The sequence below is a fragment of the Thermococcus argininiproducens genome, from assembly GCF_023746595.1.
Lineage (GTDB): Archaea > Methanobacteriota_B > Thermococci > Thermococcales > Thermococcaceae > Thermococcus_A > Thermococcus_A argininiproducens.
Genome location: NZ_CP080572.1, coordinates 1,814,131 through 1,869,855, shown reverse-complemented (window position 1 = coordinate 1,869,855; position 55,725 = coordinate 1,814,131). Strand labels below are relative to the sequence as shown.

At 39.6% G+C, this 55,725-nt stretch carries 61 protein-coding genes, 1 tRNA gene and 1 rRNA gene (2 of these 63 cut by a window edge); 41 read left to right on the top strand and 22 right to left on the bottom strand.

From position 1 onward, the window contains the following. The 6 genes from K1720_RS10185 to minD all read right to left on the bottom strand — a co-directional run. Nucleotides 1–415, bottom strand: the 5' end (the start) of a protein-coding gene (locus tag K1720_RS10185) for an L-threonylcarbamoyladenylate synthase (RefSeq protein WP_251949103.1). 611 nt of this gene lie to the left of the window's left edge; 415 of the gene's 1,026 nt are visible here — the first part of the coding sequence; the start codon lies at nt 413–415; the stop codon falls past the left edge of the window. Continuing rightward, nucleotides 366–1,448 carry a glycosyltransferase family 4 protein gene (locus K1720_RS10180; RefSeq protein WP_251949102.1) on the bottom strand — a complete coding sequence of 361 codons (1,083 nt, stop codon included), beginning with the start codon at nt 1,446–1,448 and terminating at the stop codon, nt 366–368. Before K1720_RS10180 ends, K1720_RS10185 begins: the two co-directional genes overlap by 50 nt. A 35-nt stretch (nt 1,449–1,483) precedes the next feature. After that, a complete protein-coding gene (locus K1720_RS10175; protein ID WP_251949101.1) occupies nt 1,484–2,650 on the bottom strand; it encodes a cell wall-binding repeat-containing protein in 1,167 nt (388 codons plus the stop codon). Nucleotides 2,651–2,794: 144 nt separating this feature from the next. Next, on the bottom strand, nt 2,795–4,240 hold the full coding sequence (gene asnB / locus K1720_RS10170) for an asparagine synthase (glutamine-hydrolyzing) (RefSeq protein WP_251950719.1): 1,446 nt from the start codon (nt 4,238–4,240) through the stop codon (nt 2,795–2,797). A 125-nt stretch (nt 4,241–4,365) separates the two neighbouring features. Then, entirely contained in the window at nt 4,366–5,109 is a 744-nt protein-coding gene (locus K1720_RS10165; RefSeq protein WP_251950717.1) for an ATP/GTP-binding protein, read from the bottom strand. An 11-nt stretch (nt 5,110–5,120) separates the two neighbouring features. Beyond that, nucleotides 5,121–5,843, bottom strand: a complete 723-nt coding sequence (minD, locus tag K1720_RS10160) for a cell division ATPase MinD (protein WP_251949100.1) — start codon at nt 5,841–5,843, stop codon at nt 5,121–5,123. A gap of 100 nt (nt 5,844–5,943) precedes the next feature. Between minD and K1720_RS10155 the strand changes: the two genes are divergently transcribed. Together K1720_RS10155 and K1720_RS10150 are read left to right on the top strand one after the other, a co-directional pair. Next, nucleotides 5,944–7,752, top strand: coding sequence for a PINc/VapC family ATPase (locus tag K1720_RS10155; protein ID WP_251949099.1), 1,809 nt, complete (start codon nt 5,944–5,946; stop codon nt 7,750–7,752). 103 nt (nt 7,753–7,855) lie between these two features. Next, the gene (locus K1720_RS10150; RefSeq protein WP_251949098.1) at nt 7,856–8,413 is read left to right on the top strand and encodes a Maf family nucleotide pyrophosphatase; all 558 of its coding nucleotides are present in this window, start codon (nt 7,856–7,858) and stop codon (nt 8,411–8,413) included. On the opposite strand, the gene K1720_RS10145 is transcribed toward K1720_RS10150, so the two are convergent. Then, nucleotides 8,408–9,058, bottom strand: coding sequence for a PHP domain-containing protein (locus K1720_RS10145; protein ID WP_251949097.1), 651 nt, complete (start codon nt 9,056–9,058; stop codon nt 8,408–8,410). The genes K1720_RS10150 and K1720_RS10145 overlap by 6 nt on opposite strands. Nucleotides 9,059–9,193: 135 nt before the next feature. Between K1720_RS10145 and K1720_RS10140 the strand changes: the two genes are divergently transcribed. From K1720_RS10140 to mce, 3 genes are read left to right on the top strand one after another with little or no spacing between them, the layout of a single operon-like run. Then, complete coding sequence (locus K1720_RS10140) at nt 9,194–9,628, top strand: cobalamin B12-binding domain-containing protein (protein ID WP_251950715.1); 435 nt, start codon at nt 9,194–9,196, stop codon at nt 9,626–9,628. 44 nt (nt 9,629–9,672) lie between these two features. Then, nucleotides 9,673–10,632: a methylmalonyl Co-A mutase-associated GTPase MeaB gene (gene meaB / locus K1720_RS10135; RefSeq protein ID WP_251950712.1), complete on the top strand. Its 960-nt coding sequence runs from the start codon at nt 9,673–9,675 to the stop codon at nt 10,630–10,632. Next, entirely contained in the window at nt 10,629–11,030 is a 402-nt protein-coding gene (mce, locus tag K1720_RS10130; protein WP_251949096.1) for a methylmalonyl-CoA epimerase, read from the top strand. The genes meaB and mce overlap by 4 nt, the downstream gene beginning before the upstream one ends. Before the next feature lie 117 nt (nt 11,031–11,147). On the opposite strand, the gene rrf is transcribed toward mce, so the two are convergent. Next, nucleotides 11,148–11,269, bottom strand: a 5S ribosomal RNA gene (rrf, locus tag K1720_RS10125). A gap of 52 nt (nt 11,270–11,321) precedes the next feature. Between rrf and K1720_RS10120 the strand changes: the two genes are divergently transcribed. Further along, nucleotides 11,322–12,851 (top strand): hypothetical protein, encoded by a 1,530-nt coding sequence (locus K1720_RS10120; RefSeq protein WP_251949095.1) that lies wholly within the window; start codon nt 11,322–11,324, stop codon nt 12,849–12,851. A gap of 4 nt (nt 12,852–12,855) precedes the next feature. Next, nucleotides 12,856–13,218 carry a ribonuclease P protein component 4 gene (locus K1720_RS10115; RefSeq protein ID WP_251949094.1) on the top strand — a complete coding sequence of 121 codons (363 nt, stop codon included), beginning with the start codon at nt 12,856–12,858 and terminating at the stop codon, nt 13,216–13,218. Between the two features lie 2 nt (nt 13,219–13,220). On the opposite strand, the gene serS is transcribed toward K1720_RS10115, so the two are convergent. The 3 genes from serS to K1720_RS10100 all read right to left on the bottom strand — a co-directional run bounded on the left by serS (nt 13,221) and on the right by K1720_RS10100 (nt 16,156). Next, a complete protein-coding gene (serS, locus tag K1720_RS10110; protein WP_251950709.1) occupies nt 13,221–14,588 on the bottom strand; it encodes a serine--tRNA ligase in 1,368 nt (455 codons plus the stop codon). 83 nt (nt 14,589–14,671) lie between these two features. After that, entirely contained in the window at nt 14,672–15,874 is a 1,203-nt protein-coding gene (locus K1720_RS10105) for a molybdenum cofactor synthesis domain-containing protein (protein WP_251949093.1), read from the bottom strand. 84 nt (nt 15,875–15,958) lie between these two features. Next, nucleotides 15,959–16,156: a hypothetical protein gene (locus K1720_RS10100; protein ID WP_251949092.1), complete on the bottom strand. Its 198-nt coding sequence runs from the start codon at nt 16,154–16,156 to the stop codon at nt 15,959–15,961. A gap of 365 nt (nt 16,157–16,521) precedes the next feature. On the opposite strand from K1720_RS10100, the gene K1720_RS10095 reads away from it, so the two are divergent. The 8 genes from K1720_RS10095 to K1720_RS10060 all read left to right on the top strand — a co-directional run bounded on the left by K1720_RS10095 (nt 16,522) and on the right by K1720_RS10060 (nt 23,733). Continuing rightward, nucleotides 16,522–17,295 (top strand): RuvC family protein, encoded by a 774-nt coding sequence (locus K1720_RS10095; RefSeq protein WP_251949091.1) that lies wholly within the window; start codon nt 16,522–16,524, stop codon nt 17,293–17,295. Next, the gene (locus tag K1720_RS10090) at nt 17,292–19,802 is read left to right on the top strand and encodes a CDC48 family AAA ATPase (RefSeq protein ID WP_251949090.1); all 2,511 of its coding nucleotides are present in this window, start codon (nt 17,292–17,294) and stop codon (nt 19,800–19,802) included. The genes K1720_RS10095 and K1720_RS10090 overlap by 4 nt, the downstream gene beginning before the upstream one ends. A gap of 72 nt (nt 19,803–19,874) precedes the next feature. Next, nucleotides 19,875–20,180 (top strand): PRC-barrel domain-containing protein, encoded by a 306-nt coding sequence (locus K1720_RS10085; protein ID WP_055284010.1) that lies wholly within the window; start codon nt 19,875–19,877, stop codon nt 20,178–20,180. Nucleotides 20,181–20,728: 548 nt separating this feature from the next. After that, complete coding sequence (locus tag K1720_RS10080) at nt 20,729–21,097, top strand: DUF2178 domain-containing protein (RefSeq protein ID WP_251949089.1); 369 nt, start codon at nt 20,729–20,731, stop codon at nt 21,095–21,097. 31 nt (nt 21,098–21,128) lie between these two features. Continuing rightward, on the top strand, nt 21,129–21,500 hold the full coding sequence (locus tag K1720_RS10075; RefSeq protein WP_251949088.1) for a hypothetical protein: 372 nt from the start codon (nt 21,129–21,131) through the stop codon (nt 21,498–21,500). After that, nucleotides 21,497–21,706 carry a helix-turn-helix transcriptional regulator gene (locus tag K1720_RS10070; protein WP_251949087.1) on the top strand — a complete coding sequence of 70 codons (210 nt, stop codon included), beginning with the start codon at nt 21,497–21,499 and terminating at the stop codon, nt 21,704–21,706. Before K1720_RS10075 ends, K1720_RS10070 begins: the two co-directional genes overlap by 4 nt. After that, nucleotides 21,707–22,459, top strand: coding sequence for an ABC transporter ATP-binding protein (locus K1720_RS10065; RefSeq protein WP_251949086.1), 753 nt, complete (start codon nt 21,707–21,709; stop codon nt 22,457–22,459). Further along, nucleotides 22,456–23,733: an ABC transporter permease gene (locus K1720_RS10060; protein ID WP_251949085.1), complete on the top strand. Its 1,278-nt coding sequence runs from the start codon at nt 22,456–22,458 to the stop codon at nt 23,731–23,733. Before K1720_RS10065 ends, K1720_RS10060 begins: the two co-directional genes overlap by 4 nt. Nucleotides 23,734–23,744: 11 nt before the next feature. On the opposite strand, the gene K1720_RS10055 is transcribed toward K1720_RS10060, so the two are convergent. Continuing rightward, nucleotides 23,745–24,707 carry an inorganic phosphate transporter gene (locus K1720_RS10055; protein WP_251949084.1) on the bottom strand — a complete coding sequence of 321 codons (963 nt, stop codon included), beginning with the start codon at nt 24,705–24,707 and terminating at the stop codon, nt 23,745–23,747. Between the two features lie 284 nt (nt 24,708–24,991). Between K1720_RS10055 and K1720_RS10050 the strand changes: the two genes are divergently transcribed. The 9 genes from K1720_RS10050 (at nt 24,992) to K1720_RS10010 (ending at nt 33,057) form a co-directional block, all read left to right on the top strand. After that, on the top strand, nt 24,992–25,549 hold the full coding sequence (locus tag K1720_RS10050; RefSeq protein WP_251949083.1) for a pyruvate/ketoisovalerate ferredoxin oxidoreductase subunit gamma: 558 nt from the start codon (nt 24,992–24,994) through the stop codon (nt 25,547–25,549). A gap of 41 nt (nt 25,550–25,590) precedes the next feature. Beyond that, entirely contained in the window at nt 25,591–25,908 is a 318-nt protein-coding gene (locus tag K1720_RS10045) for a 3-methyl-2-oxobutanoate dehydrogenase subunit delta (protein ID WP_251949082.1), read from the top strand. A gap of 9 nt (nt 25,909–25,917) precedes the next feature. Then, nucleotides 25,918–27,099, top strand: coding sequence for a pyruvate ferredoxin oxidoreductase (gene porA / locus K1720_RS10040; protein ID WP_251949081.1), 1,182 nt, complete (start codon nt 25,918–25,920; stop codon nt 27,097–27,099). A 5-nt stretch (nt 27,100–27,104) separates the two neighbouring features. Next, entirely contained in the window at nt 27,105–28,040 is a 936-nt protein-coding gene (locus K1720_RS10035; protein WP_251949080.1) for a 3-methyl-2-oxobutanoate dehydrogenase subunit beta, read from the top strand. 61 nt (nt 28,041–28,101) lie between these two features. Next, nucleotides 28,102–28,419 (top strand): pyruvate synthase subunit PorD, encoded by a 318-nt coding sequence (gene porD / locus K1720_RS10030; protein WP_251949079.1) that lies wholly within the window; start codon nt 28,102–28,104, stop codon nt 28,417–28,419. A 10-nt stretch (nt 28,420–28,429) separates the two neighbouring features. After that, entirely contained in the window at nt 28,430–29,614 is a 1,185-nt protein-coding gene (porA, locus tag K1720_RS10025) for a pyruvate synthase subunit PorA (protein WP_251949078.1), read from the top strand. A 10-nt stretch (nt 29,615–29,624) separates the two neighbouring features. Next, nucleotides 29,625–30,572 carry a pyruvate synthase subunit PorB gene (gene porB, locus K1720_RS10020; RefSeq protein ID WP_251949077.1) on the top strand — a complete coding sequence of 316 codons (948 nt, stop codon included), beginning with the start codon at nt 29,625–29,627 and terminating at the stop codon, nt 30,570–30,572. 111 nt (nt 30,573–30,683) lie between these two features. Then, nucleotides 30,684–31,565 (top strand): Mrp/NBP35 family ATP-binding protein, encoded by an 882-nt coding sequence (locus K1720_RS10015; protein WP_251949076.1) that lies wholly within the window; start codon nt 30,684–30,686, stop codon nt 31,563–31,565. A 142-nt stretch (nt 31,566–31,707) separates the two neighbouring features. After that, nucleotides 31,708–33,057: a hypothetical protein gene (locus K1720_RS10010; protein WP_251949075.1), complete on the top strand. Its 1,350-nt coding sequence runs from the start codon at nt 31,708–31,710 to the stop codon at nt 33,055–33,057. A 13-nt stretch (nt 33,058–33,070) separates the two neighbouring features. Here the strand turns inward: K1720_RS10010 and K1720_RS10005 are convergent, their stop codons facing one another. From K1720_RS10005 to K1720_RS09995, 3 genes are all read right to left on the bottom strand, one after another. Further along, nucleotides 33,071–33,811, bottom strand: a complete 741-nt coding sequence (locus K1720_RS10005; protein WP_251949074.1) for a DUF2110 family protein — start codon at nt 33,809–33,811, stop codon at nt 33,071–33,073. 38 nt (nt 33,812–33,849) lie between these two features. Then, complete coding sequence (tfe, locus tag K1720_RS10000) at nt 33,850–34,395, bottom strand: transcription factor E (RefSeq protein ID WP_256468517.1); 546 nt, start codon at nt 34,393–34,395, stop codon at nt 33,850–33,852. Between the two features lie 116 nt (nt 34,396–34,511). Further along, nucleotides 34,512–34,793: a hypothetical protein gene (locus K1720_RS09995; RefSeq protein ID WP_055284039.1), complete on the bottom strand. Its 282-nt coding sequence runs from the start codon at nt 34,791–34,793 to the stop codon at nt 34,512–34,514. A 146-nt stretch (nt 34,794–34,939) separates the two neighbouring features. Between K1720_RS09995 and K1720_RS09990 the strand changes: the two genes are divergently transcribed. The 3 genes from K1720_RS09990 to K1720_RS09980 are packed head-to-tail and all read left to right on the top strand — an operon-like array spanning nt 34,940 to nt 37,513. Beyond that, nucleotides 34,940–35,905, top strand: coding sequence for an ABC transporter ATP-binding protein (locus K1720_RS09990; RefSeq protein ID WP_251949072.1), 966 nt, complete (start codon nt 34,940–34,942; stop codon nt 35,903–35,905). After that, the gene (locus tag K1720_RS09985) at nt 35,902–36,705 is read left to right on the top strand and encodes an ABC transporter permease (RefSeq protein WP_251949071.1); all 804 of its coding nucleotides are present in this window, start codon (nt 35,902–35,904) and stop codon (nt 36,703–36,705) included. Before K1720_RS09990 ends, K1720_RS09985 begins: the two co-directional genes overlap by 4 nt. After that, nucleotides 36,692–37,513: an ABC transporter permease gene (locus tag K1720_RS09980; RefSeq protein ID WP_251949070.1), complete on the top strand. Its 822-nt coding sequence runs from the start codon at nt 36,692–36,694 to the stop codon at nt 37,511–37,513. The genes K1720_RS09985 and K1720_RS09980 overlap by 14 nt, the downstream gene beginning before the upstream one ends. Here K1720_RS09980 and K1720_RS09975 read toward each other — a convergent pair. Continuing rightward, nucleotides 37,510–38,388, bottom strand: coding sequence for an ADP-dependent ribose-1-phosphate kinase (locus K1720_RS09975; RefSeq protein ID WP_251949069.1), 879 nt, complete (start codon nt 38,386–38,388; stop codon nt 37,510–37,512). The genes K1720_RS09980 and K1720_RS09975 overlap by 4 nt on opposite strands. A 157-nt stretch (nt 38,389–38,545) precedes the next feature. On the opposite strand from K1720_RS09975, the gene K1720_RS09970 reads away from it, so the two are divergent. From K1720_RS09970 to K1720_RS09955, 4 genes are all read left to right on the top strand, one after another. After that, complete coding sequence (locus K1720_RS09970) at nt 38,546–39,916, top strand: TldD/PmbA family protein (protein ID WP_251949068.1); 1,371 nt, start codon at nt 38,546–38,548, stop codon at nt 39,914–39,916. Between the two features lie 5 nt (nt 39,917–39,921). Beyond that, nucleotides 39,922–41,244 carry a TldD/PmbA family protein gene (locus K1720_RS09965; protein WP_251949067.1) on the top strand — a complete coding sequence of 441 codons (1,323 nt, stop codon included), beginning with the start codon at nt 39,922–39,924 and terminating at the stop codon, nt 41,242–41,244. Between the two features lie 50 nt (nt 41,245–41,294). Further along, nucleotides 41,295–42,359: a DUF512 domain-containing protein gene (locus K1720_RS09960; RefSeq protein ID WP_251949066.1), complete on the top strand. Its 1,065-nt coding sequence runs from the start codon at nt 41,295–41,297 to the stop codon at nt 42,357–42,359. A 105-nt stretch (nt 42,360–42,464) separates the two neighbouring features. Beyond that, complete coding sequence (locus K1720_RS09955) at nt 42,465–43,520, top strand: NOG1 family protein (protein ID WP_251949065.1); 1,056 nt, start codon at nt 42,465–42,467, stop codon at nt 43,518–43,520. On the opposite strand, the gene K1720_RS09950 is transcribed toward K1720_RS09955, so the two are convergent. Both K1720_RS09950 and K1720_RS09945 read right to left on the bottom strand, forming a co-directional pair. Further along, nucleotides 43,483–44,376, bottom strand: coding sequence for a zinc ribbon domain-containing protein (locus tag K1720_RS09950; RefSeq protein WP_251949064.1), 894 nt, complete (start codon nt 44,374–44,376; stop codon nt 43,483–43,485). The two genes, K1720_RS09955 and K1720_RS09950, sit on opposite strands and share 38 nt — an antisense overlap. 65 nt (nt 44,377–44,441) lie before the next feature. Beyond that, complete coding sequence (locus K1720_RS09945; RefSeq protein ID WP_251949063.1) at nt 44,442–44,834, bottom strand: 30S ribosomal protein S8e; 393 nt, start codon at nt 44,832–44,834, stop codon at nt 44,442–44,444. A 111-nt stretch (nt 44,835–44,945) separates the two neighbouring features. On the opposite strand from K1720_RS09945, the gene K1720_RS09940 reads away from it, so the two are divergent. After that, complete coding sequence (locus K1720_RS09940; RefSeq protein ID WP_251949062.1) at nt 44,946–45,839, top strand: hypothetical protein; 894 nt, start codon at nt 44,946–44,948, stop codon at nt 45,837–45,839. Here K1720_RS09940 and pyrG read toward each other — a convergent pair. From pyrG to K1720_RS09925, 3 genes are all read right to left on the bottom strand, one after another. Further along, complete coding sequence (gene pyrG / locus K1720_RS09935) at nt 45,836–47,434, bottom strand: glutamine hydrolyzing CTP synthase (protein WP_251949061.1); 1,599 nt, start codon at nt 47,432–47,434, stop codon at nt 45,836–45,838. The genes K1720_RS09940 and pyrG overlap by 4 nt on opposite strands. Before the next feature lie 129 nt (nt 47,435–47,563). Next, nucleotides 47,564–47,956 (bottom strand): DUF555 domain-containing protein, encoded by a 393-nt coding sequence (locus K1720_RS09930; RefSeq protein ID WP_251949060.1) that lies wholly within the window; start codon nt 47,954–47,956, stop codon nt 47,564–47,566. A gap of 5 nt (nt 47,957–47,961) precedes the next feature. Further along, nucleotides 47,962–48,249 (bottom strand): DUF357 domain-containing protein, encoded by a 288-nt coding sequence (locus K1720_RS09925; protein ID WP_251949059.1) that lies wholly within the window; start codon nt 48,247–48,249, stop codon nt 47,962–47,964. Between the two features lie 151 nt (nt 48,250–48,400). Here K1720_RS09925 and K1720_RS09920 point away from each other — a divergent pair. After that, nucleotides 48,401–48,477, top strand: a tRNA-Val gene (locus K1720_RS09920). A 354-nt stretch (nt 48,478–48,831) separates the two neighbouring features. Further along, entirely contained in the window at nt 48,832–49,572 is a 741-nt protein-coding gene (locus tag K1720_RS09915) for an ATPase domain-containing protein (protein WP_251949058.1), read from the top strand. A gap of 180 nt (nt 49,573–49,752) precedes the next feature. On the opposite strand, the gene K1720_RS09910 is transcribed toward K1720_RS09915, so the two are convergent. After that, nucleotides 49,753–50,910: a DUF763 domain-containing protein gene (locus K1720_RS09910; RefSeq protein ID WP_251950706.1), complete on the bottom strand. Its 1,158-nt coding sequence runs from the start codon at nt 50,908–50,910 to the stop codon at nt 49,753–49,755. Between the two features lie 72 nt (nt 50,911–50,982). On the opposite strand from K1720_RS09910, the gene K1720_RS09905 reads away from it, so the two are divergent. The 7 genes from K1720_RS09905 to K1720_RS09875 all read left to right on the top strand — a co-directional run. After that, on the top strand, nt 50,983–51,345 hold the full coding sequence (locus K1720_RS09905) for a ribonuclease P protein component 2 (protein WP_251949057.1): 363 nt from the start codon (nt 50,983–50,985) through the stop codon (nt 51,343–51,345). A 117-nt stretch (nt 51,346–51,462) separates the two neighbouring features. Beyond that, on the top strand, nt 51,463–52,245 hold the full coding sequence (gene psmA / locus K1720_RS09900) for an archaeal proteasome endopeptidase complex subunit alpha (RefSeq protein WP_055283920.1): 783 nt from the start codon (nt 51,463–51,465) through the stop codon (nt 52,243–52,245). 11 nt (nt 52,246–52,256) lie between these two features. Further along, nucleotides 52,257–52,967, top strand: a complete 711-nt coding sequence (locus K1720_RS09895; RefSeq protein WP_251949056.1) for a ribosome assembly factor SBDS — start codon at nt 52,257–52,259, stop codon at nt 52,965–52,967. After that, complete coding sequence (gene rrp4, locus K1720_RS09890) at nt 52,964–53,719, top strand: exosome complex RNA-binding protein Rrp4 (RefSeq protein ID WP_251949055.1); 756 nt, start codon at nt 52,964–52,966, stop codon at nt 53,717–53,719. Before K1720_RS09895 ends, rrp4 begins: the two co-directional genes overlap by 4 nt. Further along, nucleotides 53,716–54,459 carry an exosome complex exonuclease Rrp41 gene (gene rrp41 / locus K1720_RS09885; RefSeq protein ID WP_055283926.1) on the top strand — a complete coding sequence of 248 codons (744 nt, stop codon included), beginning with the start codon at nt 53,716–53,718 and terminating at the stop codon, nt 54,457–54,459. Before rrp4 ends, rrp41 begins: the two co-directional genes overlap by 4 nt. Nucleotide 54,460: 1 nt before the next feature. Beyond that, complete coding sequence (gene rrp42 / locus K1720_RS09880; protein ID WP_251949054.1) at nt 54,461–55,270, top strand: exosome complex protein Rrp42; 810 nt, start codon at nt 54,461–54,463, stop codon at nt 55,268–55,270. Nucleotides 55,271–55,471: 201 nt separating this feature from the next. Further along, nucleotides 55,472–55,725, top strand: the 5' portion of a protein-coding gene (locus tag K1720_RS09875) for a 50S ribosomal protein L37Ae (RefSeq protein ID WP_055283929.1). Its footprint extends 4 nt past the window's final position; the window shows 254 of its 258 coding nt (coding positions 1–254); the start codon lies at nt 55,472–55,474; the stop codon falls past the right edge of the window.

Sequence of the window (55,725 nt, the reverse complement as noted above, 5' to 3'; positions counted from 1 at the left end):
TTGGTCGGCCACTTGATTTTATCAATGCAAGGGCAATTTCATGAGCAGGCATTCGTATTGCAACGGTGTCTAGGCCTCCTGTGGTAACGTATGGAACTTCCTCTTTTTTGGGCAATACTATTGTTAATGGGCCGGGCCAGAAGTTTTCGGCTAAAATTTTGGCTCTCTCGGGGACGTCTCTTGCCAGTTCATAGATCTGATTAAAATCTGCTATGTGTATTATAAGAGGGTTATCGGGGGGCCTGCCCTTGGCTTTGAATATCTTTTTCACAGCGTTATCATTAAGAGCGTCTGCTCCAAGCCCATACACGGTTTCAGTAGGAAATGCAACTAACTTAGCTTCTTTAATAAATCTCGCAGCTATCCTAATTTTCTCCCAGTCCACCCCTTCTCGCATGTTTATTATTATCGTCATATCTCTCACCGACAAGCTCTCTATATCTCTCTTCAACGGCCTCCCCAATTTTCTTCCAATTGTATCTTCCACTGATAGTGTTCCCTATTTTTCCCATTTTTAAAGCTTTTTTATTTGGCAATAAAGAATCAACTTTTTTCACAAGCTCCTCAAAAGTCTCAAAGGTATAACCATTTTTGCCCTCTCGAATAAGTTCTCTTATGCCACCTACAGCCCTACCAATAACGGGTACTTCAAGGGAATTGGCTTCGAGAACAACTAACCCAAACCCTTCTCTCGCAGAAGGAAGAATTAAAAGTTTGGTTTTTGAGAGAATTTCCCCAATGTCTTCTCTATATCCTAGGAATTTTACATTTTTAGGCGCCTGTTTTTCAAGCTCCTTCCTTAGTGGCCCGTCTCCAACAACTAGAAACTTCTCATTTGGAAAATGTCGAGCAAGTTTTATGAATGTGGCAGGGTCTTTATACAGGGTCAAGCTGCCAATAAAAGTGATATATTCTCTTTTCAGATTTTTTCTTTTTAGGTTTTTTATCGCATTGGGGATTACTTTTACTTTGTTTGCTCCCAGTGCTAAAGCCCGCTTTTTAAGATAGTGACTTACCGTTATTGTTAGGTCGCTCTTTGTCAAACTTTCCTTAACAAAATATCTTCCAAGAGGGAGCTTAGACATAAAATCAAGATCACTCCCGTGAGCTGTGATAATAAGCGGAATTTTTAATCTGTTTTTTGCAAGTACCCCTGCATAACTTGTGGTTCCAACATAATGGGCATGAATAATATCAAAATTGAATTTTTTATGAAGTTTGATGGCCTTAACAGCAGCAAGAAAAGTGAACAGAATGCCTCTCAAACCAAAAACTTTTGGAACAGTTACTTGGTGGACGAATTCTTTCTCAAACTCTCTAGGAGTTATTGGTCCATAGGTTATTATGTGAACTTCATGTTTCTTTCTTAATTCCTTCACTAGACTCTCAGTATGAGTGGCAATGCCGCCCTTGTGGGGAGGATAATGGCCGATTATCAAAATCTTCATGAATAAAAAATATGGAAGAAAAGTAAAAAGCCTTTCTATGGCCTACCCCTACCTCTTCCAACTGGTAGGTTTATTTCTTTCATCTTCCCTCTTCCTTGCATGAAAGCATCTCTGAGCATGTTTTTGGCTTGTTCAATGAGTTCTCTTGCACCCTCATAATCTCCTGCTTGTATTGCATTTTTGGCTGCTTCTATTTTTTCGCTTATTTCAGTTACGTCGATTCCAGCTTTTGTAAGAACCTTGAGTTTAATCTCAAGCTTGTAGACTTCCCTTTCGAGTTGTATGTCTACTTTAGCATGCATGACGTTTCTCCATTCTTTTCCTGCCAGTCTGATAACTGCTTCAGCGTGGGCTTTGGCTGCTATTGCCTGGCCATATGCTTTTCCATAGTTACCTTCGTTGTAACTCTCTTTTGCTATTTGTATCTCTTTTTCGGCGAGCTCCAAAAGCTTTGTAGCACTTGGGATTGTTAAGTTATCTAGTATCTCTTTTGCAGTCTCTGTTCTGTTAATTGCTATTTCTATGGCCTCCCATGCCATCTCAGGAGTTATTCCAATATCCTCCTCAGTTATATTTCCATTCTGAACCCTTTCTCTCACGCGCTCTCTTATCATTTCAGCAGTTTCATTGTCCATTAATGGGCTCTTGATTATTATAACAGTCTTTGTTTTGAGTAATGTTCCGATTATTTCAGTTTGGTTGGTTAGATTCTTATCTACATAAATAACAAATTTCTTTCCTTGGATACCTTTTACCTGTTTAATAGCTCCAAGATCCCTTCCATGAGCGATGACAATCTTAATATTGACGAATAGTTCTGGGTACTCTTCTAGTGCATATTTAATGACCTCAAGATTGGTCTCATATCGGTCTTTACCATACCATCTTACATAGGGTATTCCCAACTCACTTAAGTCTGTCTCATACTCTTTTGGAACTGCGTCGGGTCCTCCAATAATTATCACTTTGTCTGGTGCATAGCTCATTATCTCTGCAGTTACGTTTGTATCGTAAACTCCCCATGTAGTCACGACTATTGTTGCATTTAAAATGCTGGCGAGATCTTCCGCAAGTGCTGAATCTGCTTCGTTGTCACTTACAAGTATAACTATTGAGAGTGTTGCCTGTGCTTGTGAGAGGGGTATCATACTTGCTAAAAGCAATATCCCAAACAGCCAAGCAAATCCTTTTTTCACCATCATGGTCTTTCACCTCAATTATAATTAGTGAAAACCTACTATTTAAGCTTTTTTCATGAAATCGTCTTGTTTGGTTTTCGTTTGTTCACTTTACTTTTATGAGAAGGGTTTTTACTGGTGAGAAGGTTAAAAAAGGTTTAAAATTGTTTATCTTTGTTCAAATACCTCATTAAAGACCGTTTCTGCAAACTTGGAAAGTTTGAGCCCTTCTTTTTTGGCAATCTTCTCTAAGAGTTTTTGAGCATTGGTTCCGTATTGGCAGGCCTTTTTCTCTCTATATGCCACTTCTTTGGGCAGTCCTAGTTCAAGGGCCACTTCTCTTAGGATGGCTTTTCTTGTTCCATTGTGGATCTTATATTTCAGAGGTACTCTAAGTGCACTTTTGACCATATTAATGTCTAAAAATGGGAATCTTCCTTCTACGCTGTTAAGCATGGCAATCTTATCATCCCTTGCGAGGTTTTTCTCCCCCATTTCAGTTAGGTCCTTTTCCATAATCCTTGGATTGGTGAGATATTTTGCGTATCCACCAAAAAGCTCGTCTGCACCTTGTCCACTTAAGAGTATTTTTGTTCCGTCTTCGCTTGCGAGCTTTGTTGCGAAGTAAAGAGGGATACCTATTGCAAGATTCATGGCATTCGGCTCCTCTATGGCGAACATAACCAAAGGCACGGCATCTCTCACATCATCGAGGTCAAAAACGTATTCTTTTAACTTTAGACCTAATTCCTCACTTACCTTCCTTGACCACTCTAAGTCTGGACTCCCCTCAGCTCCTGCTGTGTAAAGAGTAACTTCCTTTGAATACTTGGATGCGAGAATGGCTATTAATGAACTGTCTAAGCCCCCTGAAAAGAGAACTCCTACCTTCCTACTACCTCTTAAGCGAATTGAGTAGTCCAAACTTCTGGTTATGCTCATTTTACTGGTGCTGTAGTCAAAGAAGCTTCCCTTCATATCCAAAACATTGAAAAGCTTGAACTGCTCAATTTTTCCGTTGGAAATTCTTACTAATTCTCCTGGTTTTACTGGAATGGCATTTTCTCCTATACTCCATAGTACTTTCTTTTCTGAGGCAAAAAACCCATTAGGAGAATAATACAATGGCCTGACCCCTATAGGATCTCTGAAGAGGTAAATATCTTTTTTATCTGAGAAGGCCACTGCGTAATCTCCATTTAAACTCCTCATTAGCTTCTTTACAGCTTGTGGTATTGGAGTATTTTTTTCAATTAGGAACTCTAGAAGGCGGAGGATAACCTCAGTATCCACATCGCTTTCAAATTCAACCTCTCTGTTTTCCAAAAACGCCCTTATTTGGTGGTAATTGTAAATCTCGCCATTGTGGACTAGGATGAATTCATTATAAAAAGGTTGAGTGAAGCTTTTTGATCCAGTCATCGCAAGACGACATTGTAAGAGGCCAATTTTACCATCTGGAATCTCATTAATTTGAGAGAAGTCTTCACTTTTTAATACTCCTTCATTAGTCCATATTCCAAAAGAATCTCTCCCTCTATGTTTTCCAGAATTTATCATGGTTGTTAATTTGATCTTGAGGTTTTTTCCCATCCCACCAGCTATCAAGCACATTATTCTCACCAGCCTTTCTAAGAGAGAAGAAGCTAAAAACTTTCCCTGTTTCTTTCTGAAAAGGGGTTCATTTTTCTAGGGTAATAAATGAACAAAAACTTGTCTGCGATGTAATTTGATGAATCTCAGGTCAAGTCCCCGCAGGTGCAATAATGCTCATAAGCTACAGTTTCGAGGTCTTCAAACCCATCTCTCCTTTTTGCTGAGAGGTATAGGACTCTAACAGGAGGAGATACTTCAGATAAAATCTTACACAATTTGTATGCTAAAAGTGATTGCATGGACGTTTCAAGGTTTAGACGAGTCGAGAGATACTCAACATCTTCTAGATACTTTTTAATTTCTGTTAAATTCTCAAGGAGATCCACTTTGTTAAGCCCTGGGATTGTTGTGGTGCCAAGTCGGAGATCTATCATCAAGGTGAAGAATTTAACAAAACAGTAGTCGTGAGGTTTCTGGAGTATTGTTGGGTCGAAAAGATAAATGACAAGGGGATAAGGCATGTTTTCCATTAACTTAACCCCAAATTCGTGAAATAAGAATGTTTCCATCTGTCCGGGGGTGTCTATCAACACATAATCGTTTTCTTTCTCGAGTTCCAGTATTCTAGAGAGGTAGTAGCTTACATGGGCCATCAGTCTATCGTAGCTTTCTACTATGGCTCCGTTGGGCCCATATCCTTCTTTCATAAGTTCTTCAACGGTAATGTGTTCTCTGACATCAATGTCTGCTTTGTATGGAATCCTCTTTACGCCTGTGTCCAGATTAACATAGGCAACTTTCTTCCCATTCTCCACTAAGTACCTTCCAAATTCTGCCGTTAAAGTGGTTTTTCCACTTCCTGCTGTTCCCACAAAAGTCAATATCACTTCCTCCACCGTTATAATTCTTCTTCCGTTTTTATGAGATTCCTTGCAGTTTCAATTATTGCTCGGCTAGCCTTTGTATCTGGGTCATAAACTAGCACTGGCATTCCACTAAGGGCCGCCTCTCTAACTTTTGGGTCCTCAGGGATAATTCCTAGGAGGGGGAATTCCATTATTTCTTCAGCTATCTCGGGTGAGATCCCATTTTTATGAGGTTCATAACGATTAAAAATGAATCCTAGAACATTTTTTCCAGCCTTTTTCAAAATTATTCCAACTTTCATAGTGTCGCTTATACTGGCTATCTCAGGGTTTGTGATTAATAATACTTCTTCTCCACTTAACATCGCGCTCATAGCATCCATCTGTAATCCTGCAGGGCAGTCTAAGAGCACGTAATCAAATTCATCCTTTATTTTTGGAATAACTTCAGGTAAATCTCTTGGATCTGCCTTAGCAACATGTTCCCAGTCAAATGCCCCTGGAATCAGATATACAAATTCATATCTGGTTGTGTGAATTGCCTGTTTAATGTCTATTTCTCCCATTAGAACATCGTGAATAGTTTTGGTTGTATCCTCCAGTCCAAAGTGTAGAGTTAGATTTGCCATTGTTAAGTCCGCGTCTACGGCACAAACTTTTTTTCCCAGCAAGCCCAATGCCATGGAGAGATTGGCTATCATTGTTGTTTTTCCGGTTCCACCTTTTCCAGAGGCTACTGCGATAATTCTTCCCATAATCTTTCCCCCAATAAAATTCCTACTAAACCTTTATGAACTTTTACCAAAAGGTTATAAACAGAGAGGTCAAGTTGAGGCGCCGTGAGGGGTGAGGAAAATGAAAGTATTTGTTGTTGATACGAGTGTTATAGTGGATGGGAGACTAACCCAATACTTAGAGAGAATTAATGAGAAAGTTAAGGTAGTTATTCCCGAAGCTGTTGTTGCTGAGATAGAACATCAAGCTAATGAAGGTAAGGCTATTGGTCATACTGGATTGGAGGAACTTAAGAAGCTTAGAAGCCTGGCTGAGAGAGATAAAATTCTATTGGAGTTCTATGGCGAGAGACCTGATCTCTGGCAGATAAGGAGAGCTAAGGCGGGAGAAGTTGATCACATGATAAGGGAAGTCGCTAGAGAGCTGAATGCGACCCTTATAACTGGTGACCAAGTACAGAGAGACATTGCCATAGCGAAGGGAATTGAAGTAATCTATTTAGAGGCCAGAAAGGAAGTAAAGCACCGTCTCGAGGATTTCTTTGACGAACATACCATGAGTGTTCACCTAAAAGCAGGTGTAAGACCTTTGGCCAAAAAGGGTAAACCTGGCCAGTGGAGGTTAGTTCCTATAAAAGATGAAGAACTAACTGATGTAGAGCTTGAGGAAATAGCGGATGATATAGTTGAGAGAGCTAAAAGGGATCCAGAGTCATTTATAGAGCTCGATGAGCTTGGTGCAACAGTTGTGCAGCTTAGGAATTATCGTATAGTAATAGCAAAGCCACCATTTGCTGACAGGATAGAAATAACGGCAGTAAGGCCCATAATCAAGTTAAGCATTGAAGATTATGATATTCCAGAAAAGCTTTTAGAGCGTTTAACAGACAAGGCTGAAGGTATTCTGATTGCTGGTGCTCCAGGCGAAGGAAAAACCACTTTTGCGCAGGCTTTAGCGGAGTATTATGCATCCATGGGTAAGATTGTGAAAACAATGGAAAAGCCTAGGGATCTTCAAGTTAGTGAGGAGATAACTCAATACACTGCCCTTGCAGGGAAAATGGAAAAAACAGGAGACGTCCTTCTTTTAGTTAGGCCTGATTACACGATATTTGATGAGATGAGAAAAACAAGTGACTTCCAGATTTATGCGGACTTACGACTTGCTGGTGTTGGAATGGTTGGTGTTGTTCATGCTACAAAGCCTATAGACGCTATCCAGAGATTCATTGGAAGGGTAGAACTTGGAATGATTCCACAAATAGTGGATACTGTAATATTCATCAAAGCTGGAGGCGTTAGCAAAGTTCTAACTCTCGAGTACAAGGTTAAAGTTCCCAGCGGAATGACAGAAGAGGATCTAGCCAGACCTGTAATTGAGGTTAGGGACTTCGTAACTGGTGAGTTAGAGTACGAGATATACACCTACGGCGAGGAGATAAGTGTTGTACCTGTGAAGAAAAAGGAGAAGCCGCCTGCAATGAAATTGGCAGAAAAAAGACTTAAACAAGAAATTAAAAAGTTCTTACCAGATGTTTATACAGAGGTTGAGCTTGCAAGTCCCCATAAGGCCATAATATATGCAGATGAATTTGATATACCCACTATTATAGGCAAAAAGGGCAAAAGAATCACAGAAATCGAGAAAAAGCTTGGAATAAGCATAGATGTCAGAAGTTTTGAGGAGAAGATGGCAGAAATGCCAACCGAGAAAATAACAGTTGAGGTTGAAGAAAAGAAAAAGCAAATAGTTCTCAGAGTTTCACCGGATTTTGCAAAGAAGCCTCTCAAGTTCTTTGCAGGCGATGAATACATCTTCACTGCAACTCCATCGAGAAAAGGTCTGATTAAGGTTAATAAGAACACTCCAATAGGGAGAGAACTGAGGAGAGTTTTAGAAGCAGGAATAGAGCTTTGGGCATCTCCTTAATTTATTTTTGGCTCAGATGCGAGGGTACTCATCATTTTTCAGCTAGCGAAATTGTCTTCATCGCCCGAAATTCTTATATTCCTAATTCTTTAAGTGCCTTTTGATGAGATTGATACTTGCATCTCAAAGTCCTCGAAGAAGAGAAATACTTAGAAAGTTTTTTGATAGTTTTGATATTGTCCCTAGCGCGGTTAGTGAAGAGTCTACTGCTGAAAATCCTGTGGAACATGCTATTGAAGTTGCAAAAAGAAAGGCTTTGGATGTTTATACGAGATATGGTGGGGTAGTTATTGGGGCAGATACAATAGTCGTTCTGGATAATATGATCTTAGGTAAACCTAGAAACAAGAAGGAAGCTAAAGAAATGCTTAGAAGTCTGAGTGGAAAGATTCACAAAGTGATTACTGGATACTGCATAGTCAGGGAAGGAGAAGAAATTACAGGGTATGAAATCACTGAGGTAAAATTTAGAGAACTTAAAGATGAAGAAATAGAGTGGTATGTTTCCACGGGAGAGCCACTTGACAAAGCCGGGGCTTATGGTATCCAAGGGAAGGGTGGTATTCTGATTGAATGGATAAAGGGAGATTATTACAATGTCGTTGGATTTCCGATAAAAATAATTCTTGAGCTTATAGATCTTGGCTTTAAGCTTTCATAAAAGTTCTGAGAAAAGCAAATCCTCTTTTTTACCACCTGCTTTCTGAAAAGCCTTTAGACTCCAGCTAATATTTCCCACGTCCCTGACTTGATGGGCATCACTTCCAAAGGTTAGCTTCACTCCTTTCTCGATACAGAGTTTTATAAAATCCAGTTCTGGTGCTCTATAACGGCTGCTTATTTCAAAGGCCTTTCCATATTCCTCGGCAAGTGCGACAATTTCTCTGTATTCTTCTATAGAGGGATATCCAATGTAGGGAAAGACATTTCCAAAATGACCGATTATATCAATGTTCTCATCTTGGATTGCCAGCTTTACTAAGTTTAGGTACTCTTCGTGCCCTCCTAGGGTAAAGTACATGTGCACTGAGGCAATGGCATAATCAAGTTTTTTTCTGATTTCAGAGGTTATATCCACTCCATTGGGAAGGATGTTTGCTTCTATTCCTGCTAGAACGACTATCTCGCTTTCTTTTTTCAGTTGTTTTATAATGGAAACATAAGAATTTAGCACGTGGTTTGAAAAGAAATGCAGATGGTCGCTTATTCCAATAATGTGTAGTTTCTTCTTTTCTGCCTCGGCAATATTGTCTTGAATGTCTCCTATCCCGTCTGAAAATCTTGTATGGGTGTGAATATCGATCATTTCAATCCTCTCTCTTTTAATTTTAAACATTTAAAAGTATTGCAGTACTTGGATAAAATATCCAATGTAAACCCTGAACTTTAGGTTTGACAATGTTTAAATACTATTCTACTCTAATGAAGGTCGGTGGTGATTATGGTAGAGCGCTCAAAAGTTAGAGTTCTAATAGCTAAACCGGGATTGGATGGTCACGACAGAGGAGCAAAGGTCATAGCGAGAGCTCTTAGAGACGCCGGCTTTGAAGTTATTTATACTGGGATAAGACAAACTCCAGAACAAATTGTGGAGTCTGTTATTCAAGAGGATATAGATGTTTTGGGCCTTAGTATCCTTTCTGGAGCCCACATGGTCCTTATACCAAAAATTCTAAGGCTTTTAGAGGAGAAAGATATAATCCCAAATGAAGATATTCTTCTGCTTGCTGGGGGGATAATACCTCCAGATGATGCTCAAGAACTTGAAAAGATGGGTGTTGGCAGAGTTTTTGGTCCAGGAAGCCCGATTGAGGAGATTATCAGGTTTATCGAGGAGAACGTTCCCAAACTTAAGAAATTTAGGACCGAAAGCTAAAGGTTTATATTTTCTTTTTTGGATAATTAATCCAAGTGATAAACATGATAGATGAATTAATTGAAAGAATGCTTAAAGGCGACAAAAGAGCAACGGCTAGGTTGATCACATTTGTAGAGAATAATGAGGAAAAAGCGAGGGAAATAGTTAAAAAAATTTATCCTTATACTGGAAGGGCTTATATAATTGGGATAACTGGTCCTCCTGGGTCTGGAAAATCAACCTTGGTTGATAAGCTCATTAAAAAGGCTAGAGAGGAAGAGAAAGTAGTAGGAGTTATTGCAATAGATCCGACTTCTCCCTTTACAGGAGGGGCTCTTCTTGGAGATAGGATCAGGATGCAACGACATTCAACAGATCCGGGAGTTTTTATAAGGAGCATGGCCACGAGGGGCTCTCTTGGAGGTTTAGCCAAGGCAACAAATGATGCTATAAAAATACTTGATGCATATGGGTGTGACGTTATTTTTGTAGAAACTGTAGGTGTCGGGCAAATAGAAGTGGATATAGTAAAAACGGCTGATACAGTGGTTTTAGTTACAGTCCCTGGATTGGGGGATGATATTCAAGCAATAAAGGCCGGTTTAATGGAGATAGCAGATATCTTTGTGGTCAATAAAGCAGATAAAGAGGGTGCAGAGGCCACAATGTTTGAGCTCGAACTTATGCTTGATCTAGAAAAGGAGAAATGGAGTAAAAAAGGCTGGAAACCACCAATCGTTTCTACTATTGCTTTTACTAACAAGGGGATTGAGCAACTGTGGGGTGCTATTAATAAGCACAGGGAGTTCCTCCTAAGTAGTGGAGAGATCGAAAAGAAAAGAAAGTTTAGGGTAGAAGAAGAAATTAAAGCTATTGTCTCAAGTACGATTGCAAGAAAGATCGGTGAAAAGATGGGAGAGGATGATATAGCGATACTTATAGAAAAGATAGCTAAAAGAGAAATCGACCCATATTCTGCTGCTGATCTTGTGCTGGAAAAGGCTTTGGGGGTGAAAGCATGATAAAAAAGGTTGACCATATTGGAATTGCTGTTAAGAATCTTGAAGAGGCCATAAAGATTTGGGAAGGTCTTGGGTTAAAGGTTGAAGAGATTGAAGAGGTTGCAGAGCAAAAAGTTAGAACAGCCATATTCCACGCTGGTGAAACGAGAATTGAACTCTTAGAAGCAACTTCAGAAGACTCACCAATAGCAAAGTTCATTGCAAAAAGAGGAGAGGGAATTCACCACATTGCGTTGGGTGTTGATAACATTGAAGAGCATCTCAAAAAACTGAAAGAAGATGGCTTTAGGTTAATCGATGAAACACCTAGAATAGGTGTTGGTGGGGCAAAGATAGCATTTGTACACCCAAAGAGTGTTGGTGGGGTTCTTTTAGAACTATGTGAAAGGAAAGAATGAACCCTTCTTTTTAAATTTCTGAGCTTTTTTCTCATCGAGGACTAGAATACATGGTTTTGGACGAGAGATAATGGAAAATTTCATTGTTGAAGAATTTTAAGAAGAGTATTTTTGAGTGGCCGGCGGCGTCCCCGGTTTCCCGCCCCCTCTCGGAGGGCAGTACCGCCGGGATCGCTGGCGGGCTTAACTTCCGGGGTCGAAACGAGTCCGGGTGTGACCCCGCCGCTATGACCGCCGTACCGATAGTAACTCTCAGCACAGGCTTTATAAAGTTTACGGTAGATGAGGAGAATGATGGAAAAGGAGATAATGGAACTGCTAAGACTAGAGCGAATAAGAGAGCCACTTAGTCCAAGTAAGAGAGTTAAGGACTTTCAAGTTACAATCCAACGAACCAAAAATGGGGAAGAGATCGAGTTGGCTGGTTTTCTACTGGCAAGAAAGCCTCCATATGCCCCTAACGATGCGGCTTATTACTTGTTATCACCATTAACCCCCTCAGAGTTGGCATCACTTAGTAAGGATGATTTCAGGAGTTATTTGGTAATTAGAATGACAGAAATGACAGAAGTACGGGGTAATGTAAGGCCAGGAAGTCATGTTCGTGTAAAAGGGGTCATGGATGCTTACCCTTGGGGCAACCTTCGGACTGTTCACACGTTATTAATAGAAGGTAGGGAATATCCGGAGTACTGGAAAGACTATCAAGAGTTCGCGCTTAGCAGAAGAGAGGTAATTAATCTATTCGAGAGAACGGTTTACATGCCTGATGAGATGAGGATGGCACTCATTTATTCGCTTTATGGTGTTCCTTATGTGCTTGGAATGGAGCAATCTCGAAATTGGGGTGAAGGCTTTGACTTCACGGTTTACAAATACAGGGAAAATTTAGGGCTTCTAGCTCTGTGGAAAGCTCTGAAATACCTCTATGATAGTCTCCCTTGGGAAGTTCGTGTTACCAAAAAAACCATGCTTGAGATAGAAGATCCTTTTTTGGGAATAGATTTTCGAGTTAGAAACCCCAATGGAACAGATATGAAATATTACACCCCTCTGAAGAAGATAAGCATGAATAAGCTTCCAAAGTGGGTAAAAGATCAGATAACGAATAAGAAGGCGATAGGATTACTTCCAGAAAACAAAGAACCTAACCCAACAGATCTACTAGCAAGAATTTCAGAAACTCCTTTTGTTTTAACTCCTTGGGAAGAGAAGCCATACTTTGAGAAGAACAGGGAATTCCAACAACTTATGCCTAATTTGCTCGTTACGGTCTTCCTCCAACGCGAACAACACATGGCGATGAACACCAAGGACTTAGAACCATTCAGAAAGGAATTCCTAAAGTGGATAGAATATGGTAGACAAGAGTATCCGGATATGTTCAATCCTCTTAGCAGTAGTCCAAAAGGCCTTTTTCACATAAATCTTAGATATCTCTTAGATGTTAGGGTCTTTGGAGCAGCAACTAGGTTCTCTGGAAAAGTTACAAAGAAAACAATAGGAGACATAAGACAAATTAAAGAAGCTATCCTTAATGACTGGGCAGTTGTTGTCAAAGATCATCCTGAAATTCTTATGGAACTTAGGAAAGACTATGAACGCTATGTTCCAAGAGACGTCAGGGCACAAAGGGCTCTTCAAGTATTCTACGACTTGTCATCCACCAGTATTACAGGAGACGTGGATAAGGAAGAGTTCTTAAATGAGCTGTTGCAGCAGGGCTTCAATCAGAAAGATGCCTTAGAACTCATTGAAAGGTTTATATCCTCTGGGTATGTGTACGAACCATTTCCAGGAAAGCTCCGGTTAATAAGGTGATATCATGTCCAAGAGGTATATTCGTCAAAGAGAAAAGAGGGAGAAGAAAAAGATAGCACTTGAGAGGATAGAAATACTCTTTACTCTGGCTGAGAGGGTTTTCCCCTATGATAAGGAACTCGCAAATAGGTATGTTGAAATAGCTTTAGCAGTACAACGAAAAGCAAAAGTCAGAATCCCAAGAAAGTGGAAGAGGAGGTATTGTAAAAAGTGCCACTCATTTCTTGTTCCAGGAGCTAATGCACGAGTTAGGCTCAGAGAGAAAAGAATGCCTCACGTTGTTATAAAATGTCTTGAATGTGGCCACATCATGCGTTACCCTTATTTAAGGGAGAAGAAAGAAAGAAGACGAGCCCATAAAGGTTAAACTTAACCCTGACAGCATTTATCTTTTTTATCAAGGGGCAAAATTTCTTGGAATCCTGTATAGGGCCATAATACTTTGGGGATTTTTACAGTTCCATCTTCTTCTTGGAAGTTCTCTATTATTGCCACTATTGCTCTCGAAGTTGCTATTGCTGTTGAATTTAGTGTATGAACAAAGCGGGGCTTTTCGTTTGGTTTATCTCTGAATCTGATGTTTAGTCTTCTTGCTTGCCAATCAGTACAGTTTGAGCAACTTACTACTTCTCTGAATTTACCTTGGGCACTCATCCACGCTTCAATATCGTATTTCTTTGCTGCTACATATCCCAAATCGCCGGTACAGATGTTCACGATTCTGTATGGAATCTCTAATGCCTGGAATATCTCTTCAGCATTTTGTATGAGTTTCTCATGCCATTCCCAGCTTTCTTCTGGCTTGACATAAACAAATTGTTCTACCTTATGGAACTGATGAACTCTGAAGATACCCTTTGTGTCTTTTCCGGCAGTTCCAGCCTCTTTTCTGAAGCATGGGCTCACTCCTGCATAAAGGATAGGTAAATCATTCCCATCTAGTATTTCGTTTGCATGCATTCCTGCTAGAGCATGCTCTGATGTAGGAATTAGGTAGAGGTCTTCACCTTCAATCTTGTATATAACATCTTCAAAGTCTCCAAAACTAGTGACACCTTCCTCAACATATCTTCTTACCATATATGGGGGTATTACTGGAATAAAGCCTTTCTCTATGAGCTTATCTAATGCAAATCTTATTAGTGCTAGATCTAGTATTACTAACTCATTGAGAAGATAGAAGAATCTTGAACCACTAACCTTTGCAGCCCTCTCAAGATCAGCCCCACCAAGTTTTGGTAGCAAATCGGCATGAAGCTGGGGTTTCCATTTGATAACTTCATACTCCATTTTCCCTTGGCTTTGTTCTAAAAAAGTCTCTAAATGCCCTTCCCAGACTTTAGCTTTTCCCCAAAACCTGATTGGGACATTTTCAGTATCATCTTTTCCGATAGGGACACTTTCGTGGGTTATATTTGGGAGACGCCAGAGATAGTAATCGATCTTTTCTTTGATCTTATTATTTTCCTTTTCAATTTCTTCTATTTGCTTTGCTATTTCGTTGCTCCTTGTTAGCAGATCCTCAATTCCTTCACCAGCTTTTTTTCTCTTACCTATCTCAATAGCAAGCTTGTTTCGTTCTCTTCTAAGTACATTGATCTCTTTTAGGTTTTCTCTCCATTTCTTATCGAGCTCAAGGATCTCGTCAATCCATTGGAGTTTCTCAAGCTCCCCACGCTTTATAAGATCGCCTTTTACAATGTCAGGATTTTCTCTGATGAGCTTTATATCAAGCATATCTTTCACCTACCGTAATAACGAAGAGTTTATTTAAAAGTTTATCCAGATGATGTGAGAAGACAATGAGAATGAAATAATGCTTAAAATTTGAATAAAACTACTCTAACTTCTTCCCCTTCTTCCAGTATTTCAACATTCTCTGGAACTTCTACAAAGCCATCAGCTTCTATAAAACTCGTTACTGCTCCACTTCCTTTTAGAATTGGTTGTGCTACCTCGTCATTGATTCTTACTGGTAAGAACTGTCTCCTCCCTTTAACAGAGAATACCTTGTGGGCGAGCTTTTTCTTGGCGTACTCTATTTTGAAGTCCATTCCAAGGAGTTTTCTAATTAGTGGGGCAACTAGAAGAGTGAAGTTTGTCAGACAACTGGTGGGATAACCTGGTAGACCAAAAATAGGCTTTCCCTCTATAAGGCCTATTATCGTTGGCTTCCCTGGTTGGATTGCTATTCCGTGGATTTTTACCTCTCCAAGTTCCTCAATTATTGAAGCTGTAAGATCTCTTGTACCTCCACTGGCACCGCCGCTAAGAATTATAATATCATATTTGAGAGCTTCTATTATTTTCTCTTTTAGACTCTCTCGATCATCGTTTGCTATTCCTATAAAGTGGGGTTCCCCTCCAAGTTCTTTAACTGCATCACTAACCGCTCGTCCATTTATATCGTATATCTTTCCTGGTCTTAGTTCGTCTCCAGGTAAAATAATCTCGTTCCCAGTGCTTATTATTGCGACTTTTGGTTTTGAGAATACCTTTACTTTTTCAAAACCAACTGCGGAAAGCAAGGCCGTTTCTTTAAATCCAAGTTTTGTACCTATTTTTAGAAGAAGCTTACCTTTTGAGATATCAGTCCCTGCTTTCATGACGCCCGCTTGGGGATAAACGGGTTTGTAGATAATAACTTTATCCTCTTCTCTTTCGACTACTTCAAATTCAATAACTGCGTCTGCCCCCTTAGGGAGCACTGCTCCTGTGGAAATGTAAACTGTTTCTCCAGGGCTTACCTCAACTTTAGGCTCCTCTCCTGCATGAACCTCCCCAATAACTTTTAATACTACTGGATTGCTTTCGCTTGCATTCCATGTATCTTGACTTTTTAAAGCATACCCATCAACGCTTGCTCTGTCAAAGGGTGGGACGTCTATTGGGGAAATAACGTCCTCCGCTAGAATCCTTCCATATGCTTCTTCAATTTCTATCTCTTCGATCGTTGGTTTTAATGGGAAGGAGTTTATGATCTCTAGAGCTTTTTCGAGGGATACCACTTTTAAAAATGCCATTTTATCACCCATTTGAAAAAATGAGGAAAAGTTAATAAATCTGTTGGAAACGCGTGGGCTTATGACTGGGAGAATAGGGAGGATTCACCATTCATCTTCGTCTTCCCAATCCTCCTCTTCCCATTCATCTTCTTCCCACTCTTCCTCCCACTCTTCTTCCTCCCAATCCTCATCAAATTCTTCCTCTTCCCATTCTTCCTCAAAGAGTTCTTCTTCGAGCTCTTCAACTTTCTTTTTCTTTGGAGGCTGCATATTTCTCACCCCGGCCCACTTCTGGGGCATTTTTATCTCCGTGGCAAGGGTTTATAAAGTTTATTTGAGAAGACTTCTTCCGAAAGGGAGGGGGCGAAAACACTCTAAAAAGTGAGCGCCGAAAGTTTTTAAATACTCTTGCTAGTAGTAATTAGTAGTTCGACAATTTGAAAGTAGCCGGCGATTCCCTCGTTGGAGGAATAGTCGGTAGTGGCCGTGTGAACCGGCCGGTGGGAGTGAGGCTACCGGTAACGGGACGCCGAATGAACTCTCACAAAGTCCCCTCATAAGGGGGCAGTTCACATGAGGATTGGAGTGTTTTTAATCCACTTTGAGTTTTTGAAATCTTCTCTTTTTTCCTTAATCTTTTTAATAGTTCCTTCGAATCATCACACATGAGAGTGGCGATCATCACAGAAAATGCAAGAATTTATTACATGGCCGCAAAAGTTTTGCAAGAGTATAGGATACCTTTTTATAGCCTTAGACCTGGCGATAAGATCCCTTTTGATGTGGAAGTAGTTTTAACAAGTAAAGAAGAATACGCTAAAATTAATTTTCCAGCTAAAATAATGATTGTAAATGAGAATTTTATAGATGATCTCTTGGCAAAACTTGAGGGGAGGGAGAAATTTAAGACTATATACATTGCTATAGATCCTGGGGAAAGACCTGGAATAGCAGTTGTCGCGGATAACAGGGTTATTGAAGTTCATCACTTAAAAACTCCAAAGGATGTTGATGTTATCTTGAGTTTATTAGAAAAATATCCAAAGGCCAAAATTAAAATAGGGCATGGGGCAAAAAGGTATAGGATTTTAATGCTTAAAAGTTTGGCAAATGTCTTAGGAGATGATTTTCCAATTATTTTAGTAAATGAACGAGGTACCACTCCAAAAGTTGGTGGGATTGAGGCATCACAAGTTCAGGATATTGTAGCTTCAATCAATATAGCTTTAAGGGATGGTAGAGAGGCTACTCTTGGGGAACTGATGCATGTGGGTGAACCCAGTAGGGGTGAGATTGAATATATAAAAACAAGAAGTAGAGAATTAAGTAATGGTATGATTACTATATCATCAAAGCTTGCGAGAGAAGTTGCAAAGGGTAATTTGACTTTAGAAGAAGCTATTGAAATCCACAAAAAGAAAAAAGGTGATAAAAAATGATATTTGGTAAGGAAGAGGTTAAGGAGGAAATAAAGTTACGAGTTGCTGAGGCCCTTAAGCGAGATGTTGGGAGAGGTGTGGTTAGGTTTGATAGGAGATATCAAAAGCAATTGGGAGTAGGGCCTGGTGATATAGTGGAATTAGAAGGAGAAAGGAAAACAGCTGCCATAGTTGAGAATGCTCATCCAGATGATAGAGGTCTTGACATAATACGAATGGATGGCTACATCAGAAGAAATGCTGGAGTTAGTATAGGAGACTACATTACTCTGAGAAAAGCTGAGGTTCAAGAGGCCAGAAAAGTTGTGTTGGCCCCAGCTCAGAGAGGGGTCTACCTCCAAATTCCAGGAGAACTTGTTAAAAGGAACCTCCTTGGGAGACCAGTTGTTAAGGGTGACCTAATAGTGGCTAGTGGAAGAGAGACGGAAATTTATACTGGTTCTCCATTTGATGAACTTTTCAGAGGATTCTTTGAGAGTTTGCCATTAGGATTTGGTGAGTTAAAGTTCATTGTAGTGAACACGGCTCCAAAGGGTATAGTTCAGATAACGTACAATACCGAGATAGAGGTTCTTCCCCAGGCAGTAGAGGTTAAAGAAGAAAAGGTTCCTGAAGTTACTTATGAGGACATTGGTGGTCTTAGAGATGCTGTTCAAAAAATTAGAGAAATGGTAGAGCTCCCCTTAAAGCACCCAGAGCTCTTCGAGAGGCTTGGAATTGAACCGCCGAAGGGTGTTTTGTTGTATGGTCCTCCGGGTACTGGTAAGACTCTTTTGGCTAAGGCTGTTGCTAATGAGGCTAATGCTCACTTCATAGCCATCAACGGCCCAGAAATCATGAGCAAATATTATGGAGAAAGCGAAGAGAGATTGAGGGAAATCTTTAAAGAGGCTGAAGAAAGTGCTCCGAGCATAATTTTCATTGATGAGATTGATGCAATAGCTCCAAAAAGAGAAGAAGTCACAGGAGAGGTTGAGAAGAGAGTTGTTTCACAACTGCTTACTTTGATGGATGGATTGCAAAGTAGGGGAAAAGTTATCGTAATCGCTGCTACTAATAGACCGGACGCGTTAGACCCTGCTTTAAGAAGGCCTGGTAGGTTTGATAGGGAGATTGAGGTTGGTGTTCCTGACAAGCAGGGAAGAAAAGAAATCCTTCAAATTCACACCAGAGGTATGCCGCTTGAGCCAGATTATGATAAGAGGAATGTTCTTAGAGTCCTAAAAGAACTTAGAAAGAGAGAAACATTTGATAAAGACAAACTAGACTTCATCATGGAAAAAGTTGAGAATGTTAGAGATGAGAGTGAAATTAAAGCGATACTAAAGGAGGAAAGTGATATATACAAGGAGGTTAGGGTAAGACTCATTGATCTCATGCTTGAAGAGTTAGCTGAAAGGACTCATGGATTTGTAGGCGCTGATTTGGCAGCATTGGCAAGAGAAGCCGCAATGGTTGTCTTAAGAAGGCTCATTACCGAAGGCAAGATTAATCCTGAGGAGGAAAAGATACCTCGGGAGGTTCTTCAAGAGCTTAAGGTTACGAAAAATGATTTCTATGAAGCATTGAAGATGATAGAGCCATCTGCACTTAGAGAGGTTCTGATTGAAGTTCCTAATGTTAGGTGGAACGATATAGGAGGTCTTGAAAGCGTGAAGCAGGAATTAAAAGAAGCAGTGGAGTGGCCATTAAAATACCCCAAAGCATTCCAAAGATTGGGGATAACTCCTCCCAAGGGTATTCTGCTCTACGGTCCTCCGGGTACTGGTAAGACTCTTTTGGCTAAGGCTGTTGCTAACGAAAGTGAGGCCAACTTTATTGGAATTAGGGGTCCAGAGGTTTTGAGCAAGTGGGTTGGTGAAAGTGAGAAGAGAGTTCGGGAGATCTTTAGAAAAGCGAGACAAGCTGCCCCAACCGTGATCTTCATTGATGAAATTGACTCTATAGCTCCAATGAGGGGAGGTGAAGCTGATAGGGTTACAGATAGGCTTATTAATCAATTGTTAACTGAGATGGATGGTATTGAAGAGAATAGTGGTGTTGTCGTGATAGCCGCTACTAATAGGCCTGACATTCTTGACCCTGCACTACTAAGACCTGGTAGGTTTGATAGATTACTTCTCGTTCCAGCACCAGACGAAAAAGCAAGGCTTGAGATACTCAAAGTTCACACACGGAGAGTACCACTTGCAAGTGATGTAAGTTTGGAAGAGCTTGCAAAAAGAACTGAAGGATATAGTGGGGCCGATCTGGCCGCACTTGTTAGAGAGGCCGCATTTGTGGCACTTAGAAGATCGGTTTCAAAAACACCAAGAGAACTTGTGGAAGAGCAAGCTGAGGAGTTCTTGGAGAAGCTTAAAGTTTCAAAAAGGGATTTTGATGAAGCTATGAAGAAAGTCAAACCCAGCATAACGAAATACATGCTTGACTATTATCGCCAGTTTGAAGAAAGTAGAAAGGGAGCTAGGGGAGAGGAGCGTAGGGAAGTAGATTATTTCACTCTTTGATTTTTCAATTTTAGAAAAGATTTTATAGAAAAAAGTCGATTTTCACTATAGGCAAAAGCTGGGGGGTATAAAATGGTAAAGGTCAGAGCATCAAAACTTAGGGATATGGAGATTATAACTGATACCGGAATAAGACTTGGATGGCTCTACGATTTAAGCTTTGATGAAGAGACAGGAGAAATTTTAGTTATAGTAGCTGAACCAGATGAGGACTTGGACACAAGTGAGTTTGTTACCGATCATGAAGGTCTTCTTTTGATACCCATGAAAGCTGTTAAGAGCATTGGAGAGTTTATAGTCGTAGATCACAACAAACTTGCAGTCAAATCAAAGCTTAGGAGAATTTCACTTATTAAAGAAAAACTCCAAGGGTCTTAGATTCTCTTACTATATCTTCTCTTGTACAGTTTTTAGTTCTGGTTATTTTTACTTTTTGAAAGCCTTGTCTTTTAGGGGGATGTGGTGAACTGTCCAAGGAAAACCTTTAAACTACCGAAACTTTTTTAAACTTATCAACGTAATAAGGTCTTGGAGAGGCCCCTTAAGAACAACTCCATGAGGAGTTTCATCGTGTCCCTCCAAGTCTGGAGGGAAGACGCCGTAAGGCGTCCTTTATAATACCACCGCTGAGGTGGTTGAAACTCTTGGAGTGGTCTTTGGAACGATAGCCCCGAACCGCTTTGCGGTAGGGGTAACGGGCCGAAGACCCGGCCCTCGGGCTGAACTGAAAGGGGCAACCCGAGTAGGTGATGGGCCCGTAAACCTTCCCGCCACTGGCGAGGGGTTAATTCGCTGGAACCCTCGCCCTTCAGACGGGGAGGAGGTCAGAAAGTTAAGGATATTAGACCACAAGCTTTATATAGATGTAAAGTTTATTTTACGTAAAGTAAACTTTACATGATGAGTACTATAGAGGTGATTATGCAATGAAAGTAAGGTATGAACACTTGCTTGCAATTCTCATCACAGGTATGATAATTGCTTTGGCATATTCAACTAAGTCAGGTAAGGCACTTTTAGCAGTGGGGATCTTTGTGGTGGGTTTTTTGCTTACCTACATACTTACTTGGTATTACAATTCTCGGGTTCAAAAGGTTGAGGACGAGAGAACCGAGATAATACATGCCAAAAGTGCCCGTAACGGCTATGCTGTGATGAGCTTTCTGCTCTTTCTTGAATATCTGTGGGAATATACTAGTGGAAACAGTGAAATGGCAACAAAGCTCATAATTCCTTTGGCGATAGGGGCCTTGATGCTCTTAGTTTCCCACTACTACTATGAACAGGTGATGTGATTATAGGATAAAAGCTTGTGAGGGTTTTGACATGAAAAACCGGAAAGTTTGGTATATCTCATTTATGATCATGATATTTTTTGTCTTACTTGCAATATACTTCATAAAGCTAAGGAGTCCCTACGGAGCAGTAATTGCGGTAACACTGTCTATGATTGCCATGTATACTGGAATGGAGCTCGCTGGAATCGAGAAAAGTATAAAAGAGCTCAGGATAACATCAGCAACTCTGGAAGCATATATTTTTCTTGCTTTATTATGGTTCGCATGGAAGGCTGGAACGCTCTATGGGACTCAGCAGTTTAAAGAATTCGTAACAACTTCTAGAAACATAATTACCCTTGCGATATCAATCCATCTTGGAATTAGAGTTTACTACTGGCTTAAAGGTGAAACAAAATGAAGAATCGCCTCCGTGAACTTCGAGAATGGAAGGGGTTAACTCAAGAAGACCTAGCCAAAGCACTTGGAGTAACAAGACAAACAATAATAGCGATTGAAAAAGGTAAGTATAATCCCTCTCTTGAACTGGCTTTTAAAATAGCGAAGTTTTTTAAAGTTAAAATTGAGGACATATTTATTTACGAGGAAAAGATAGGGGGGCCTTAAATGGTTGCTGTCAAAGTAGAAAATCTTGAGAAGGATTATGGAAAAGTTAAAGCCCTCAAGGGGATAAGTTTTGAAATTAGAAAAGGTGAGATATTTGGCCTTATAGGTCCAAATGGTGCTGGAAAAAGTACGACTCTAAAAATCTTGGCGACTTTATTAACTCCTACTGGCGGAAAAGCAGAAATTTTTGGTCATGATGTAGTTGAAGAGGCAGAAGAGGTTAGGAAGCTTATAAGCTACCTCCCAGAGGAGGCGGGAGCATATAAAAATCTTAAGGGAATCGAGTATCTCCAGTTCATGGCGAAGCTATATGCTAAAACAGGTAAAAGCTATGATGAAATGCTTGAAATGGGGATAAAACTTAGTGGTCTTGGAGAAAGATTAAACGATAAGATTTCCACTTACTCAAAGGGTATGACACGGAAATTACTATTGGCTCGGGCTTTAATGGTCAAGCCAAAATTAGGAATTCTTGATGAACCTGCAAGCGGTCTTGATGTGGTTAATGCTTACTCCATAAGGCAAACTATACGAAGATTTGCGAGGGAGAAGGGCATTACATTTCTTGTTTCAAGTCATAACATGCTTGAAGTTGAGTTCCTCTGTGATAGAGTTGCCCTTATCAATAAAGGAGTTATAGTAGACGTTGGGAGTCCAAAAGAGTTGAAAGAGAAATACAATGCAGAGAATCTTGAAGAGGTCTTCATGAGTATAGTAGGAGAAGGCAAAGGAGCTATGGAGGTGTTTGGATGAGTGATTTTTGGGTAATAGTTATGAAAGAGCTTAAGGATCTCTTGAGAGATAAGGCATTGATATTTGGTATAATCATAGTTCCTCTTATTATTTATCCTGCGTTAGGGCAGATGATGCAGGTAGGGTTTGAACAAGCACAAAAAGAAACTAAAGTTGTTTTAGTAAACTTTGATGATGGAGAATATGGTTCTCTGCTTATAAAAGCCTTAGAAGCTGCCCCAAACGTAACAGTAACGAAGATAGAGGCGTTAACCCTTGATGAAGCTCTTAAAAAGGCCCAAGAAGGAGAGCATAATATGATTGTAATAATTCCTAGAAACTTTTCGATAGCTATAGAAAACAACCAAAAAGCCCAAGTAGAAGTTTATGGTATTATAAAGGGTATAAGTGGAGGTATAAGGGAAGCAGTGAGTGAGGGAAGAATTAATGCCATCCTAATAGTTTTAAATGAATATTTGGCAAAGTTAAAAATAGAGCAAAATATAGAAGGGAATCCCGAGGCGATTTTAAAACCAATAGATGCTAGGAGTTATACTGTTATTAAAGGCCAGGTGGTTCCAGTTCCGCCATCTTTGGTTTCCAACATTATAACGTCTCAATCATTTTCGATGCCTATCGTAATATTCATTATGATAATATTAGTAGCTCAAATGTCAGCTGGAACAATGGCAATGGAAAAGGAAAACAAAACTCTTGAGACTCTGTTAACGCTTCCTGTGAAAAGGATAACCATTGTAGCCGGTAAGATGATGGGGACAGCAGTAGTTGGAATAATTGCAGCTATAGCGTACATGATAGGGATGAGAAACTATCTAGGAAGCTTGACTTCTGCATCTGGTGAAATTGGAATTCCCCTTGAGGAACTCGGTTTGAAAGTAACACCATTAGGAGTCATGTTATTTGTTCTTATAATGTTCTTGGCAATGGTATTTGCTTTAAGTTTTGCAATGCTACTAGCGGTTTTTGCAGAAGATACAAAAAGTGCAAATGCTGTTGTAAGTGCTGGAATAATGCCTTTGGCATTTCCAACTTTTATTCTAATGTTTGCAGACATAGAAACACTTCCAGTTGCTCTCAAATATCTCATATTAGCAATACCCTTCAGCCACCCAGTGTTGGCTTCAAAGGCGATGCTCATGGGAGAATACTCTACCATGTATACTAGCGTGATTTATCTTTCTGTAATAGCAGCAATAACATTATCTGTGACAGCGAAGTTTTTCACAACAGAAAAGATTCTTACAGCAAAGTTTAGGTTTGGAAGAAAGAAGTGATCTTTTTTCTTTTAGAGCAACCCAACAAACTGAAATACCTTAAACATAGCAAGGGAGATCACGATCGCAGTGGTTGGTGTAGCTATCCATCCAACGGCTATTTCCCTCACAACTTCTTTTTCTATTCCTCTCCCACTAGCAAGACCTACTCCTATTACTCCTCCTACAATGGCTTGGCTTGAACTTACAGGAAGCCCAAACATATTAGCTAAGCTAACTGCTATGGCAGAACTAAATTGGGCGGAAAAAGCAGATATTGGACCTAAGGAGGTTATTTTTCTGCCTACAGTATACATGACAGCATAACTAAAGGTTAATGCTCCTAAAGCTAGGCTTAGTGCCCCAAACATCCCAGCGGTTTTAGGATCAAAGAATCCAGCTCCTACCAAGGGGCCAGTTGCATTTGCAACTTCATTAGCGCCAAAATTAAAAGCCATATAAGAGCCTCCAAGAACTGCAAGCCACTTATAGAGAAACTCTATCCTTTTTAGACTCTTGATTCTATTGACAATTCTCCCATAAAACTTGAAAAGGATCAAGCCGAAAATCGCAGCCAATATTGGGGAAATGATCCATGCAGCACCAATTTTAATAAGTGTTTCCCATTTTATAGGGGCACTTATAGCGATTCCAACCCCTACAACTCCCCCTACAATTGCTTGAGTAGTGGAAACTGGAAGGCCTTTTATGGTAGCTATGGTCACCCAAACTCCTGCTGCTAATAAAGCTATTATTGCAAGTTCAAGTGATAGATACTCTGGGGGGACGATGCCTTTTCCAATAGTCTTCATGACCTTGGATCCTTTCAAATAAGCTCCAAGCATTACAAATACTGTGATTGTAAGAGTTGCCTGTCTGAAGCTTAACAAACCTGCACCTATGGCAGTCCCCATTGCATTTGCACTGTCATTGGCCCCAATATTCCAGGCAATGTAGAACCCTATTGCGACCGCAGCTAACATAACTGCCTCCATTTCTGTCCCCTCATATCTATATAGACTATATAGTAGTTTTAAGTTTAAAAATCTACTCGTTGCCCTTTTTCTGGTTTGGTAACAGGAAGTCTTTTAGAGAGACATTCTTTTTACAAATGTAAAGGGAAATTTTGTGTCTGTTGGTGTATTATATTATTCATTGAACATAGAATCTGTCCACTTTTACTCAAAGACACATGCCGAAAGAGGTTTCTTGCCATACCGAAAACTAAATAAATGCGCTGACTGAAAATGATACTGACAAAACTTGGGAGGAAGAGACGATGATAGAGATTCGTTTTCACGGTAGGGGTGGACAAGGTGCAGTTACAGCTGCAAACATCTTAGCCGAAGGAGCTTTCTTAGAAGGCAAGTATGTCCAAGCGTTCCCGTTTTTTGGTGTTGAAAGAAGAGGTGCTCCAGTTACAGCATTTACAAGAATAGACGAAAGACCTATTAGAATCAAAACTCAGATTTATGAACCTGATGTGGTAGTTGTTCTTGATCCCTCACTTTTGGACACAGTAGACGTCACAGCAGGTCTTAAAGAGGGTGGGATGGTAATTATAAACACTGAAAAATCAAAGGAAGAAGTTCTTGAGAAGCTCAAGAAGAAACCAGCCAAGCTAGCTCTTGTTGATGCTACGACAATAGCTTTAGAAATTCTTGGGTTGCCAATTACAAATACATCAATTCTCGGTGCAGTGGCAAAAGCCACAGGTGTGGTTAAAATTGAAAGTGTTGAGGAAGCTATTAAGGACACTTTCTCAGGAGAACTTGGAGAGAAGAATGCTAAGGCAGCAAGAGAAGCATTTGGAAAGACCACTGTTTATGAACTTTGATTTTTCCTTCCTTTAAAATTCATTATAAGGGGTGAATTGTCTTGAATACTTTATTCGGGGAGAAGAAGGCAAATGCAGGAAAAAGGGTATTTAAATCTGTTGAAGAATATCCGGAGGTTCCAATAACTCTTGGAACGACACTCTCGAACTTTACTGGGGATTGGAGGACGTTTATACCAGTTGTTGACGAAAGCAAATGTATAAAGTGCTATATTTGTTGGAAGTTCTGTCCAGAGCCTTCAATATACATAAAAGAAGATGGCTATGTCGCGGTGGACTATGACTATTGTAAGGGTTGTGGAATTTGTGCAAATGAATGTCCAACTAAGGCAATAAGCATGGTAAGAGAGGAGAAGTGAGGTGATAAAATGCCAAAGAAAGTTGTAAGTGGAAATTACGCGGCTGCTTATGCGGCGAAACATGCGAGAGTTGAGGTTGTAGCCGCTTACCCTATAACACCTCAGACGTCAATTATTGAAAAAATAGCTGAGTTTATAGCTAATGGAGAGGTCGAAAATCTTCAATATGTCTCAGTTGAGAGTGAGCACTCAGCAATGGCTGCTTGTATAGGTGCCTCAGCGACGGGAGCAAGGACTTTCACGGCAACATCTGCTCAAGGTCTTGCTTTAATGCATGAGATGCTTCACTGGGCTGCTGGAGCAAGACTCCCAGTAGTGATGGTGGATGTTAACAGAGCAATGGCTCCACCGTGGAGTGTTTGGGATGATCAAACAGATTCACTTGCCCAAAGAGACACTGGATGGCTTCAATTTTATGCTGAAAACAACCAAGAGGTCTATGACGGTGTACTAATGGCATTTAAAATTGGCGAGCATGAGAAAGTTAACCTCCCAGTGATGGTTATTGAAAGTGCATTTATTCTAAGTCACACTTATGATGTAGTTGACATGCCAAGCCAAGAAGAGATAGATGATTTCCTTCCACCAAGGAAGCCTCTCTATACATTAACGGACTTTGAAAACCCATTCTCAGTTGGTGCGCTAGGTACTCCAGCTGATTACTATGAATTTAGATATAGGATTGAAAAGGCTATGGAAAACGCTAGAAAGATCATTAAAGAAGTTGGTAAGGAATTTGGAGAAAGATTTGGAAGAGACTACAGTCGGATGATAGAGCTATACAGGACAGAGGATGCAGAGATTGTTTTCATGGGTATGGGTTCTTTAATGGGTACTGTTAAAGAGGCCATTGATGTTCTTAGAAATGAAGGATACAAGGTAGGAGCTGCAAAGGTTCGCTGGTTCAGACCCTTCCCCAAGGAAGAACTTTATGAGTTGGCCAAAAACGTGGAAGGGATAGCAGTCCTTGATAGAAACTTCTCATTTGGACAAGAGGGAATTCTCTTCAATGAAGCTAAGGGTGTTCTTTACAACACTGATGCAAACCCAGTAATGAAGAACTACATTGTTGGACTTGGCGGAAGGGACTTAACAGTGAATGACGTGAGAGTAATTGCCAAAAATATGAAAGAAATAATTGAAAAGAAGGAACTTGATAGGGAAATCGAATGGTACCACTTAAAGAGGTGAGAAGAATGGAACTTCCTGCTGAGGTGAAAAAGAAATTAACACTCCCTGCTGAGGAACACTTTTACGCTGGACACACGGCTTGCCAGGGTTGTGGAGCCTCTTTAGGGTTGAGGTATGTTTTAAAAGCTTATGGGAATAAGACAATATTCACAATACCTGCATGTTGTTCGACAATTATAGCAGGTCCGTGGCCTTATTCAGCTTTGAATGCTCCTCTGTTCCATACAGCTTTTGAGACTACTGGTGCGGTTATAAGTGGTATTGAGGCAGCTTTGAAAGCAAAAGGCTACAAAGTTAAGGGCGAAGATGGAATAATGGTAGTCGGCTGGGCAGGAGATGGTGGTACAGCAGATATTGGTCTCCAAGCATTGAGTGGTTTCCTTGAAAGGGGGCATGATGGATTATACATAATGTATGATAATGAGGCTTACATGAATACGGGTATCCAGAGGTCTTCATCCACTCCTTACGGAGCATGGACAACTAACACCCCGGGTGGAAAGAAACACTTCGTTGAGAGAAGACCAAAGAAGAAGGTCATTGATATCGTGATAGCTCACAAGCCCGCGTATGCTGCTACAGCTAGCGTTGCTTATCCAGAAGACTTCATGAGAAAACTAAAGAAGGCCAAGAATATTAAAGGTCCATCATTCATACAACTCTTTGCCCCGTGTCCAACAGGATGGAGGGCACCAACTGACAAGACCATTGAACTTGCCCGCTTAGCAGTCCAAACAGCATATTTCCCACTTTTTGAATATGAAAACGGCAAGTATAAGATAAACATGCCTTCACCAAACAAGGAACCCAAGCCCCTTGAGGACTTCATAAAACTACAAGGAAGATTTAAGTACATGACCAAAGAAGATATTCAAGTACTCCAAGAATGGGTACTAAAAGAATGGGAAGAACTCAAAAAGAAGGCCGAGGTTTTCGGCTGATATTTTTATTTTTACGAAAAATTTAAAGAAAAAATGATATAATTCGCTTGGGGTGGTATGCATGGCTGAAAGTCCATTCAAAGCTGATATTGAGAGAGTCCAAAAAGAGTATAGTGAAAAGATGACACCTGGAGCAGTAGTCTACATTCCTGGAAGCAGCGTTGTCAACAAGACCGGTGGATGGAGAGTTTTTATGCCACAGTTTGACAAAGATAAGTGTGTTAGATGCTTCCTATGTTACACTCTATGTCCAGAACCAGCCATATATCTAGATGAAGAGAGCTATCCTGTTTTTGACTATGATTATTGTAAGGGTTGTGGAATTTGTGCAAATGAATGCCCAACAAAAGCAATTGAAATGGTTAGAGAAAGCAAATGAGGTGGTATGAATGCCAATGAGAAAGGTTATGAAGGGTAATGAAGCTGCTGCGTGGGCTGCTAAACTTGCAAAGCCAAAAGTTGTTGCTGCATTTCCGATCACACCATCAACACTCGTTCCAGAGAAAATTAGTGAATTCGTAGCTGATGGAGAAATGGATGCTGAGTTCATAAAAGTTGAAAGTGAGCACTCTGCAATTTCTGCATGTGTTGGAGCAAGTGCTGCAGGTGTGAGAGCTTTTACGGCAACTGCTTCCCAAGGTCTTGCCCTGATGCACGAGATTCTTTTCATTGCAGCTGGAATGAGACTTCCAATAGTTATGGCGATTGGTAACAGGTCATTGAGTGCTCCAATTAACATTTGGAATGACTGGCAAGACACAATAAGTGAGAGAGACACTGGTTGGATGCAATTCTATGCTGAAAACAACCAAGAAGCACTGGATCTAATCCTTATAGCATTTAAAGTTGCTGAGGACGAGAGAGTTCTTCTCCCAGCAATGGTTGGCTTTGATGCCTTCATATTGACACATACAGTTGAACCAGTAGAAATACCAGATCAAGAAGTAGTTGACGAGTTCCTTGGAGAATACGTACCAAAACACGCTTATCTCGATCCAGCTAGACCAATCACTCAAGGTGCCCTTGGATTCCCAGCTCACTACATGGAAGCCAGATACACAGTTTGGCAAGCAATGGAAAACGCGAGAAAAGTCATTAAAGAGGTCTTTGATGAATTCGAGAAGAAGTTTGGAAGAAGATATCATATGATCGAGGAATACAAGACTGAGGATGCTGAAGTAATTCTTCTCACAATGGGCTCATTAGCTGGAACTCTCAAGGAGTTCATTGACAAGAAGAGGGAAGAGGGCGTAAAAATTGGGGCGGCTAAGATGACAGTTTACAGACCATTCCCAATTGAGGAGATAAGGGCTCTCGCAAAGAAAACAAAGGTTCTTGCTATTCTTGAAAAAGACATAAGCTTTGGAATTAGTGGTGCTGTTTACACAGATGTCGGTAGAGCACTTATAAACGAGAAAGAGAAGCCAATAATCCTTGACTTCATACTTGGACTTGGTGGAAGGGATGTTACCTTTGAACAACTTGAAGAAGTCGTTGAGATATCAAAGAAGGCCCTTGAAGGAGAGAAGGTTGAAGAAGTTAACTGGATAGGATTGAGGAAGGAGATTTTGTGAGGTGGTTATGATGGCAGTTAGAAAGCCTCCTATCACAACTCGCGAATACTGGGCACCTGGTCATGCCGCATGTGCTGGATGCGGTCCTGCAATAGTCATGAGACTTGCTACAAAAGCATTTAGCGAGGCTATGGAAGCAAAATATGGCGATCCGAATGCATTTGCCATTGCTCATGCCACAGGATGTATGGAAGTTGTTTCTGGTGTTTTCCCATATACTGCATGGAAAGCTCCTTGGATACATGTAGCTTTTGAAAACGCTGGTGCAGTCGCAAGTGGTGTCGACGCTGCTTGGAAGAAGCTTGGAAGAAAAGGAAAAATCCTTGCCATTGGTGGAGATGGTGGTACAGCAGATATTGGTCTCCAAGCCCTTTCTGGAATGCTTGAAAGAAGACACAATGTGGTTTACCTCATGTATGATAATGAGGCTTACATGAATACGGGTATCCAGAGATCTTCATCCACTCCTTACGGAGCATGGACAACCACTTCACCGCCTGGAAAGTACTCAATTGGTGAGGACAAACCAAAGAAATGGGTAGCTCTAATAGCTGCAGCTCATCAAATTCCCTATGTGGCTACAGCAAGCATTGGAGATCCATATGACTTCTACAGGAAGATGAAAAAGGCCGCAAGTGTCGATGGACCAGCATTTGTTCAAGTTTTAGCTCCATGTGTTCCAGGATGGAGAACTCCACCAGAGAAAACTGTGGAAATCGCAAAATTAGCGATTGAGACAGGTCTATGGCCTCTCTTCGAAATTGAAAACGGTGACTTCCATAACATTAAGTTCCAAAGATTCCCCAAAGATGGAAAGTTCAAAAAGCCAATTGAGGACTATCTTAGGCTCCAAGGAAGATTCAAACACCTCTTCAAGAAGCCAGAGGCAATTGAAGAACTCAAGAGACAGATCAAAGAAGTCTGGAGAATCCTTGGTAAGGAAGTTGAGCTTCTCTAGATTTCTTCTTTTTGTTACTCATTTTTGTGTACTGTTGTGTAATTTATGGGCAAAGCTTATAAGATTAAGCTTCTTTTCTTAGATTAGCCTAAAAAATTTGAGGTGATGAAAATGACGATAAAAACTCCCCCCACTTTTAATGTTCCAGGTCTGGGCGCCGACCCTCTCACGCAAAGAATTAAAGAGAAAGAGAAACAGTGGAGATTTAGAATAGCAGTTTTAAGTGGCAAAGGCGGTGTCGGTAAATCAACAGTAGCCGTGAATTTAGCAGCAGCCCTCGCAAAGCAGGGATATTTTGTGGGAGTTCTTGATGCCGATGTACATGGGCCAAATATTGCCAAAATGCTTGGAGTTGAAAAAGCTGAAATTCTAGCTGAAAAGTTTGAAGATGGGCATTTTGAGATGATACCCCCAATGAATGACTTTTTTGGACAAACAACACCAATTAAAGTAATGAGTATGGGTTTTATGGTGCCTGACGATCAACCTATTATCTGGAGAGGAGCTCTGGTTACAAAGGCCATTAAACAACTTCTTGGTGATGTTAAGTGGGGAACTTTAGATTTCATGATAGTGGATTTTCCACCCGGAACTGGAGATCAAATTTTAACAGTTACTCAAACATTAAGTCTAGATGCTGCCATAATAGTTACCACTCCTCAAGAAGTGGCGTTACTTGACACTGGAAAAGCCGTGAATATGATGAAGCAGATGGAAGTTCCTTATGTGGCTGTTGTTGAGAACATGAGTTACTTAATATGCCCCCATTGTGGAAATAAGATTGATCTCTTTGGAGAAGGTGGTGGAGAAAAGCTTGCAGAAAAAGAAGGGGTAGACTTTCTCGGGAAGGTTCCTATTGATCTTAAGGCAAGAGAGGCAAGTGACAATGGCATACCCATAGTGCTTTTTGAAGAGACACCAGCAGCAAAAGCATTTATGGAGATTGCCCAAAAACTGGCTAGGAGGTTGGAGAAAAAAGAGGATGGAGATTAGTCTCTTACCCTTTTTGATAATTGACCGTGTCTCATGTAGGAACGATGAGGCTTTCAGGAGAGAAAAGTAAAATTTAAATTCATTATTTTTTATTACTCATCAAGGTATCATTTATAGGGTATAATTTTATCTGGTGGCGCCGATGAAAAAGATCCTGTCGATATTACTCGTAATATTGATACTTCCTCTAGTTTCTGCAGCAGAATTAAGTTTCTATCCAGATGAAAAGGCGTTTGAGGAGTTTCTTAATGATGAAAGGGGATATTATGTGGTTTCAGGGGAGAGTGAGTATTCTCAAGCCTGGGCAACATATTTAGATGCAAAACTCTCACGATTTAAAGAAAGGGGTCAAGAAGTTATCGTTCTTGTTGGAAACGTTTATGAAAACCCAAAAATGAAGGAGTTGTGGGAGTTAACAGGTCTTCCTTATGAGGCTTCATTGAACCCCTCAGTGATAGTCCTTGATAATGCAGTATTTTTTACTGGGAATGAGGAGAATATCTACTTAATCGAGGAACCATTTTCTCAAAAACATGCCTTTGAAATTAAAGAAATATATGGTGCTCTTTTAATTGTCTCCTTCTTGGTATTTTTATTTACATTTTTGTTTTCGAAGCATGGAAAGTACACCCATTTCTTCTATATTCTGGTGATAGCTCTCCTTGCATTATGGTTTTCTAACTCGGGTTTATTTACAATAAGTGAAACATTCTTGAAGTCAATTTTCCAAAATGCCCTCATTGGTCAGGAAAAAGGTTCTCTTCTAACATTATTCTTTAATCTTTATTTTAGGCTGTATTCTCCAACTGAAGAGGCAGTTTTAATTCTTCATTTATTCTTGATATTCTTGATAGCGACTTTACTCTTTTTCATTGCTCCAAAACCATATAGAGAGCTTGGGTTTGTTGTGTTTGGGTTAACTTTTGCTTCACCTACATTTAGGCATTCTTTGGAAACTTTTAATGGCTCAATATTTGAGATACTCTTTCTTGTTACTGTGCTGGCTATAGTATTGAATACAAAATTCATTGAAGAGGACTCTAAGTTAATAAAACAGATAATGATTTTATCAGTTATTACTGGATTTGGCGCATTAATTTGGCCTTATCTCTTATTAATCCCAGTTTTTATGTTTCTTGCACTTCCAACAAAATCAATGAAAAATTATCTATATTTGGGTCTTACTACGGCAATATTCCTTGCAGGTAGGAGTTATTTTAACGTTCCTCTCCCTGAATGGCCACTTGTTGTACGGTTTGATTATTTAATACTATTTATGAAAGAGGGCATTGTACAGATTATTTTAATTTCTTATGTTCTTTTCAGGTTTAGAAGATCAATACTAAGAATGAAAGGGGGTAAAGCACTACTACTTTGGCTTTTCCTGTCTCACTTGGTGCTTATGTTGGCAGTTCCTGAGGTGATACTTGCACTTATCTTGGTATCTTCTGGGCTTGCTGTAAGATTGATTACCGAGCTTTATCTAACTTGAAAACCCCCTTGCTCTAAAGATAGTCACTTGGGAATTTTATTGCCCCGAAGACTGCCGGTTTTAAATACGGCCCGATCTCTTTTATTATTCCTGGGGCTTGTGTGCCTTTTTTGAGAACTAGTAAAGTCTCCATTAATCCAAGTTCTTCTAAGCGTATTACATCTCGTGAATGGCCTGTTTCAATGAGAGCTTTTTCAACATTCTCACTCACTGTCCCAGCAATAAAAATCTTGTCGTGACCGTCATTCAACCATTTGTTTATCTTTGTGAGCTGTCTTCTTGTAAATTCTACTTCAATTTCTCTTGTTCCAAACTCTACCTTCTTTATCTCGACTTCAACTGGGAGATAATCTATCCACCCAAATTCTCTTATCATTCGCCTAACGGGTTTTTCTCCAAACGTGGACTTGAGGTAGTAAAGTGGAATGAGGGCATCCTTTGGAACAGGCGAGAAAATCCCTATATCAACATAAACACCATACCCTATTTTTCCTAGGTCAACAAAACGGCCTTTATATATTCTTCCTTCTTCGATAGCACTGAGTTTGTACGGAATTTCTCCAAATTCCTCCCTAATGAGGTTCGCAGAAACCTCCTTGTCTTCTCCTTCTAGGGATATTTTTGCCCATTGTCTTTGGGTTATACCTACTTTCCAAGAGATTTCTAAATCTCCAATAAGAGATTTAAGCTTCCTATTAAGCTTTTCAAAACCGCTTCGATCCCCATAAATTTTCTCAAGAATAACTATCTCCATGTTACCATCCCCGCAGTTCATTTATTTATCTAAAAAAATCAAGCTTTAAGCCCTAGTTCTTTTTCAAGTTTTTTTATCCTTTCTTGAAGTTCCTTCACAATTTCAGTGTTGTCATATTGCATAAGCATTTCTCCACATAGAGGGCATCTGAATTCATATTCCATGGCTTCATCAAAAGTTAACCTTGGATGTCCTGGAGTTCCGCAGTGGTAATAGATTTCTCTGGTTTCTTCATCAAGCACCTCTTTGAGTTTTTTAAGTTCTTGCATTTTTTTGGCTTTTATTATTTCAGGCAGTCTTTTTGTTTCAAGACGCCAGTAATAGTAGTACCATCCAGTATCCTTATCTCTGGTTCTTCTGAACTCTGCGAGCTGGTTGTCGTAGAGAGAATAGAGAATTTTGCGCACGGTATTTACTCTTATTCCAGTTACTTCAGCTAGTTCCTCGTCTGTAGCCTCACCTTTCTTTTCTAGAGCCTTGATTACCTCTATTGCCTCTTCTCCCCCGATTTCCTCTGCAAACTTCATGAGTTCCTTGTTTCTTTTTCTTGCCATAAATAAGCCCTCCAAATCATTGGATTTCATGCTAAAAATTAATTTTTCTGCTCTTTTAGGTAGCTCTATTTATATATTATGCCCCCTATAGTATATATAGGTTTTTGTCGAAAAAAGGAGGTTAATGTATAAAAAAGGACGTCAATTTAATCAGTAAAGTACTCATCAACAAGCTCTTTTGCCGAAGGTTTGTAAAGTTCCAAAACTTCAATATTCTCTATCACGTTTCCCTCTCTCAAAGTTAGCTTGACCTTTCCGCCATAAACTTGCAAATCGAGAAGACCATAAATAGCATCTTCAGCTTCCAAAGGGGTTTTGAACTTCATTATATATTCACCACTTTCATCAATGAGCTTAACCCAATACTCGTTTTTCCTTTTGAAGGGTCTAGTAACTTTGGGCTTAAACTTTTCAATTGTGATTTCCAATCAAGCCACCTCCATGATATCCTCGGGGTTTAGAGCACTTATTGTTCTTTTTATTGTTTATCTTTTTACTATTTTTAAGCCTTTGCCTGATGAGAACCATTATCTTTATTTATGCCCTTTTGTTATGAATAATCTAGGGAAGTACCATGCATGCTATTGAAGTCAGCAACTTAAAAAAACGCTATCCTAAAAAGATTCCTCTCCCGTTTAGGAAAGTAGAATGGGTTGAGGCAGTTAGAGGAATCAGTTTCAAGGTTAAGAAAGGTGAGCTCTTTGGTCTTCTTGGTCCTAATGGAGCAGGAAAGACAACCACAATAAAAATTCTCACCACTCTTTTAGAGCCAACAGAGGGTAATGCGAAGATCTTGGGTTATGACTTAAGAAAAGACGCTAGGGAAATTAGAAAGAGGATAAACCTCGTCGCAGAAGGAGAAAGAACCCTTTATTGGCGTTTGAGTGGTTATGAAAATCTCAAATATTTCGCAAGGATCTATTACGTGCCAAAAAGGGAGGAGAAAGAAAGGATTGAAAAACTTCTTAGGTTTGTTGGGCTGTGGGAGAGACGAAATGACTTGGTAATGAACTACTCTCGGGGAATGAAACAGCGCTTAGCAATAGCAAAGGCCCTGATAAATGATCCGGAAGTGCTCTTTCTGGATGAACCTACACTAGGGTTAGATGTTCAGAGTTCAATATTTGTCAGAGAATTCGTGAGAAAACTCGTTGACGAGGAGAGAAAGACCGTTCTTTTAACAACTCATTACATGGCTGAAGCAGAGCAGCTCTGTGATAGGATCGCCATAATAGACCATGGGAAAATAATAGCTCTTGACACACCAGACGGTCTTAAAAAATTAGTCAAAGCTGAAGATGCAGTTGAAATACGTCTTAAGGGCAGGATACCTAATGAAATTCCTTGGAGATTAGCAATTATCGAGAGGGATATAGAGAGTGATACTGCACTCCTTAGAGGAACCGTAGATGAAGAAGATTTGCCGAAACTCGTCGAGTGGCTTGTGAAAAGGGGTGCGAAGATAATAAGCGTCGAGCAAAAGGAGCCCACTCTTGAAGATGTGTTCATAAAGCTTACAGGAAGGGGGTTAAGGGATTGATACTCTCTGCAGTTATTGAAAAGGAGTTCAGAATGTTTTTTAGATATCCCCTTCGAGTTATAAGTTCTGTACTAGTTGGGCTAGTCTTTCTTTTACAGTTTGTATTTTTTGGCCAGGCGGTCCTTGGAGGAAGGTATTCTGCTTTATTAGAGGTTTCTACGGGCATGGGGGATTACCCCACATATGCTTTAATAGGATATGTTCTATGGTGGGTTTCAGTATCTCCGATGGAAGCTTATGTCTGGGGGGTGAGGAGAGAACTTCAAAGGGGAACTTTTGAAATGAATATTCTTTCACCAGCAAAAATGGTGGAATTATTGTCTAGTTTGGCCATGAGTTGGTTACTCATGGATTCAGTCCTTATGGGAGTAGTATTTGCAATTGGGATAGTGATATTTGATATTCCTCTTACATTTTCGGTTATTTTGAAGTCTCTTCCAATCATCTTTGCTTCGTTGGTTGCGTTTTTAGGATTTGGATTTGTATTTGCAGGTTTAGTTATGATGTTGAAAAACATAGGGCCATTTGCTCAGATATTTGAATTTGCCATGCTTTTCTTTTCAGGTGTGTTCTTTCCATTAAATGTGATGCCAAAAATTATGGTCGCTTTCTCAAAGATTTTTCCATTAACTCATGCTGCGTATATAGTAAGGGCTCTTTTTGTTGGAACGAGTTATGTTGAGCTTTTAGGAGAGATCAAGTGGCTTTTCTTTTTAATCCCACTATATTGGGGAATTGGTTATGCTCTTTTCAAGTGGGCCGAAAAAATCACTAGGGTGATTGGTTATGGGGGTTACTAGCGAACTTAAAGCCCTATATGGAGTTGCAGTAAAAAATTGGCGTATCTTCACAAGCTATAAACTCTGGTTAGTAAGTGATGTGATGTTTGGTTTCTTCTTCGTAGGCCAAGCCTTGTTAATAGGGATTGGATTAACCGGAGAGAGAAACTCTCCAGCACTTCAACAGCTTACGGGCTATGCAGATTACGTGACTTTTGCAGTGCTCGGCTTTATGGTTCTTGGGTTTGGGCTCACGTTTTTAAGTGGGTTTGTATGGAGTATTGTGGAAGAGTTGTATGCGGGCACGCTTGAATATTCATTCGCTGCTCCCATGAGAAGAATAACATTCTTTATGGGTAATGTTCTCACTAGAATTTTCTTATCTTTTTTGTACATGGGTATTTATATTCCAATTTTCACCTTGCTTTTTAACATTCGATTTGACTTTTTAAACTTCTTAAAGGCCATTCCATTTCTTTTAGTGGGTGCAGTTGGCATGATTGGATTAGGAATGACCGCCGCTGGGATAGTACTTTACTTAAAAGATCCAGGGCCATTTATCACAATACTTGAAATGTTGGTGTTTGCTTTAAGTGGTGCCATGTATCCTGTTTCTATACTTCCAAAGGGACTTCAAATCTTAGCAAAAATTCTCCCTTATGCTCCAACAAGCGAGGCTGTTAGAAAAATTGTTGCTTATGGTTATCTCAATTCGATAAGTGAGATCTCGTATCTTGTACTCCTTTCAGGGACATATGCAATTGTGGGATACTTAGTTTATAAATGGAGTGAAAGACAGGCCAGAATAGTAGGATTGAAGAGTTATTAAAAGGGAAGCTTTACATTAAGTTTCTTGGCGTTCTTTTTAATTTCCTCTAGAGGTATTATGGCTGTTCTGGCTCCAATCTTTTGAACTGTCAGATATGCTAAAAAAGTGCCTAAAGTTGCTGCATCTTTTAAGTTCCATCCATTAACCACTCCATAAATGAATCCAGCATCAAAGGCATCTCCTGCTCCAGTAGAATCAATGACCTCAGCACTTAGTCCTTTGACTTCAAAAACTTTCTCATTCTCATCCCTAATTAACGCCCCTCCACCGTTTAGGGTAATTATTAAATTTTTGGCTTTCACAATATGGACATTTTTCAAGCTTCCATATTTACGTTTGAACTCATCTTCGTTCATTAGGAGGTATGTTATCTTATTTTCTATGTGCTTGGGAACTTCTGCCTCTCCAATGTCTAGAAAAACAGGAATATCTCTCTCACAAGCAAATTCAACAACTTTTTCTATGAGCTTCTTTGGATTTGAAGACATGTGAATGTATTTCGCTTTTGATAAATATCTAAAGTCTACCTCTCGATAAGCATTTGCTCCTAAGTGCTTTACTATCCTTTTATCTTCGCCTTTTATCATGGATATTGCTATTCCAGAGTGCTCCTCTATAACTTTGATTCCGTTAACGTCAACACCTACTTTCTTAAAGTAGTTTATATGGGCCTCTCCAATCTCATCATTTCCGACTGCGCCAATAAATCCAACTTTAAGCCCCATTTGGGCAAGCCAAGAAGCCGTATTGCCGGCAGCACCTCCTAATCCAAAATGAGCACCTTTAGCTATGATCTTTTCATGAAATTCTGGGAATCTTTCAACTAAAAGCGTGATATCATAGTTAAGATTGCCTATTGCAATCACATCAAACATCCTTCCACCTCCACTGTTCTCTTATAGAGTCAGGAGATTTATACTTTTTCTATTCTTACTGTTCTATTATGTTCACTGTCGAACAAGGAAATACTTTTATACTTGTGGTATTTAATTCAAATGATTATCTAAACCTTTAGATTATGGGTGATATGCAATGGAAGATAGACTTGAAAAAGCTCTTGAATGGGCTCTTGAGAAATTTAAGCCAGAATACCTAGAGGTACGGTATGAGAATGTAAACAAAAATACTCTTGAGCTTAAGGATGGCACTTTTACAACTTTTGCTGGAAAGGACCAAATAGGCATTGCTGTAAGAGTTCTTGCGGATGGGGCTTGGGGTTTTGCTTCTACAAATAGGCTTGACAGGATTGAGATGGCTATAGGGAGTGCATACAAGCTTGCTAGGGCCACAGCAAAAGCAAAGAAGGAGAAAATCCAACTTGCAGAGGTTAAAACCTATGAAGATATTGTAAGGAGTAAGATGAAAATAAAGCCAAAAGAAGTTTCCATAGAAGAAAAAGTTGAAAGATTAGCTGAACTTGAGTCTCTCCTTAAAGCGGATAGTACTATTAAGTCTACATGGCTCAGGTATGAGGATGCAAGTGGGGAAAAGATTCTTCTCACAAATGAGGGGACTAAAATAAAATGGGAATTAAACTATGTATGGCAGTATGTATGGGCTACGGGTAAAGAAGGAGAAAGACTAGCAGCAGCCAGAGACGAAGTAGGGGCTGTGGATTATGGATGGGAGCTCTTCAGGGAGAGGGAACCCAATGAAGAGGTTGCAAAAAGAGTCATTAGAAAGGTTCATGCCCAGTTACAAGGGGTTGCACCTAAGAGGGGAGAATTTCCAATAGTTGCTGGTCCAATAATTGTAGGTCTCATAGCTCATGAAGCTTTGGGGCACTTAGCTGAGGCAGATTTGACAATAAATTCTCCATTCAAAGATCTTCTTGGAAAAGAGGTTGCTCCAGAATATGTAACAATGAGTGAGCGTATAGTTGAAGGTGGTTTTGGAAACGATAAGTATGATGATGAAGGGGTCCCGGTAAAAGACATTCACATCATTGAAAATGGTGTACTCAAGCAGATAATGTTAAACAGAGAATATGCCCACAAATGGGGTATGGAACCAAATGGTCACGCGAGAGCCGAAAACTATACTTATCCCCCAATAATAAGGATGCGTAATACTATTTTTGAACCAAGAGACTGGAATTTTGAAGAAATGATAGAAGATATTAAGTTTGGTTATTACGTTGTAGACTTCAGGGGAGGTCAAGCCCAGCTTAATTCAGCATTCCAAGTAGGAATTCAGGAAGGCTATGTGATAGAAAATGGAGAAATAACAAAACCAATTAGGGATACATCTATTAGTGGAATTGCAATTGAAGCCTTGAAGAAGATAAGTGCCGTAGGAAGAGATTTTGGCCTTGAAATGGGGAGATGTGGGAAAGGACAAGCAGCTTTTGTAAGTTCTGGCGGGCCTCATATGCGCTTTGATGGGGGAATAATAATCGGGTGATGGAAATGGAAGAGTTGATCAAGTACGGGGAAAAGTTTTTTGATGAGCTTGAAATTGCCATTTATAGAACTAGAGATGCAAGTGTAAATATTGAGCTTAATGAAGTTTCTACTTCGGCCCTTAGAGAAAGAGTAGTTACTATAATTAGAGGTCTGAAGGATAAAAGGCTTGGAGTTTCGATAGTTGATACCGATGATAAAAAAGCACTCAGAGACGCAATAGAGCGAGCATACAAGATGTCTAGGCTCAATAAGCCTGATGAAAAATGGGTTTCTCTCCCACTTCCAGGAAAATACAGAGCCCCGAGAAAAATGGATAAAGAAATTAAGGAAGTATCTCCCGATTGCTTCGTTGAACTGGCCAAGGAGAGTATAGATCAGGCTTTGCAGGAAGAGGGAGTCGTGGTTGCAGGTGGCGGAGGTGGTGCTGAATGGAGAGAAAGCTTAATAATGAATTCCAATGGTGTCAATGTGTTTCAAGAAGGTGGTGGAGCGTTCTTTTACATTGAACTCGTGGGAATGAAAGGAGGAAAAGTAACTCCCGGAATTTTTGACTTTGATGCAAGGCTTTCTCTTAACCTCGATGTAGAAAGTGTTGTAAAAAGTGCAGTTCAAAAAGTCAAATGGGCATTTAATGTAGAAAGAAGTAAAACGGAAGAAGCAAAAGTTATTTTGCAACCTTGGGCTCTCTCAAGTCTCTTGAATTATGCTTTCTTCCCAGCCTTTAGTGGCGAGAAGCTCATGAAAGGAACTACTCCGCTGATGAATAAACTTGAAGAAACAATTTCGAGTGATCTTTTAAACGTATATGATGATCCCTTGCATGAACTTAGTATAAATCCCATAATAGCGGATGATGAAGGAACACCAACGAGAAAGAATGTTCTTGTAGAGAAAGGGGTCTTTAAAGGTTTTATTTGGGATAACTATTGGGCAAATATCAAGGAAGTGAAAAGCACGGGAAATGGAAAAAGAAACTTTTCTACTGGAGGAATAGGAATAGCTCTTCACAATGTAGTGATTGAAAATGGGGAACAAGAGATTGAAGATATAATCGGCGAAATAAAGCATGGATACCTTGTAGACAGTTTCCAAGGAGCTCATTCGAGCAACCCAGATAATGGGAACTTTGCAGTGGTAGCAAATCCAGCATTCCTCATTGAAGATGGAGAGATAAAAGGGTCTACAGTCTTTATGATGAGTGGCAATATTTACGAACTATTGCCGAGCATCTATGCGATAAGTAAAGAACAAAAAGTTCTCCCCTTTGGTGGAAGCATGGTTGTGCCATCAGTAGCCTTTGAAAATGTTAGAATAGCAGGGAAGTAGGATATTTTATCCATCTAATTCTTTTTAAACCTTGTTTTCATTCTTTCATTATGTATGAGCTGACTGAAGAGTACAAGCTCAGAAAGATAACTAAATATGAGCTTGACATGGTGAATGAAAGGGAAGATCTTCTAATTATTCCTCCATCATCTAGAGCAGGGCCGTGCGGAAACGATTGTGTTTTCTGCTATTTGTTGCAGAATCCACCTCAAATGATTTATCGAGTAGCTAAACATGACACTCTAAATGACCCAGAGCTTGAAAAAAGGATAGCTTATGCAAGAAAAAACTATGATTTATGGATAAGGGTTACAGATACGTCTGCAAATGTTCGTTTTGATGAGAGGAGGATAGAAACTCTTTATAAAGCTGGTCTGGACGAGATCCAAATTTCTCTTCATACAACCAAAAGGAAAGTTAGAGTAGAACTTATGAGAAACAAAAATGCTGAAAAAATAATTGACCTTCTACCTAAAGTTGTGGAACATTTTAGGACGATCGCTGACATTATACTGGTACCCGGCTATAATGTTAGGGACATAGGGGAAATCCTTAGAAAATTGGACGAGTTTGGTGTTCATGAAGTTAGGTTGTTTCCAATTGGAGTTACAAGGTTTTCAAAAACGAGGCCTTTGAGTAAGGAGGAACTTCAATATGTCAAGAGAATTGTGGAAGAGGGACAAAAGAACCTTGATATTAAAATAGTGATCCCCCCGATATTTCAATCCCTCCTGGGAGAGTTCATGCTTCCATTTGAGCCATTTGAGATTGAAAGTGAGTTTCCAGTCTATATATTTACTGGTGAGCTGGCTTACCCAGAAATCAAAAGACTTTTCCCAAAACTCGAGGTAATCATGGTAAAAAATGAATTCTTTGGAGGCAATATAGGAACTGCTGGCCTATTGACAGCTCAAGACGTGCTTAGAGAAGTTAAGAAGCTTCCAGAGGTTGAACTGGGAGTTATATTCTTGCCTGAGTTGATGTTTTATGGGGATCTTACATTGGATGGGTGGAAAAAGAGCGACCTCTTTAACAAGATATTAGTAGAAAAGGGATATGTTGTGGAGACTGCTCTTGAGCCACAGGAGATTCCAAAAATGCTGGAGAGGTTTTAAATTTCCCCATTTTTGAAGCCTTATAGAGGATAATTTCATCAACATCTTTAAAAACTCCTTGAGAAACTCACTAACGGCGAGAAAAATAGAAAAAGGTGAGAGGATATGAAGAATCCATTTGAAAAAATGCCTACTATCCTTCTGGCGGATGAGATTATTGATAAAGCATTTAGGCGCGCTGAGAAGGCTGCATCTGCTTTCACTCCAAGGGGAAATATAGTAAGTAAAGCAAGGCAGAGAGAAGAGCTTAGAATAAGGACAGTTTCAAATGTTATTCGGGATAATCTTAGGAAGGTCCTAAATAGAACGCCTGGAGTCTCAACCCTTCCATCATTTTACCAAGAACTTTTAGATACTCTTGTAGATAAAAGAATGTTTCATAAGGCATTAGCATCAATAAATTGGGCCGTGAAGACCATTCGGACTCTTGAGGAGAGATACGTAGAGAAAGTGAGGTATTCCAGAGATCCCAAGGAAATTGCTCGATTAAGAAGGGAGTTCTATGGAAGGGTTGCAAGTATTTTAAAAGACATTAACGATAATCTGGAATATCTAAACAAGGCCAGAGACGTTCTAAAAGACATGCCAGTGATTGATCTTGATCTTCCCACTATAGTCATAGCAGGCCATCCAAACGTAGGAAAATCTACATTGTTAAGGAGGCTTACAAATGCGAAACCAGAGATTGCAACTTACCCCTTCACCACTAAGGGAATAAACGTTGGGCAATTCGAGGAACACTGGCTTAGGTATCAGGTTATAGACACACCTGGTCTTTTGGATAGACCCTTAAGTGAGAGAAACGAAATTGAAAGACAAGCTATCTTAGCATTAAAGCACCTTGGCAAATTGATAATCTACATCTTTGATCCAAGTGAATACTGTGGATATCCAATCGAGGAACAAATGCACCTTTTTGAGGAAGTTTACAGAGAATTTGGGGGTTTTCCATTTATAGTTGTGCTGAATAAGACGGATATTGCCAATGAGGATAAGATAAGGGAGGTAGAGGAGTTTTTAAGAGAGAGGGGTGTTGAATCTTTACGGATTGCAGCTGAGAAAGGTTTAGGAATAGAGGAGCTTAAAAAAAGAGTCATAAAAATAATAAAACCAGAGATGGAGGCTATTGTCCACAATATGGGCAGAATTGAAGGTGAATAGGTTTTAGAGCTCCACAATGTTCACATTTTTCTTTTAATGGGGTCCCACAGTTAGGGCAATGAAGGTAATCCTCCTTTATAGGGAAGCCACAGTTATAGCACTTATTCTGAGCTACCCTTCTTTTGTAAACTCTCTCGGGTTTGAAGTATTCTCTTCTTATGTAATAGAGTGCTAGCAAAGTTGCAAAGGCGCCAAAGAGGCTCAGACCTATAATCTGGATGGTATCCCATATAACTGAAAGGAGAAGATAGATGAGTAGTAATGAGGAGTAGCTTATCATGGAAAGTGTGTATATGTTTTTGTATCTTTTTAAGAGAAGGAAGGAGAGTATAAAGATTGGAAGGGCAAATAAAAGTTTTAATGCCAGAACTTTGAGCCTATATGCTTGGTAGGCCCTGGTATACTCGGTACTCGCTCTCATTGATAGTTCTTGGATTTTTGAATTGAGTTCTTCTAATTGATTGTGGATTTTTTCATAGGCACTTTTGGCCCCAAGATATTGAAAGTATGCTTTTTCATACTCTTCCTTGGCTTTTACATATTCATTTTTGAGGTCTTCTGTGACGTTTCCGTTTTCAAGAGCTACTCTATATTCCTCTCTCTTAAAGAGATAAACTCGCTCTGCCTCAGTTAGGACATCTTTTGTTTTTTGATAATCTTGAAAGAGTTCTCTATCTAATCCCATTAAACGAGTCTGGTTTTCAAGGAGAGTGTTTATACCATATTTTTCTTGGTAATAATTATAGTCCGGCCTCTTGGGGATATTTTCAAGCTCTCTAAGAAAGTTTATGCTTGCAATAAGAAGGAAGAGTACAAACAAACTAGCTAATATCTTTTCTATACGGGAGTATTCCACTTGTCTACACCTAAGTAAAAATATGTGTTCAAGGGATATAAAGGATTCGCAGAAAAAGAGAGAAATCAGGCACTTTCATCTTTTATAAGGACTGCATTCACAATGCCTTCTTGGCCAGGTCTTGAGGTCACTAGTGCTTTTCCGATTTCTGTTTGGATTATTGCACCTTTTGTGATAATGTTTCTTCTTACATATTGTCTGTTTGCTGGGTTCTCAACAACGCTGATTATCTTTACTTTCTTACCTTTTCCATTTTCAAAGACATTTGCATAGAGTGCCTTAACCAACCTGACCTTTCTGTTACCACCGTAGGTTCTTATGATCTTTCTTTCTTCCTTATCTTCAACTACCCTTGTAAATGCTGGTTCTCTTCCAAGCTCCCTTTTTCTCTTCTTTCTTGCAAATATGATTCTTCCACCTGAAGGTTTTTTGAGTGATCTTCCCTGCCAGATAGCCATAACTCTCACCTCATGATGATCTTAACCCTATGGGCATTTTAGAGATTTGCTTATAAATCTTTTCCCTTTCTCTCCAAAACTCTTAAAACGTTAACTCCCTTATTTTTTCTGGTGGTCAGAGTGGGGGCAGTAAATGCGTTTGGTAGGGCTATTATTACAATTACAAAAAATTTAAAGCTTTTAATAATACCTTTGATAGTTTCACTCCTCCTTAGTCCGTTTTCTGCTTACTTATTTAGGGAGACATCGGTTTTTGAGAACCTTTGGGGGGTCTCGGGAGGAAGTAATGAAAGTGTAATATTTGAGGAACATGGGAGCACTATTTCTGAAGAGGTTCTTAATGAAATGGCGGAATTTTTCAGACTCTTTTTAGTCTTTATGCTAGTATCATTACTACTTCAGGCCCTTAGTGAATATGCAATTGTAAAAGGGGCTCTTATGGTGGAGGATAACCAGACATATTCTCTTGTAGATTTAGTATACGAGGGGATACACCATGTTTTTCAGGTTTTCTTCGTTAATCTTCTGGTGGGAATAATAACTATCATTATACTTTTGGGTCCAATGCTCTTGTTTAGTGCACTTATAGTTCTCACAGGGAGTTCAGTATTAATGTGGCTCCTTTTGCTTGTGGAATTTCCATTGATTCTATTACTAGTGGCAGCAGGTTCAATGGCAGTACCGATTTATGTCATGAGTAACTCCATAACAGCTTCATTAAGTTGTTTTTCAATCGCTTTCAAAAACAAGCTTTCGTCAATTGGATTTGGTGCATTTTTGGTTGTTTCGGGGTTCCTCCTGTTAGCAGTTCCAGCTTCCTTCATTGGTTTGTTATTTTTGGGCAAAAGTGACTTCACAGCTAATTTGATATCAAATATTCTTCAATCACCATTCCAAGCATTAATACAAACTTTGATGGCGATTGGTGGGTTAATGCTTTATTTTGAGCTTACAAAGAAGGTAAAAAGCTTTGAAGAAGAAATAATGGAAGAATTTGGGCTTTAGCCATATCTTTTTTCTTTTGCTGCTTTGACTAAGCCCTTAAATACTGGAGCAGGTCTCATAGGTCGTGATTTAAATTCTGGGTGGAATTGGGTTGCGATGAAGTAGCTGTTAGTTGGAAGCTCAAGGATCTCCATTCTTCTTTTGTCATCTGCTGAAATCCCACTGAACACCAAACCTGCTCTTTCAAATTCTCTTACAAATTCGGGATTTACTTCCCATCTGTGTCTATGTCTTTCATAAATGAGCTCTTTTCCATAGAGTTTATGGGCTAGGGTTCCTTCTTTTATTTTTACGGGATAAGCTCCAAGACGCATTGTTCCTCCAAGTTTATCTATTTCTCGTTGTTCCGGAAGAAGATCAACCACTGGATATGGTGTCTGTGGGTTTATTTCTGTAGAATTTGCTTCTTCTAAACCAAGAACATGTCTTGCAAACTCCACCACCGTAAGCTGGAATCCAAAGCAAATTCCTAAGAAGGGTATGTCATTTTCTCTTGCATATTTTACAGCCATTATCTTTCCTTCGCTTCCTCTGGCGCCAAATCCACCTGGAACTATTATTCCATCCACTCCCTCTAGAAGTTTGAATCCTTCTTTCTCGAGGTCTTCAGCTTCAATCCATCTTATTTTTACCTTAACTTCATTTGCTATGCTTGAATGTTTTAGTGCCTCTTTAATGCTTAAGTAAGAATCAGCTAGCTTAACATATTTACCAACAATTCCTATCTCTACTTCTTCTTTCAAGTTCTTATACTTCTTTACCATTTCCTCCCAGGCCTTTAGGTCCGGTTCCTTCTCTTCAAGGCCAAGTCTCTTTGTGAGATATCTTCCCAAACCTTCTCTTTCAAGGAGTAATGGTACTTCGTATGTGTCTTCAACATCGTAAGCACTTATCACGGCCTCTTCAGGTACATTTGTAAAGAGACTTATCTTTCTCCTAGCTCCCTCCTCAAGGGGATCTTCACTCCTTGCTATTATTGCATCGGGTTGAATTCCTAGTGAGCGGAGTTCTTTAACGCTGTGTTGTGTGGGTTTGGTTTTTTGTTCTCCCACGACTTTAAGCTTTGGCACGTAAGTTACATGGACAAATGCTACATTGTCTCTTCCCTCTTCGAGTTGCATTTGTCTTGCAGCCTCGAGGAAAGGCATGCTTTCTATATCACCCACAGTTCCTCCGATTTCTACAACAACAATGTCGTACTCCTCTGCTATCTTCCTTATACGCTCTTTTATCTCATTGGTGATATGAGGAATGACTTGGACAGTGGCACCTAGATAGTCTCCTCTTCTTTCCTTCTCTATAACGGCAGAGTAAACCTTACCTGTGGTAATATTATGTTCAAAAGTTAGATTTGTATCCAGAAATCTCTCATAATTTCCTAGATCTAGATCAACTTCACCACCATCATCAAGAACAAAGACCTCTCCGTGCTGGTAGGGACTCATAGTTCCAGCATCATAGTTGAGATAGGGGTCTATCTTTATGTTTGTGGTTTTTAGTCCTCTGGACTCCATAAGCATTCCAAGTGAAGCACTCGTTATCCCTTTTCCAAGACCACTAACTACACCACCTGTTACAAAGATAAACTTTGCCATGTTTAAACCTCCAAAAGTTATGTTGTCTGTTGTCACAAAGAAGCTTAAAAGTTTTGTTTAGAAAAATCTAAAAACAATAAAATCCAAATTATAAACCCCCTCAAAAAAGTGGGGAATACAAATGGGGATCTAGAGAGTATTATTGTTATTAAGCTCGATCCCAACTTCTTTTTTCCCATTGTGGAGCTCTTTTATCTCAAAAACTTTTAATGGCACTTTCTTTAGAGCTTTTCCAACAACCGCTTTGGCTATCCTCTCTGCATGTTCAAGACTTTGAGCATTGAAAACTTTTAAAGTTAAATAAATTCCAACAAGACCTATATTTCCAATAACAAAAGCACTCTCAAACGGGGAACCACACACTGGACATTGAGAGTAGCCTATTTCCACCCTTACAAAGTCTAGTTTCTCCTTATTTAATGCTTTTGCTACTTTTGAAACCGCAACATTTATTGCATCGTCTGGACTTTCAACTTCTCTCACTATTATTGGAGCCTCAAGGATAACTACATAATCTCCCATTTTCCTCACCCGAATGCAAATAATCTGTCGTCTTCTCCTTTAAATACTCCCAGTCTTACTCCTGCATCGATAAAGCCATGCGCATAGTTTAAAGCAGCGAATGCTGTTACATAATCTCCTTTTTTGTAGTAGTATTCAGCATCGCTATAATAGCTTTTTGCCATAGTTAAAAAGTCTTGCGCCACAGCAAAAAGAGTGCTTTTTTCATGTACTGCTATTTCGAGCGTTTCAAGAGCTTTTCTTGTGATTTCAAAATATTTCTTCAGTTTTTCTTCGGTGATCTCTCGTTCCACCGATCTCGCCTCGCTTGGGAATATTTTAGAACCCTTATAAATCTTAGGTTTTATCCTCTGAAAAACATTTTCCTGGGCATGAAAAGTGAGTTGAAGACACAAGTTTTAAGCGAAAGATTTATATTTGGACTTTGACTTTAATGCTTTGGGCGGGCCCGTGGTCTAGATGGTTATGACGCCACCCTTACGAGGTGGAGGTCCGGGGTTCGAATCCCCGCGGGCCCACCAAAAAGATTAGACAGTATCTTCATCATTTTCACCTTCTCAGGGGACTATTTTGAGAGCTTATTCGTAAGAGTCGAGAATGTTAAAGCCCAAATAAGAAATCTGTTAGTAATAAACCTCCCATTCTATGAAATAGAGGACTTGAAGGCTTTTAAATTTGTTAGCAGTGTAAATTAATGTATAGCACTAACCAAAGCAATGGAAAAGTTGGGAAACTTTTTTCATTTTTAATAATCTCAGTCTACTCCACCTTTACTATCCTTTCATTTTGTTTATCCTTCTCTATTTGTTGGAGTGGATGTGTGAAGATAAAACTTTTTTAATTTTAAGAGAAAAGTTCTAGTTGGTGGGTTAATCATGAAGGTCGTGAAGACTGGATTGGATGATATAGATGCTATTTTGGGTGGTGGAATTATTGAGAGAGGAAACTTGTTAATAGTGTATGACAAGAGGTCATTAGGATGGATATTGGGTTTAAAGATACTCAAAAGTTTGATAGAGAAGGGTGCGATTGGAGTTATTCTTAACACAGCACTGCCAGTCTCAAAGCTTGAGTTAAGGTTGGAATGCGCAGGTTTTGATCTTCACAAAGCTGGAGAGGATGGGAAACTTTATGTAATTGATCTTTTTGGTTCTAAGTATGGAATTCCCTCTAAAAAGCCATATATAATCCAAATACCTGATTGGAGTGATGAAACTGGTATTGCAAAATTGATTAATGTGTATAAGAGATTGAGTTCTAGAATTCCCAAAGATGTATTGGTAGTGGGTCTTGTAGCTACTATGGAGGGAACCTATCATGAGTTTGGTTATAACATGATGGACAAGATAGTCAGAGCATCAACTGCGAGTTTGGAGAAGGAACCTTTAAATGCTCTTAAGATTGTTGCGATAACACTCCTAAATGCGAGCGCTGTTCCGGAACATGTCACTGCTTGGCTTTTTAGCCTGAGCGATCAAGTTATAGAATTTGTTTCTCATGTGGGTCCATCGGGTTTAGAGGAGACTATTTTAGTGCCTAAATCTGTGCTTCCAGCGTTTATACCACGCCATTACAGAATAAAAATGTCAAAAGAACAATTCATTAAACTCTTTTAGTGCTCTTTTTCACTTTGTTCACGATTATTGCGGTTATTGATAATTTTGTTGAGCTAAGGTTACTTTAAAGATACTCAATAGATCAGAAAATATTGTTGGAGTTTGCATTAATTCATAAGAGGTTGCACATGCTTTTTTCGTCTAAGAAGTCGTATTAAAATGCTTCATTATTATGTTAATTTAAGTGGGTCGTTTTTCCTTTTCTGGGAATTTCCACTTTCGACTGATTTTTGTTACTTGTTTAACGACTTCCCTATCGTTTTTTCCTTTGTCTAGGAGCTTTTCGAGAAAAGATATTAACTCGTCATAAGTACCCCTTTCAATTGGAAATGGAACTCTATCTTTCCCTCCAACGGCATAAGCGAACTTGAACGGATCCGGAGGATGAGTAACAGGATCCTTCCAAGAGGGGTGAACATCGTAAATTAATTCAAGAACCAAAGACAAAGCTCGTAGTGTACTTGGGCCAAGACCTTTTATGAGGAGTAACTCATCATAATTATCTACGCTTAGTTCTCTTGCTAATTCAAGGGCTCTTTTATTAAGTTCGAGTTTGCCGAAGCTTTGATATCTCTCAAATAGGGGTACAACTTTTCTCTTTTCATACGGTTTATAAAACAAAGGAGCATATCCCTTTGTGAGGGCTTCTACGCTCTTTATTTCACGTTCGATTTTAGTGGGATTTTCGGAGATTATATCTAAAAGGGTCTTTTGGTATTCTTTTGCTTCTTTGGCAATAGTGTTAAGGGCATAGTTACTTTGTATTCCGCTTATTCCGTTGTGTGGCTCTAAAGTAAATGACTTGATTTTTTCAGAGAACCAGTGATATCGCCGAGCAAGTTTGACTTGGGGATTCATACCCTGTTGTACTATAGCCCATCTTCCCTCTTGGTCTACAAAAAAGACATGATGATAAAGTTGATATCCATTCTGGAGAGCAACACTATCAACTTTGGCAACGAGTTTTGATGTTCTTATGTATTCGTTGGGATTTAGATCATAGACTTTGCTTATTTGCTCAAGTTCGTGTGGAGTATTTCTGCTTTTTGCCCCTTTTCCACCAGCAGCTTTTATCCCTAACTCTTCTTTTGAAAGAATTTCTTTTAGAATACCTGCTGTAACTGTAGTGCTTCCTGAAGAATCCCAATCCATTCCAATTAGATTGTTAAGCGCTTGGAACCATATAGGGTCTGCTAACCTTTCAAGAACACCCTGAGTGCCATATTCATCTATAAGAAGCTTTATCATAATGTTGGCCAGTCTTTTCATCCTTAGGGCAAGCCATCTGGGGACATGCCCCCCGTGTAGGGGAAGTTCTGCAATACCTCGTCTCATCAATTGGGAGTTTGTCATCTATATATAAAAAACTTGAGATAATTTAATAAATCTCTATGCGAAGTGATTTCTGCTATGAGAGAGAAACCTAGAACATTACCTCCAACACTAAGGGACAAGTATCGGTATATAGCGTTCCAGGTTATTGGAGAAAGACCCTTCAAAAAAGATGAAATAAAGAGAGCAATATGGGATGCTGCCCTCAGAACTCTAGGGGAACTTGGGACAGCAAGAACAAAACCTTGGTTTATAAAATTTAATGAAAAAACTCAAACAGGTATTGTTAGGTGTGATAGAGAATATGTTGAAGAGCTTCGCTTTGCATTCTCCTTGGTGACTGAAATAAATGATTCTAAAGCTATTATAAGAAGTCTTGGTGTTTCGGGTACTATAAAAAGACTTAAAATCAAATTCTTGCGAGAGTTCGGATGGAAATGAAAGATGGGAAAAAATTTAATTATCTTCACTTAAAATATCTAAAATCGGAGAGTATATAAAGGGAGTGAAGAAATCTCTAACATAACCAGATTACGATAACTTTAGAGGTGATGGAAAATGGCATTTGTACCGCCACAAGCCGGGTATGATAGGGCAATAACAGTTTTCAGTCCTGATGGAAGGCTTTTCCAGGTCCAATATGCAAGAGAGGCTGTTAAGAGGGGCGCTACTGCAGTAGGAGTGAAGTGTAAAGATGGTGTCGTTTTAGCTGTAGAAAAGAGAGTCACGAGTAAACTCATAGAACCAGAGAGTTATGAAAAGATCTTCCAAATTGATGAACACATAGCAGCGGCTTCAAGCGGTATAATAGCTGATGCTAGAGTTCTTGTGGATAGAGCTCGTTTAGAAGCTCAAATTCATCGGTTAACCTATGGTGAGCCCGTCCCGCTAACAGTTCTTGTTAAAAAGATATGTGACTTAAAGCAGATGCACACCCAATATGGTGGTGTTAGACCCTTTGGTGCAGCTCTTTTAATGGCAGGTGTAAATGAAAAGCCAGAGTTATTTGAAACCGATCCAAGTGGGGCTTATTTTGAATGGAAAGCTGTGGCAATAGGAAGTGGCAGAAACACTGCAATGGCGATTTTTGAGGAAAAATACAAGGATGATATGACTCTTGAAGAGGCTATTAAGCTAGCAGTTTTGGCACTTTCAAAGATAATGGAAGAACCCACTCCAGAGAACATTGAAGTTGCAGTGATTACAGTGGAAGAGAAAAGATTCAAGAAAATAAGTCCAGAAAAAGTAGCCAAATGTCTTGAAGAGGCTTTAAAGGAAGCTGAGGCAGAAGAAGTCCCAGAGAAAGAGGAGGACTATAGTGAATTGGATAGCAACTACTGAGGTGGTTGATAATGCCAGTAAGTCTCGACAAAGCAGTGATAGCTCGATTGAAAACACATGGAGAAATTTTTGAGATATTAGTGGATCCTTATTTGGCTAGAGACTTCAAAGAAGGCAGAGAAGTTCCTGTAGAGGAGATTCTTGCTACCCCTTATATTTTTAAAGATGCCCATAAGGGAGATAAAGCAAGTGAACATGAAATGGAGAAACTTTTTGGAACAAGTGATCCATATGAAGTTGCAAAAATAATTCTTCGAAAGGGAGAAGTTCAGCTTACAGCAGAGCAGAGAAGACAAATGCTTGAGGAGAAGAAAAGACAGATAGCCATGATAATTCACCGACATGCAGTTGATCCGAGAACTGGCTATCCTCATCCTCCTGAGAGGATTCTCAAAGCAATGGAAGAAGTAGGAACTAGGGTGGACATATTTAAAGATGCAGAGACACAGGTTCCAGATATAATAAAGGCCTTGAGAAGGGTTTTACCATTGAAGATTGAGACTAAAGTAATAGCAGTTAAGATACCATCAGAATATACAGGGAAAGCTTATGGAGAAGTAAGAAAATTTGGAAGAATAAAGAGAGAGGAATGGGCAAGCGATGGCTCTTGGATGTTTTTAATTGAAATTCCTGGGGGAATTGAAGAAGAATTTTATGAGAAACTGAATGCCCTTACAAAGGGCACAGTTGTAACTAAACTTATAGAGAGGAAGGGACTATGAGGAAGATTTTTGTAAAAAATAAGGATTTAGTGGTTCCAGGGACACTTTTGGCACAAGGACCGTTCAAACATGGAAGAGGTACTTTTAAAGAAGGCAGTAGAATATACTCAACCGTTGTTGGATTGGTTAGGGTGTCAAATGACACTGTGTCAGTAGTACCTCTTGAGGGCCCGTATATACCAGAGGTCGGAGATTCAGTAATTGGCAAAATAATTGATGTAAAGTTCTCAAACTGGATTGTTGACATCGGTGCGCCCTATCAAGCTGGACTTAGGATACAAGACGCTGTAGAAGGAAGAGTTGATATTTTGAAGACTGATTTGAGGAAAATATTTGATATAGGGGACATAATATACGCGAAAGTAAAAGCGTTTAATGAGATTAATCAGATTGATCTGATGACAAAAGGGATGCCCTTTAGTGGTGGGCCGTTGAAAGGAGGCCAACTAGTGAAAATAACCCCCTCAAAGGTTCCTCGTTTGATAGGAAAAGGTGGTTCAATGATAAACCTGATAAAGAATCTTACAGGGACCAGAATTATAGTAGGACAGAATGGATGGGTTTGGGTCAGTGGAAGGAAAGAGGAACTTGAAAAATTGGCCATAGAAGCCATCCTTAAAGTAAACAGAGAAAGTCACACTCAAGGATTGACAGATAGGGTTAAAGAAATGCTGCTTCAGAGATTAAACGAACTTAAAGAGCAAGGGATTATTGAAGAAGTCCCTCAATTAAAAGAAGGTGAAGAGGAATGATGGGAAAACCGGAAGGGCTTAAGCTTATTGATGAGAATGGATACAGAATTGATGGAAGGAAAAAGTATGAACTTAGGAAAATAAAAATGGAAGTTGGAGTCCTTAAAAGTGCGGATGGTTCTGCCTATGTTGAGTGGGGAAAGAATAAAGTAATGGCTGCTGTTTATGGGCCAAGAGAGATTCATCCAAAACATCTTCAAAAACCGGATAGAGCTATTCTGAGGGTAAGATATAACATGGCACCATTTAGTGTTGAAGAGAGAAAAAAGCCGGGACCAGATAGGAGAAGTGTGGAGATAAGTAAAGTCATAAGAGGTGCCCTAGAACCAGCAGTTATTCTCGAGCTTTTCCCAAGAACATCAATAGATATCTTTATAGAAGTTCTTCAGGCCGATGCTGGAACTAGGGTGGCAGGGATTACAGCAGCTTCGCTTGCATTGGCTGATGCAGGAATTCCAATGAGAGATCTTGTTGCAGCATGCGCTGCGGGAAAGATCGATGGTGAGATAGTACTGGATCTCAACAAGGAAGAGGACAATTATGGAGAAGCTGATGTGCCAGTGGCGATAATGCCAATAAAGAATGACATAACTCTACTTCAAATGGATGGTTATCTAACAAAAGATGAATTCCTTGAAGCCGTGAGACTTGCAATAAAAGGCGCGAAAGCAGTTTATCAGAAACAAAGAGAGGCCCTAAAGGAAAAGTATCTCAAAATAGCACAAGAGGTAGGTGAGTGAAATGGAAGTAATGGCATCAATAATGAAGGATCATATCTTGCAGCTTCTAAAAGAGGAGAAGAGAATAGATGGAAGGGGATTGGAGGACGCTAGGCCCTTAACGATTGAGACAGATGTTATAGAAAAAGCAGAAGGTTCTGCTCTTGTAAAACTTGGAGACACTCAGGTACTTGTTGGCATAAAAGTTGATTTGGGTGAACCATTCCCAGATTTGCCAAATATGGGTGTAATAACCACTAACGTTGAATTTGTCCCATTAGCTTCACCCACTTTTGAGCCAGGTCCACCCGATGAGAGAGCAATAGAACTCGCAAGAGTTGTGGACAGAGGAATAAGAGAAAGCCAAGCAATTGACCTGGAGAAACTTGTCATAGTTCCTGGAAAACTTGTTAGAGTAGTCTTCATAGATGTTCATGTGTTGGATCACGATGGAAATCTTTTGGATGCCTCAGGAATTGGTGCAATTGCGGCATTGTTGAGTGCAAAGATTCCGAAAGTAGAGTATAATGAAGAAACTGAGGAAGTTACAACACTAGATGAGTATGAAAAACTTCCAGTAACAAAGATCCCAATTCCAGTAAGCTTTGCAAAGATAGGAAACACCCTAGTTGTGGATCCAAACTTTGAAGAAGAGCAAGTTATGGATGGAAAGTTGACAATAACCACAGATGAAAATGGGTATATCTCTGCAGTTCAAAAGAGTGAAGGCGGGAGTTTTAAGCTTGAAGAAGTAGTGTATGCTGTAGACACCGCATACAAAAAAGCAGAAGAAATTAGAGAAAAAATCCTTGAGGCAATAAAGAAAGAATAAGCAACGTTTCCTTTTCTTTTGAATTTTTACGGTTAAGTATTTTTCCTTTCACATCAGAGGAAGTGAGGGAGAATTTTAACTTATATTCTTTCAAGAAAAGATTTATAAACTAAACTCTGGTTTTTTAGTTGGGTTTAGGAAAAGTCTTTTAAATAAACTCTCTCAATACCCTTCAGCTTAAGATCATTAGGGGTGATGATCATGCCAAGAACTAAAAAAGTCGGATCAGCTGGAAGATTTGGACCAAGATACGGTCTTAAGATTAGAAGAAGAGTGGCTGCAGTAGAAGAGAAAATGAGGCAAAAACACACCTGTCCAGTATGTGGAAGAAAAGCTGTTAAGAGAATAAGTACAGGAATATGGCAATGTCAAAAGTGTGGTGCCACATTTGCTGGAGGAGCTTATTTACCAGCCACACCGGCTGGAAGAATTGCTAAGAGGGGTGTCTCAAGCCT

Bases quoted from the DNA above. Each gene is read 5' to 3' on its own strand.
- serS (WP_251950709.1), bottom strand. From the start codon at position 14,588: ATGCTTGATATAAAGCTCATCAGAGAAAATCCTGACATTGTAAAAGGC.
- K1720_RS10060 (WP_251949085.1), top strand. From the start codon at position 22,456: ATGAGTGATTTTTGGGTAATAGTTATGAAAGAGCTTAAGGATCTCTTG.
- K1720_RS10010 (WP_251949075.1), top strand. From the start codon at position 31,708: ATGAAAAAGATCCTGTCGATATTACTCGTAATATTGATACTTCCTCTA.
- K1720_RS09895 (WP_251949056.1), top strand. From the start codon at position 52,257: ATGCCAGTAAGTCTCGACAAAGCAGTGATAGCTCGATTGAAAACACAT.
- K1720_RS10065 (WP_251949086.1), top strand. From the start codon at position 21,707: ATGGTTGCTGTCAAAGTAGAAAATCTTGAGAAGGATTATGGAAAAGTT.
- meaB (WP_251950712.1), top strand. From the start codon at position 9,673: ATGATAGATGAATTAATTGAAAGAATGCTTAAAGGCGACAAAAGAGCA.
- K1720_RS09960 (WP_251949066.1), top strand. From the start codon at position 41,295: ATGTATGAGCTGACTGAAGAGTACAAGCTCAGAAAGATAACTAAATAT.
- rrp42 (WP_251949054.1), top strand. From the start codon at position 54,461: ATGGAAGTAATGGCATCAATAATGAAGGATCATATCTTGCAGCTTCTA.
- K1720_RS09990 (WP_251949072.1), top strand. From the start codon at position 34,940: ATGCATGCTATTGAAGTCAGCAACTTAAAAAAACGCTATCCTAAAAAG.
- K1720_RS10175 (WP_251949101.1), bottom strand. From the start codon at position 2,650: ATGATGGTGAAAAAAGGATTTGCTTGGCTGTTTGGGATATTGCTTTTA.
- K1720_RS09980 (WP_251949070.1), top strand. From the start codon at position 36,692: ATGGGGGTTACTAGCGAACTTAAAGCCCTATATGGAGTTGCAGTAAAA.
- K1720_RS10095 (WP_251949091.1), top strand. From the start codon at position 16,522: ATGAGAGTGGCGATCATCACAGAAAATGCAAGAATTTATTACATGGCC.
- minD (WP_251949100.1), bottom strand. From the start codon at position 5,843: ATGGGAAGAATTATCGCAGTAGCCTCTGGAAAAGGTGGAACCGGAAAA.
- K1720_RS09955 (WP_251949065.1), top strand. From the start codon at position 42,465: ATGAAGAATCCATTTGAAAAAATGCCTACTATCCTTCTGGCGGATGAG.
- asnB (WP_251950719.1), bottom strand. From the start codon at position 4,240: ATGTGCTTGATAGCTGGTGGGATGGGAAAAAACCTCAAGATCAAATTA.
- rrp41 (WP_055283926.1), top strand. From the start codon at position 53,716: ATGATGGGAAAACCGGAAGGGCTTAAGCTTATTGATGAGAATGGATAC.
- K1720_RS10075 (WP_251949088.1), top strand. From the start codon at position 21,129: ATGAAAAACCGGAAAGTTTGGTATATCTCATTTATGATCATGATATTT.
- K1720_RS09965 (WP_251949067.1), top strand. From the start codon at position 39,922: ATGGAAGAGTTGATCAAGTACGGGGAAAAGTTTTTTGATGAGCTTGAA.
- K1720_RS10015 (WP_251949076.1), top strand. From the start codon at position 30,684: ATGACGATAAAAACTCCCCCCACTTTTAATGTTCCAGGTCTGGGCGCC.
- K1720_RS10115 (WP_251949094.1), top strand. From the start codon at position 12,856: ATGTCCAAGAGGTATATTCGTCAAAGAGAAAAGAGGGAGAAGAAAAAG.
- K1720_RS10055 (WP_251949084.1), bottom strand. From the start codon at position 24,707: ATGGAGGCAGTTATGTTAGCTGCGGTCGCAATAGGGTTCTACATTGCC.
- K1720_RS10180 (WP_251949102.1), bottom strand. From the start codon at position 1,448: ATGAAGATTTTGATAATCGGCCATTATCCTCCCCACAAGGGCGGCATT.
- K1720_RS09945 (WP_251949063.1), bottom strand. From the start codon at position 44,834: ATGGCTATCTGGCAGGGAAGATCACTCAAAAAACCTTCAGGTGGAAGA.
- porA (WP_251949078.1), top strand. From the start codon at position 28,430: ATGCCAATGAGAAAGGTTATGAAGGGTAATGAAGCTGCTGCGTGGGCT.
- mce (WP_251949096.1), top strand. From the start codon at position 10,629: ATGATAAAAAAGGTTGACCATATTGGAATTGCTGTTAAGAATCTTGAA.
- K1720_RS10005 (WP_251949074.1), bottom strand. From the start codon at position 33,811: ATGGAGATAGTTATTCTTGAGAAAATTTATGGGGATCGAAGCGGTTTT.
- K1720_RS09970 (WP_251949068.1), top strand. From the start codon at position 38,546: ATGGAAGATAGACTTGAAAAAGCTCTTGAATGGGCTCTTGAGAAATTT.
- K1720_RS10120 (WP_251949095.1), top strand. From the start codon at position 11,322: ATGATGGAAAAGGAGATAATGGAACTGCTAAGACTAGAGCGAATAAGA.
- K1720_RS10050 (WP_251949083.1), top strand. From the start codon at position 24,992: ATGATAGAGATTCGTTTTCACGGTAGGGGTGGACAAGGTGCAGTTACA.
- K1720_RS10145 (WP_251949097.1), bottom strand. From the start codon at position 9,058: ATGATCGATATTCACACCCATACAAGATTTTCAGACGGGATAGGAGAC.
- K1720_RS10080 (WP_251949089.1), top strand. From the start codon at position 20,729: ATGAAAGTAAGGTATGAACACTTGCTTGCAATTCTCATCACAGGTATG.
- rrp4 (WP_251949055.1), top strand. From the start codon at position 52,964: ATGAGGAAGATTTTTGTAAAAAATAAGGATTTAGTGGTTCCAGGGACA.
- K1720_RS09905 (WP_251949057.1), top strand. From the start codon at position 50,983: ATGAGAGAGAAACCTAGAACATTACCTCCAACACTAAGGGACAAGTAT.
- K1720_RS09915 (WP_251949058.1), top strand. From the start codon at position 48,832: ATGAAGGTCGTGAAGACTGGATTGGATGATATAGATGCTATTTTGGGT.
- K1720_RS10150 (WP_251949098.1), top strand. From the start codon at position 7,856: ATGAGATTGATACTTGCATCTCAAAGTCCTCGAAGAAGAGAAATACTT.
- porA (WP_251949081.1), top strand. From the start codon at position 25,918: ATGCCAAAGAAAGTTGTAAGTGGAAATTACGCGGCTGCTTATGCGGCG.
- psmA (WP_055283920.1), top strand. From the start codon at position 51,463: ATGGCATTTGTACCGCCACAAGCCGGGTATGATAGGGCAATAACAGTT.
- K1720_RS10100 (WP_251949092.1), bottom strand. From the start codon at position 16,156: ATGCCCCAGAAGTGGGCCGGGGTGAGAAATATGCAGCCTCCAAAGAAA.
- porD (WP_251949079.1), top strand. From the start codon at position 28,102: ATGGCTGAAAGTCCATTCAAAGCTGATATTGAGAGAGTCCAAAAAGAG.
- K1720_RS10090 (WP_251949090.1), top strand. From the start codon at position 17,292: ATGATATTTGGTAAGGAAGAGGTTAAGGAGGAAATAAAGTTACGAGTT.
- K1720_RS10155 (WP_251949099.1), top strand. From the start codon at position 5,944: ATGAAAGTATTTGTTGTTGATACGAGTGTTATAGTGGATGGGAGACTA.
- K1720_RS10035 (WP_251949080.1), top strand. From the start codon at position 27,105: ATGGAACTTCCTGCTGAGGTGAAAAAGAAATTAACACTCCCTGCTGAG.
- K1720_RS10140 (WP_251950715.1), top strand. From the start codon at position 9,194: ATGGTAGAGCGCTCAAAAGTTAGAGTTCTAATAGCTAAACCGGGATTG.
- tfe (WP_256468517.1), bottom strand. From the start codon at position 34,395: ATGAAATCCAATGATTTGGAGGGCTTATTTATGGCAAGAAAAAGAAAC.
- porB (WP_251949077.1), top strand. From the start codon at position 29,625: ATGGCAGTTAGAAAGCCTCCTATCACAACTCGCGAATACTGGGCACCT.
- K1720_RS10105 (WP_251949093.1), bottom strand. From the start codon at position 15,874: ATGGCATTTTTAAAAGTGGTATCCCTCGAAAAAGCTCTAGAGATCATA.
- K1720_RS10070 (WP_251949087.1), top strand. From the start codon at position 21,497: ATGAAGAATCGCCTCCGTGAACTTCGAGAATGGAAGGGGTTAACTCAA.
- K1720_RS10085 (WP_055284010.1), top strand. From the start codon at position 19,875: ATGGTAAAGGTCAGAGCATCAAAACTTAGGGATATGGAGATTATAACT.
- K1720_RS09930 (WP_251949060.1), bottom strand. From the start codon at position 47,956: ATGGGAGATTATGTAGTTATCCTTGAGGCTCCAATAATAGTGAGAGAA.
- K1720_RS09975 (WP_251949069.1), bottom strand. From the start codon at position 38,388: ATGTTTGATGTGATTGCAATAGGCAATCTTAACTATGATATCACGCTT.
- pyrG (WP_251949061.1), bottom strand. From the start codon at position 47,434: ATGGCAAAGTTTATCTTTGTAACAGGTGGTGTAGTTAGTGGTCTTGGA.